The organism is Variovorax sp. J31P179 (assembly GCF_030316985.1).
GTDB lineage: Bacteria > Pseudomonadota > Gammaproteobacteria > Burkholderiales > Burkholderiaceae_C > Variovorax > Variovorax ginsengisoli_B.
Window position 1 is genome coordinate 396961 of the sequence record NZ_JASZYL010000005.1, and the last position, 55227, is coordinate 452187.

The following is a 55227-nucleotide window of genomic DNA, read 5'->3' on the forward strand; positions in this document are numbered from 1 at the left end:
CGGTCGATCGTAGCGGCGGACCACGCCCACCGGGTCGGCGATCGCGCGGGGACTTTCCCTAACGGACCAACGCGCGGCGCAGTTCGGCGGCGCACAGCGCCACCGCCGTGTTGGCCTCGTCGAGCAGCCGGCCCATGGTGATGAAGCCGTGGATCTGGCGCTCGAAGCAGACGTAGCTCGCCCGGCTGCCGGCGGCGGTCAGCGCCCGCGCGTAGTCCAGGCCCTCGTCGCGCAGCGGGTCGTAGCCGGCGGTGAGGACCAGTGCCGGCGGCAGGCCCGCGAGGTCTTCGCGCAGCAACGGCGAGGCGCGCCAGTCGAGGTCCTGCGCCGCATCCGCGATGTAGTGGTCGTGGAAATAGCCGATGGTGTCGCGGGTCAGCACGTAGCCCTGGCCGTTGGTGGTGTGCGAGGGGTGGATGCGGCGCATGTCGGTGGCCGGGTAGATCAGCAGCTGCCAGGCCACCGGCAGGTCGCCGGCGTCGCGCGCCGCGATCGCGACCACGGCCGCCAAGTTGCCGCCCGCGCTGTCGCCGCCGACCGCGAGCCGTTGCGCATCGACGCCGAGCGCGGCCGCTTCGCGGCGCACCCAGCGCGTCGCCGCCAGCACGTCGTCGACTGCCGCCGGAAAGCGGTGTTCCGGCCCCATGCGGTAGTCGACCGCCACCACCGCGCAGCCCGAGCCGTTGCAGAGCTCGCGGCACAGCGTGTCGTGGGTGTCGAGGTCGCCGATGGTCCAGCCGCCGCCGTGGTAGTACACCAGCACCGGCAGCAGCGCGGAGGCGGCGCTGCCGAGCGGGCGATAGAGGCGCAGCGGAATCGGGCCGTGCGGGCCGTCGGCCTGCAGCTCGCGCACCTGCGCCACCTCGGCGGGATCGGGCTGCGTCAAGGCGCGCCGCTCGCGATAGAACTTGCGCGCCTCGGCCGGCGTCAGCGTGTGCGTGGGCGGCACGCCGCGCTGCACGAGGAGGTCGATGAAGGCCTGGGCTTGGGGGTGCAGCATCTGTGTGGGGCTCCGGGGTTTGGAGGAATCAGGCTTTGCGCGGCTTCACGCGCGAGGCGGCTTCCTTGGCATTGCGCCGCGCAGTGTCGATGTCGGCCGCATGCGCCAGCGCCACGCCCATGCGGCGCTTCACGAAACTCTCGGGCTTGCCGAACAGCCGCAGGTCGACGCCCGGCACCGCCAGTGCCTCGGCCACGCCGTCGAAGGCGATGCCGGTGGCGTCGACGCCGCCATAGATCACGGCGCTGGCGCCGGGGCTCTTGAGCGTGGTGTCGACCGGCAGCCCGAGGATCGCGCGGGCGTGCAGCTCGAACTCGTTCTGCCACTGGGTCGCCATGGTCACCATGCCGGTGTCGTGCGGCCGCGGGCTGACCTCGCTGAACCAGACCTGGTCGCCCTTGACGAACAGCTCGACGCCGAACAGGCCCTGGCCGCCGAGGTCGGCAGTGACGGTCCGGGCGATCTGCTGCGCCAATTGCAGGGCGGCCGGCGCCATCGGGTGCGGCTGCCAGCTCTCGACATAGTCGCCGCTCACCTGCACATGGCCGATCGGCTCGCAGAACTGCGTCTGCACCACGCCGGCGGCGTCGGGCGCGCGCACCGTCAGGAGCGTGATCTCGTAATCGAAATCGATGAAGCCCTCGACGATCACCCGGCCGTGGCTGACGCGGCCGCCGGCCATGGCGTAGTCCCAGGCCTTCTGGACGTCGGCCGGGCCGTCGATCTTGCTCTGGCCCTTGCCCGAGCTGCTCATCACGGGCTTGACGATGCACGGATAACCGATCCCGCCATCGATCGCCGCCTGCAGCTCGGCCAGGGAATCGCAGAACTTGTAGGGGCTGGTCGGCACGCCCAGCGTCTCCGCGACCAGACGGCGGATGCCTTCCCGGTCCATCGTGAGGCGGGCCGCCCGGGCGGTGGGGATCACCCGCACCACGCCGGCGTCCTCCAGCTCCTGCAGCATCGGGGTGGCGATGGCCTCGATCTCGGGCACCACCAGCTGCGGCCGCTCGGCCTCGATCAGCGCCTTCAGCTGGGCCGGATCGCTCATCGTGATGGTGCGGGCGTGGTGGGCCACCTGCTGGCCGGGCGCGTTCTCGTAGCGGTCGACCGCGAGGGTCTCGACGCCGAGGCGCTGGAGGGCGATCAGCACCTCCTTGCCGAGCTCGCCGGAGCCGAGCAGCATCACGCGGGTGGCGGAAGGGGAAAGGGGCGTGCCGAGGGTGGTCATGGGTCGATTCGTGGCGGTGGAAAAGCAACGCGGCACTTTAAATCACTCCCGGCCGCTGCGGCGCTGTCACGGACGGCAACGTGGGCCTTCGCGCTCTGTTTCACAATCACCGCCACGGGATGCCGCCCCCGGGCGGCGCCCCTCCTCTTTCATTTCTCAGTTCAAGGAGTATTTCTCATGGCAATCCAGACGGTCGGCATCATCGGGGCAGGAACGATGGGCAACGGCATCGCGCAGGCCTGCGCGGTCGCGGGGGTGAACGTGGTCATGGTCGACATCGCCCAGGCCGCGGTCGACAAGGGCATCGCCACGGTGGCGGGCAGCCTCGACCGCCTGATCAAGAAGGACAAGCTCACGGCCGCCCAGAAGGACGCCGCGCTGGCGCTGATCAAGGGCTCGACCAACTATGACGACCTGAAGGCGGCCCAGCTGGTGATCGAGGCGGCGACCGAGAACCACGCGCTCAAGCTCAAGATCCTCAAGCAGGTCGACGAGCTGCTGGCGCCCGAGGTGATCATCGCGTCGAACACCTCGTCGATCTCGATCACGCAACTGGCCGCCGCCACCTCGCGCGCCGACCGCTTCATCGGCATGCACTTCTTCAACCCGGTGCCGATGATGGCGCTGGTGGAGATCATCCGCGGCTACCTGACCAGCGACGCCACCCACGACGCGGTGAAGGAACTGGCGGTGAAACTCGGCAAGTCGCCGATCACGGTGAAGAACGCGCCGGGCTTCGTGGTCAACCGCATCCTGGTGCCGATGATCAACGAGGCCTTCTTCGTGCTGGCCGAGGGCCTGGCGACCGCCGAGGACATCGACGCCGGCATGAAGCTCGGCTGCAACCAGCCGATCGGCCCGCTGGCCCTGGCCGACATGATCGGTCTGGACGTCTGCCTGGCGGTGATGGAGGTCTATCTCGAGCAGTTCGGCGACTCCAAATACCGCCCCTGTCCGCTGCTGAAGGAAATGGTGGCGGCGGGGCAGCTGGGGCGCAAGACCAAGCGCGGCGTCTATACGTACTGAGCGTTAGCGGGACAGCCCAAAAAGGAGACAAGCACCGATGACCGCCACCCCCACCACCCCGCCGATCGAAGGCTGCATCGACACCCAGGTGCTCGACCACGTGCTGCTGATCGGCATCAACCGGCCCGCCAAGCGCAACGGCTGGACGCCGCCGATGTTCAAGCAGCTCGCCGAGGCCTACACGCGGCTCGACGACGATCCCGCGCTGCGCGTGGGCGTGCTGCATGCGTTCGGCGACCACTTCACGGCCGGCCTCGACCTGCCGGCCGTGGCCGAATACATGAAGCGCGGCGAGAAGGCCGTGCCGCAGGGCCTGGTCGAGCCGCACGACTTCGGCCTGGCCGGCTACCGCCGGCGCACCAAGCCGATGGTGGTGGCGGTCAAGGGCATCTGCTTCACGGTCGGCATCGAGCTGATGCTGGGCGCCGACATCGTGGTGGCGGCCGACAACTGCCGCTTCTCGCAGATGGAGGTGCAGCGCGGCATCATGGCCACCGGCGGCGCCACCTTGCGGATGGCCGAGCGCGCCGGACTCGGCAACGCGATGCTGCACCTGCTCACGGCCGACGAGTTCGACAGTGCCGAGGCCTTCCGCCTCAATTTCGTGCAGCGCGTGGTACCGGCCGGCAAGGAGCTCGACGAGGCGCTGCGCATCGCGCAGCGGATCGCGGCCCAGGCGCCGCTGGCGGTGGTCGCGACCCGGCTGAACGTCATCAAGGCGATCGAGCAGGGGCCGCTGGCGGCCGTCGAGGAATTCATCCCGGTGCAGCAGCGCCTCGCCAACAGCGAGGACGCGGCCGAAGGCGTGCGCTCCTTCGTCGAGCGGCGGCCCGCGCGCTTCAGGGGCCGTTGAAGCGCCGGTTTCGGCGGCCAGCAGGTGGCCGAAGTGGCAAAGGCCCTGTCGCAGACATTTATATTGCGCACAATTTAATTGCTCGCTACAATTCAGCTCATGCCCTCCACGAGCCTCTCCGCCGACGAACTGCTGAAGCTGGACAACCAGCTCTGCTTCGCCGTCTATTCGGCTTCGCTGGCCATGACGCGGCTGTACAAGCCGCTGCTCGACAAGCTCGGCCTCACCTACCCGCAGTACCTGGTGCTGCTGGTGCTGTGGGAGCGCGACGGCCTCACGGTCTCCGAGCTCGGCGAGCGGCTGTCGCTCGACTCGGGCACGCTGACCCCGCTGCTCAAGCGGCTCGAGGCCAGCGGCCTGGTGGCGCGGATCCGCGACACCGCGGACGAGCGCCGGGTGCATGTCAGCCTCACGGCCGCGGGCCGCAGGCTCAAGGCCCGCGCGGCCGAGGTTCCCGGCTGCCTGATGGCGGCCTCCCAATGCTCGGTGCCCGAACTGATTTCGCTGACGCAGCAGGTCCAGGCCCTGCGCGACCGCATCAAGAAGGCGGCCTGACCCCGGTCCCCTGCCCACTTTTTTTCGTCCCTCCCTCCACCACTGCAAAGGAATCACCATGACCACCAAGCTCGACAAGGTTCTCTACACCGCCGAAGCCCATACCGTCGGCGGCCGCGACGGCGCCGGCAAGTCCAGCGACGGCGCGATCGACGTCAAGCTCAGCCCGCCCGGCTCGGGCAAGCCCGGCACCAACCCCGAGCAGCTGTTCGCGGTCGGCTACGCCGCCTGCTTCATCGGCGCCATGAAGGCCGTCGGCCCGAAGATCAGCGTCAAGGTGCCGGACGACGTCGCCATCGACTCCAGCGTCTCGCTCGGCCCGATCAACGAAGGCAAGGCCTACGGCATCGCGGTCAAGCTCGCGATCACGCTGCCGGGCCTGGACGACGCCCAGAAGAAGCTGCTGGTCGAGACCGCGCACCAGGTCTGCCCGTACTCGAACGCCACCCGCGGCAACATCGACGTGGAGCTGTCGATCGTCTGATCGGGCGATAGCGCCAGCCCGGCCCGGCGTCGCCTGAGCGACCCCTCGCCGGGCTTTTTCTCATGCGCCCGCGCGCCCTCTGCGCTAAGGTCGCCGGATGAGCAACGACACCCTGCTGGTCCGCAAGGACGACCTCCACACCACCCGCCTGCACGGCGCCGCCGAACAACCGCTCGCCGACGGCCAGGTGCGCGTGCGCATCGACCGCTTCGCGCTGACCTCGAACAACATCACCTACGCGGCTTTCGGCGAGGCGATGAGCTACTGGCAGTTCTTCCCGAGCGGCGAAGAGGGCTGGGGCATCGTCCCGGTGTGGGGCTTCGCGACGGTGTCGCAGTCGCTGCATCCGGGCGTGGCCGTGGGCGAGCGTCTCTACGGCTACTTTCCCATGGCCGCCAGCGCGGTGCTGACGCCCGAGCGCCTGTCGCCCGAGCGCTTCACCGACGCCGCACCGCACCGCAGCGCCTTGCCCGCGGTCTACAACCAGTACCTGCGCACGCGCTCCGACCCGCTCTACAGCCCCGGCACCGAAGACCTGCAGGCCCTGCTGCGGCCGCTGTTCCTCACTTCCTGGCTGATCGACGACTTCCTCGACGACAACGACTTCTTCGGCGCCCGCCCCGGGGTCGCGCTGCTGTCGAGCGCGTCGAGCAAGACCGCCTACGGCACCGCCTTCCAGCTGGCCCGGCGCGAGGGCATCGAGGTGGTCGGCCTGACCTCGGCGGCCAACAAGGCCTTCTGCGAGAGCCTGGGCTGCTACCACCGCGTGCTGGCCTACGACGAGCTGGACCAGGTCGCGGCCGACGTGCCCTGTGTCTATGTCGACTTCGCCGGCAACGGCGCGCTGCGGCACGAGGTCCACACCCGCTTCACGAACCTGAAGCACAGCGCCTCGATCGGCGGCACCCATGTCGACCAGTTGGCGGCCAGCGGCGCCGGCAAGAGCCTGCCCGGCCCGCGCGCCACCTTGTTCTTCGCCCCGGCGCAGGTCAAGAAGCGAAGCGGCGACTGGGGCCCGGCGCAGTTCGGCCAACGCATGGTGCAGGCCTGGGAGGCCTTCCTGGACCGCGTCGCGGACCCGAAGGCGCCGTGGCTCACGGCCGAGCACCACGCGGGCGCAGCGGCCGTGCAAGAGGCCTATGCGGCGGTATTGGCGGGCCGCGGCGATCCGCGGGTCGGACACATCCTCACGCTCACCCGTGAAAACCCGTAAACGGGTGAATTGACGAACCCGCGCGATCGATTTTCGAGGACATTTGCAGGCGCTCGGCGAGGCAGGCCTCGCTCGAAGCGCCCATTCGTTCAGGAGACATAGATGCGCCGTTCATCGAGATTCGTCCGTCTGGCCCTGGTCGGGCTGCTGGCCGCCGGGGCGGGCCTGCTGCACGCCCAGGACATCAAGATCGCCAACATCGTCGAACTCTCGGGCCCCGGCACGACGTCCGGCACGATGTTCAAGAACGGCGTCGAAATGGCGATCAAGGAGATCAACGCCGCGGGCGGCATCCAGGGCAAGAAGATCAGCTTCACCACGGAAGACACGCAGACCAATCCGGGCGTGGCCAAGGGCCTCACCCAGAAGGCGGTCGACAACGAGGTCTTCGCCATCTTCGGTCCGGTGTTCTCGGGCTCGATCATGGTGTCGATGGCGGAGAGCAAGCGCGCGGAGACGCCCAACTTCACGGGCGGCGAGGCGGCGTCCATCACCCAGCAGGGCAACCCCTACGTGTTCCGGACCTCGTTCGGGCAGAGCGTCGCCTTCCCCAAGGTGGCACGCTACATCAACGCCAAGTCGAAGAAGCTGGCCGTCATCTACGTGAACAACGATTTCGGCAAGGGCGGCCAGGCGGCCATCAAGCAGCTGCTGGCCAACTCGCCGACCCAGATCGTGGCCGAGATCTCCACCGAATCGGGCCAGGTGGATTTCTCCGCCGCAGTGATCCAGGCCAAGCAGTCGGGGGCCGATGCCCTCTTCGCCTACACCAACGAAGAAGAGTCGGCCCGCCTGCTGCGCGAGCTGCGCAAGCAGGGCTGGAACAAGCCGATGATCGGCGAGACCGTGCTGACCAGCGCCAAGGTGGTCGAACTCGCGGGCGAGGCGGCCAACGGGGCCGTGGCGCACGTCGGCCTGACGGTGGACGCGCCCCAGCTGCAGGACTTCGGCAAGCGCTACCAGGCCCAGTACAACACGGTCTCCGACCACAACGGCGTCAAGGGCTACACCGGCGTGTACATCCTGAAGGCGGCGATCGAGAAGGCCGGGAAGCTCGATCGCAAGGCCGTGGCCGCCGCGCTGCGCAACAGCTGCTTCAGTGCCAAGCAGAACCCCGGAATCTTGATGGACGTGTGCTTCGACGACAAGGGCGACCTCGACCGCGAGAGCTTCATGACGGAGATCCGCAACGGCAAGACCCTGGTCGTCGAGACCCTTCCGCCTCTGAACAGCAAGAAGTAGCGCGCGGCCCGCGGCAGCAGGCGGGCGGTGCGACCGTTCGATGAGGCCTTCAACGCGATGCACGCATGACCGACTTCCTGCAGCTCTTCTTCAGCGGCCTGGCCACCGGCAGCATCTATGCGCTGGCCGCCCTCGGCTTCACCCTGCTCTGGCAGGCTTCGGGCACCATCAACTTCGCCCAGGGCGAATTCGTGATGCTGCCGGCGTTCATGATGCTCATCCTGCTGCACCACGGCGCTTCCCTGGGTTTGAGCTTCGCGCTGACGGCGGTGGTCGCCGTCGTGGTGCTGGGGTGGCTGTTCAAGCGCGGCCTGGTCGATCCGCTCTTTCGCTTCGGCATGATGCCGATCGTGGTGGCGACCATCGGCCTGTCGATCGCTCTGCGCAACGGCGTGCGCGCCGCCTACAGCGCCGAGCCGCAGCCCTTTCCGCAGTTGTTCCCGGACCGGGTGTTCGAACTGGCCGGCGTCGTGCTGTCGCCCACCGACATCGGCACCTTCGCATTCGCCGTGGCGCTGGTCGTGGGGACCCAGATGTTCCTGGCCAGGACCGTCACCGGGCGCGCCATGCAGGCGGTGGCCCAGAACACCGAGAGCGCGGCGGTGCTGGGCATCAACGTGCCGCGGATGATCTTCTACACCTTCGCGATCAATGCGCTGCTCGCCACCGCCGCCGCGCTGCTCGTGACGCCCACCTACCTGGCCAAGTTCGACATGGGCGAGTCGCTGGGCAACAAGGCCTTCTTCGCCGCCATCATCGGCGGCTTCAACAACTCGCGCGGCGCCTTGCTGGGCGGCCTGATCGTCGGCGTGGGCGAGAACCTGGCGGCGGCCTACGTGTCGCCGGCCTACAAGGATGCCGTGGCGCTGCTGATCTTCATGGTGGTCATCCTGTTCAAGCCGCAGGGGCTCTTGGGCCGCAAGCCGGAGCGCAAGGTATGAAGCGGACATCGCTGGTGCTGGGCGTGCTGGCGCTGGCCCTGCTGCTGGCCGTGCCCGCCTTTCTGAAGAACTACGGCATCCACCTGTTCACGACCTGGCTGGTGTTCGTGATCGCGAACATGGGGCTGAACCTCACCGTGGGCTATGCGGGACAGAAATCGCTGGGGCATGCGGCGTTCTTCGGCATCGGTGCCTACACCACCGCCATCCTGCTGCGCGAAGGCTTCAGCTTCTGGCTGGGACTGCCCGCGGGTGCGCTGCTGTGCTTCGCCGTCGGCCTGGGTCTGGGCTTTCCGGCGCTGCGCGTGCAGACCATCTACCTGGCCTTCGCCACGCTGGGCTTCAACACCGCGCTCTGGCTGGTGATGCGCAACGAGGAATGGCTCACCGGCGGAACCTTCGGCATCAACAACATCCCCCGTCCCAGCCTGGGCGGGCTGAGCCTGGATCGCAACCTGGCCTTCTACTACCTGGTGCTGGCGGCCGCGTTGCTGCTGGCCTGGCTGATGGCGTCGCTGCTGCGCAGTCCCTGGGGCAAGGCCTTCAAGGCCTTGCGCGACAACCCGATCCGGGCCGAGAGCCTGGGCATCGACACGCGCCGCTACACGCTGCTGAGCTTCGCCATCGGCGCCACCTACGCCGGCATCGCCGGTGGCCTCTATGCGGCGCAGGTCCAGTTCATCGATCCTTCGCTCTTCACGGTGGGCCAGTCGATCATGATGTACCTGATGGTGGTGGTCGGCGGGCCCGGCTACTTCCTCGGCCCCTTGCTCGGTTCCGCGGTGGGGGTGGTGCTGCCGGAGTGGCTGCGCTTCGCCCAGGCCTGGTACCTGTTCGTGTTCGGCACGGCCGTCGTGCTGCTGATGATCTGGCTGCCCGACGGCTTGCTGAGCCTGCCCGACCGGATCCGAGCCCGGCGGCTGTCGCGCCAGGCCCTGGCCGCGCGCGCCCTGTAGATGCGATGACTCAACAGCCGCTCCTGAAAGTCTCCGGCCTCAAGAAGGCCTACGGCGCCATCCAGGCCGTGGCCGGCGTGAGTTTCGAGATCCGCCCGGGCGAGATCTTCGGCGTGATCGGGCCGAACGGCTCCGGCAAGACCACGCTGTTCAACAGCATGCTGGGACAGATCGAACCCGACGAAGGAAAGATCGAGTTCAAGGGCGAGGACGTGACGGCGCTCGGGCCGCTTCAACTCAACCGCCGGGGCGTGGGGCGCACCTTCCAGACGCTCCAGGTGTTCGGCAAGATGAGCGTGCGCGACAACCTCATTGTGGCAGCGCAGGAGCACCGCGGCTCGATGTTCGGCCGCATGTTCGCGCCGACCGATTCCGGGCTCGGGCCCCGGGCCGATGCGCTGATGGACCGGTTCCGCATCCGGCACATGGCCGACAAGAAGGCCGGGGAGCTCTCCTACGGCCAGCAGAAGCTGGTGGACATCGCGATGGCCTTCATGAGCGAGCCGAACGTCGTGCTGCTCGATGAACCGTGCGCGGGCGTCAACCCGGGGCTGGTCGGCGGCATCGGCACGCTGCTGAAGGAGCTCAATCTCGGCCCGTCCGAAGGCGCCCGCAGTTCGTTCGTCGTGATCGAGCACAACATGGACTTCGTGATGGACCTCTGCCATCGCGTCATGGTGATGGTGGAAGGCCGAGTGATGGCGATCGGGACCCCGGCGGAGATCCGTGCGAACAAGCAGGTGCTGGACGCCTATCTGGGCAACTGAGCATGAACGATCGAACCTGCATCGAATTCCGGAATGTCGTGGCGGGCTACAAGGACTTCATGATCCTCAACGAGCTCTCGTTCCGGATTCCCGCAGGCGCCATCAGCCTGCTGATCGGGCCGAACGGCGCCGGGAAATCGACCGTCCTGAAGACCTTGTTCGGATTGCTCAAGCCGCGCGCGGGCCGGATCAGCTTCGAGGGCCGGGACATCACGGGCGCCTCGCAGAAGGCACTGCTGGCCGAGGGCATCGCCTTCGTCCCCCAGGGGCGGAACCTCTTCGGCCAGCTGAGCGCGTTCGAGAATCTCGAACTCGGCGGCATCACGATCGGGATGAAGGCGACCCACGAGCGGATTCCGGAAGTTCTCGACTTCTTCCCGCGCCTGAAAGAGCGGCTGCACTCGCCGGCGTCCTCGCTGTCGGGCGGCGAGCAGAAGCAGCTGGAAATCGGCCGGGCGCTGCTCCTGCGGCCCAGGGTGATCCTGATCGACGAGCCTTCGATCGGCCTGTCGCCGATCGTGGTGCAAGACGTCTTCAGGTTGCTGCGCAGCCTGGCCGACCGCGGCGCCACGGTGCTGATGGTCGAGCAGAACGTGAAATCGGCGCTGCGCCATTCGGACGAGGCGATCGCGCTGGAATCGGGCCGCCTGGTGCTGCACAAGCCGGCCGCCGAGATCCTGGCCGACCCGCGGATGGACCGGCTGTTTCTGGGTGGCATGCACGGCGGTTCGCCCTAGCTCGACCTGCGAATCCTCTTCGACGGCACCCGGCGCGCGGCAGGCTTCGCCGCGCCCGCGCGCAGTACCGCCTCCCACGCCCGGCCGGCCCAGAGCGCCGCTTCATGGCGGTCCTCGAACAGCTCGGGCGGCGCCTCGTAGTACGAGATCCGGGCCGTCTGCCCCCGGCGCTGGTACTCGAAGGGCGGCAGTTGCCGGGCCTCGAAGAAGCCCGCCGTTTCGGCATCCGCCTTCAGGTAGAGACGGCCGCCCGCGATCAGGCCGAACATCCGGCCCTCGTGGAACACGCCGTGGCCGCCGAACATCCGCCGCAGCGAGATGCGGCCGAAGCGCTCGAAGACATCGTGAAGCTCTTCCGCGAATTCGTTCATGCGGCGATTCTGACGCCCGAGCCATTGCTCACGCGCCCACGCGCAAGACCGCGAACACGACCGCCACCAGCACCACGATGATCGCGGTGGCGAGAACCAGTCGATCGGCGAACAAGCGGCGCATGGGATCTGTCTCCTAGACGAAGCTGTAGCGCTCCGAGTGGTACTTCGAGAGCGGCACCTTCATCTGGCCTAGCGCCGCCTCGATGGCGTCCATCATCGCGTCCGGGCCGCAGATGAAGTATTCGTGGTCGGCGTAGCCCGGGGGCAGATGCCGCTTGAACACGGCGGCATCGATGTAGCCGCTTTCACCGGCCCAGCCTTCCGGCGGCTGCGACAGCACGTAGACCACCGTGAGGTCGACCCGCTTCGCCAGCACTTCCAGTTCATCCCTGAAGGTCAGGGATTCGAGGTCCTTGCCGCCGTAGAGCAGGATCAGCGGCCGCTTGTCGCCGCGGTCGATCAGCGTGCGGATCATGCTCATCATCGGCGTGATGCCGATGCCGCCCGCGATCAGCACATGCATGTCCGCCGGGTTGCCGATGGTGAAGGCGCCATACGGCCCGTCGAGGTAGACGCGCCGCCCCACCGGCACCTTGGCGATGCCGCTGGTGAAATCGCCGAGGTTGCGGATCGTCATCTCGACCCGTCCGTCGGGGGCCTCCGCGCTCGACGAGAAAGAGAAGGGATGGCCGGTGATCCGGAACGGGCTGCCCCACAGCGTGAGCCAGCCGAACTGGCCGGGCCGGAAGCGGAAGCCGGCGTGGCCCTCGGGCCGCATCACCAGCGTGGTCGTGTCGCCGCGCTCGGCCCGCACCTCGGCCACGCGGTAGGGCCGGCGCAGCATGAACAGCGGCTTCACGATGCGCACGTAGAGCAGCAGCGCGATCCAGAAGATCGTCATGCCGATCCACAGCGCGCGCTTCACCGGATCGGCCAGGTAGAAGCCCCAGCCCACCATGTGGAGCAGCCCGCCGCCGACCGCGGCCAGCGCGAGCCCGATGTGCGTGAAGTGCCAGAACTCGTAGCTGATCTTCAGCCGGGTGCGCCACAGCGCCATCACGACCAGCAAGACCAGCGCGCCGAGCGACAGCACCGCGAAGACAGCGCCCAGCGGCACCTCGGCCAGGGAGTCGGGCATGGCCATCTTGTCGGAGCCGTTGGCAAGCAGGATCAGCGGATGCACCACCACCAGCCCGACCGCGAGCAGCGAGACCCGGCGATGGAAGTGGTAGATGACGTCTTCGCCCCACGGATCGGTGACATGCCTGAAGCGCGCCGTGAGCCCGAACTGCAGTCCCATCATCGCGAGGCCGGTGTAGCCGAGCGCGACCGAGAACTCGGTCCAGAAATCGCGCGCCGGCGGCAGCGCGCCGGTCAGCAGCGCCAGGAGCGGCGCCAGGATGAACAGCAGGTAGATCACGGACCAGACGACCCGGCGATGGAAATCTCGGTCACGGAACTGCATGGTGTTCGGCGTTGAAACAGGCTGGTGTTCGCGATCAGATGCAGGCGCTGAGGAACAGCGGCGGACCGAGCGCGAGCACGCCGCTCGCGAATGCGGTGATCGTGGTCCAGACGATCGCGGTGTGCAGGAAGCTGCCGGTCTCTCCCGATCCGGGGTCGGGCGCGCCCTTGGCGAACCGGCCCCACATCCATCCGATCACGACCAGGTGCGCGATGAACACGAGGACCAGGGTCCAGCGCAGCGCGCCCGCCGACCAGCCGAAGGCACAGCCGATCGCGTGGATCGCATAGAGCGCCGCCAGCGCAAGGCACCAGACGATGAAGCCGGCCGCGAGCCACCAGACACGCCGGGGTGGAACCGTCGTCACTGCATTCATGGCCGGGCCCCCAGCACGGTGACCAGCGACGGCAGCGCCAGCACCAGGCCCAGCGCGATGACGCCGGTCACCAGCGTGTAGTCGATCCAGAGCCGCGTCAGGCGCAGGTCGGTGCAGCGCAAGCGCGAGATGTAGCCGCTGCGCACGCGCTGGAAGTTGCTGATCAGGAACAGCAGCCCGGCAGCGGCATGAAAGCCCACATAGCCCAGCAGCACCGACGCGGTGGCGCCGAGCGCATGCGCGCGCGGGTGCGGCGTGACGCCCATGATCAACTCCACGATCATCCCCGCCGCCGCCATCAGCGCGAGCGCGGTGATCGCCATCCAGCCCGAGGTCTTGCCGCTGGCGACCACGACCCTGAGCGAGCCGCGCGCCGCCACCGCCGCGACCGCCAGGCAGGCGATGACGCCGAAGGCCAGCAGCCGGCTCGGCTCGGGCGGCGGCATCTTCTGCCAGTCGCCGCCGGACAGCCAGAGGTAGAAGGTGCCGAACACCAGCGAGGTGAACAGCGTGCCGTTGGCGACCAGGGAGCAGATCAGCGCCAGCCAGGACGGCGAACTCGCTGCCTCGGTGTGCGGCGGCACCGAGACGCCCAGGCCGACGGACAAGGGCCCGTAGTCGCGCGGCAGGCCCGCGCGCCGCCCCGCGACGACGAACAGGCCGAAGGTGACGAGCGCCAGCGCCAGCGACACCCAGTAGGCCTTGAAGAGGAAGCCCAGCACGGCGCCGCCCGTGAACAGCGCCGTGACCAGCGGCAGGTAGGTCGGGTTCGGCAGCACGATCAGCTGCTCGGGCTTGCCGCTCGTGATGTGCACGCCCATCGCCTCCTGCCAGCCGTTGCGCGTGGCGCCCAGGTAGCCCTCGCCACGCGCCAGCGAAGCCGCCAGCTCGGTCTTCGTCACGCCCTCGGTCTGCGGCCCGACATGCGGGATCGAGGCGAAGGCATAGGGCGCCGGCGGCATCGGCATCGCCCATTCGAAGGTCTGGGCCCGCCAGGGGTCGCGACGCGCGCGGCGCCCATGGCGCAGCTGCACCACGAGGTCGATGATCAGCAGCCCGAAGCCGATCGTCATCACGAAGCTGCCGACCGAGGACAGCAGGTTGAGCCAGTTCCAGCCTTCGTCGCCGCGGTAGGTGTAGACGCGCCGCGGCATGCCCAGCAGGCCGGTCAGGTGCATCATGAAGAAGGTCATGTTGAAGCCGACGAAGATCAGCCAGAACGCCGGCACCGACAGGCGCTGCACCGCGGCGCGCCCGGTCAGGAGCGGCAGCCAGTAATAGAGCGCCGCCACCATCGGGAAGGCCAGCGCGCCGGCCACCACGTAGTGCATGTGGGCGACCACGAAGTAGGTGTCGTGCGCCTGCCAGTCGAAGGGCACCATCGCGAGCATGACGCCGGTGAGCCCGCCCATCGCGAAGACGAAGAAGAAGCCGAAGACGTAGAGCATCGGCACGTCCCAGCGCGGCCTGCCGTGCGACAGCGTCGCCAGCCAGGCGAAGACCTGCACCGCGGTCGGCACCGCGACGATCGCCGAGCCGGCCGAGAAGAAGGCCAGCGCAAGGTGCGGGATGCCCACCGTGAACATGTGGTGCACCCAGATGCCGAAGCTCAGGAAGGCCAGCGCGACGATCGCCACCACGATCGCGCGGTAGCCCACCAGCTGCCGGTTGGCGAAGACCGGGATCATGGTCGACAGCACGCCGGCCATCGGCAGGAAGATGATGTAGACGTCCGGATGGCCGAAGAGCCAGAACAGGTGCTGCCACAGCAGCGAGTCGCCGCCGCGCGTCGGATCGAAGAAGGGCAGGCCGAAGGCGCGCTCGAGCTCGAGCAGGATCGAGGCCAGGATCAGCGGCGGGAAGGCGACGATCATCATCATCGCGGTGACCAGGATGTACCAGCCGAAGATCGGCATGCGGTCGAGCGACATGCCGGGCGCGCGCATCTTGAGGATCGACACCACGATCTCCATCGCCAGCGACAGCGCCGAGATCTCGACGAAGGTGATGCCGAGCAGCCAGACATCCGCATTCACGCCCGGCGTGAAGGCGTTGGAGCTCAGCGGCGTGTACATGAACCAGCCGCCGTTGGGCGCGACGCCGAGGATCAGAGAGACAGTCACGATCGAGGCGCCGAACAGATAGCACCAGTAGCCGTAGGCCGTGAGCCGCGGGAAGGCGAAGTCGCGGGTCCCGAGGATCTTCGGCGTCAGGTAGACCGCGAAGCTCTCGACCATCGGGATCGCGAACAGAAACAGCATCATCGAGCCGTGCACCGAGAACACCTGGTTGTAGGTCTCCGGGTCGAGGAACAGCGAATGCGGCGTGGCCAGCTGCACGCGGGTCAGCATGCCCAGCAGCCCGGCGATCAGGAAGAAGGCGAAGGACGTGATGAACATCCGCATGCCGATGACCGAATGGTTGACCGCGGCCAGCCGCTGCCATCCTGGCCCGGTGGCCCAGATCTTGTTCAGCTCCCGGTGCAGCCGCAGTGCGCGGGCGCCTCCTGGCTGCGGGTCGACGGCGGGTCCACTCATTTCTTCGCCTCCGGTGCTGAGAGCGCCTGCGTCAACGCGGCTGAAAAATCCTCCGGCCGATGGACGATGACCGCGAAGCGCATGCCCGTGTGGCCGATGCCGCAGAACTCGTCGCAGGTGCCTTCGAAGCGGCCGGGCTGGTCGGCCTGGATGCGCAGCCGGTTGACCCGCCCGGGAACCGCGTCGACCTTGCCCGCGAGCCGCGGCACCCAGAAGGCATGGATCACGTCCTTGCTCGTCACCACCATGTCGACCGGCTGGCCGACCGGCAGCAGCAGCACGTTGCGGGTCTCGGCGCCGCCGTGGCCGGGATAGCGGAAGGTCCAGGTCCACTGCGAGGCGATCGCCTCGATGCGCTGCGGCGGCGCGCTGCCCGGCAGCGGCAGCAGGCGCTCGCCGGTGACCAGGCCGTAGGCCAGCAAGGGCAGCAGCACGAGGGCCGGCAGCACCAGGCCGCCGAGCACGATCCAGCGCGTCGGCGAGACGCTCGAGCCCCAGCCCGGCCGCCGGATCACCAGGATGAAGATGCCGACGACGAGCAGGAACAGCAAGGCCGAGCCGATCAGCATGACCCACCACATGATCGCGATCGAGGCCGCGGCCGGCCCGGAGGTATCGAGCGTCGAGAGCGGCCCGCTGCAGCCGCTCAGCAGCGCCAGCGATCCGGCTTGGAGCGCCGCGCGCAAGCCGCTACGATGGCCGCTCATCGGAAGCACCCGCTGCAAAGAAGGAGACGCACCATGGCGAACCAAGGCAACACCACCCCACCCCGCAGCGAGGTCCTGCTCGAGCTGCAGCGGCTCGAAGTCGGTTCGGCGGTCGCGCTGGTCGGCCATCCGCTGCACGTGATGCTGGTGCACTTCCCGGTCGCGTTCGTGGTCGCCACGCTCGGCGTCGATGTCTTCTACTGGTGGTCGGGCGATGTGTTCTGGCTGCGTGCGGGACTCTGGGCCGCCGGCATGGCCTTCTGGAGCGGCGTCGCGGCCAGCCTGGTCGGCACGGGAGAGCTGCTGCTGGTGCGCGGCATCCGGCTGCACGAGGCCAGCTGGTCGCATGCCATCGCGGCCATGACGCTGGTCGCCATCTCGGGCGCCAGCTGGGGCCTGCGCCTGACCGACCCGGCCTCGGTGCTGCCGCACGGCCTGATGCTGTCGGTGCTGGCGTCCGTCATGGTCGGCTTCGCCGGCTGGCATGGAGGCAAGCTGGTGTTCGATCATGGCATCGGCATCCTGGTGTCGCCGAAGGACTGATGCCACAGGCGTGACAGCCCGCCGGGCTCGAACAGGTGGGTGGCGAACTGGTTCGAATCGATCTGCGGCTTGGCCAGCACCACCCACAGGATGGCGAGGATCAGCACCGCGTAGGTGGCTGACAAGCTGATGAACGAGAAGCGCCCGAAACGACCCGTGGGCGAAAACAGCTGGTGGACCACCAGGCCCGCCACCACGTGCAGCATCGCCATGATGCCGACCAGCACCATCTTGATCGAGAACCACTCCTCGTAGGTGGCCTGCAGGAAGATCAGCGCGGTGCCGCTGCCGACCGCGACGAAGGCGGCCGGCGAGGTCAGCTCCACATACACCAGCCGGACGATACGGTGCAGCTGATCGAGCTCGGCGCCGGCCTCGAGCCCGCGCCGCTGCCAGAACAGGAAGGGCAAGACCAGCAGGCCGCCCGACCAGATCGCGATCGTCGCCAGATGGACGAACTTGAGGAAGGTCGTCACAGGGCCGCCTCCGCGGGCCGCAGGCTGGTCCAGGCGCGCCAGAGTCCGGCGCCCAGGTAGGGCAGCATCGCCGGCACCCACATCAGCAGGCCGGCGAGCTGCTGGTCGGCCAGCGGCGTGAAGCCCCAGGCCAGGGTGCTCGCGAAGTGCACCGGATAGAGCGGCTGCGCCGCGAAGACGATCAGGGCGCCCAGCAGACCCATCTGCCCGATCGTCACGGCAAGCGCCACCAGCGCCAGGCCCGAAGGCGTGGCCGGCGACAGGACGGCCCGCCACAGCAGCCAGGCGCTGCCGAGCAGCGTGAGCTGCATCAGCCAGTAGGCCGGGACGCTCGCGAGCCCCCAGGCATAGGCGCCGGGCGCGTGCCAGACCCACAGGACGACCGCATGGGCCGCGACCAGCATCGGGAGGGGGACCCGGCCGGCACGCCGCTGCGGGAAGGCCAGCGCCAGCAAGGGCGCCACCGCGCTCACCAGGATCACGTGATGCAGCACGCGGACCGAGAACAGCACCGACGACAGGGCGCAAAGCGGCGACACGAAGACCACGCCCATCAGCGCCAGCGCGCCCCAGCCGGCGCGGGCATCGGCGCAGCGGCCGCGGGCCACCACCAACGCCACGGCGGCGAGCGCGACCAGCAACGGCGGATCGAAGTTCCAGCGCGACCACGTATCGTCAGGCACCGCGGCGGCACCGCAGTAAGCGATCAGCGAATTCACCATGGCGGTTTCCTTCCCCCGTGCCGCGGCCGTGCACGCCCCGCGGACTGCTTGGTTTGGAAAATACTAGTCCAGCACGCCCGGCCTGTCGAAGGGTTCGACTCGAATGACAAACGCCCGTTTCTGTGCAAAGCAGGCGAAACCCGGTCGACGGCACACGCCAGGCCCGACAATGCGGGGTGGCTCCTTCCAACTCCCCTCCTTCGCCTGCGGCCTCGACCGCCCACCCTTACGAGAGTCTCACGCCCGACGTGGTGCTGGATGCGCTGGCCGCGCTCGACCTGCACGGCGACGGCCGTCTCACGGCCCTGAACTCCTACGAGAACCGGGTCTACCAGGTCCACCTCGAAGACCGCAGCGCCGTGGTGGTCAAGTTCTACCGGCCCGGCCGCTGGAGCGACGACCAGATCCTCGAGGAGCACGGCTTCGCGATCGAACTGGCGGCGGCCGAAGTGCCGGCCGTGGCGCCGATCGCGGTCGCCGGCCGCACGCTGCACCACCATGGCGGCTTCGCCTTCAGCGTCAGCCCCTACCGCGGCGGCCGCGGGCCCGAGCTCGACGACTTCGAGGTGCTCGAATGGGTGGGCCGGTTCCTGGCGCGCATCCACGCGGTCGGCGACCGCGCGCCCTTCGTCACCCGTCCGGCCCTCGATCTCCAGACCTTCGGACTCGCGTCCCGCGACTGGCTGCTCGGCCACCAGATGGTGCCGCTGGACGTCCAGCGCGAATGGGAAGCCGCCTGCAACACCGCCTTCGAGATGATCGCCGCCAGCGCGCTCGGCATCGGCCATGACGGCGACAACGACCCGCCGCTGAAGCGGCTGCGGCTGCATGGCGACGTGCACCCCGGCAACATCCTCTGGACGCCGACCGACCGCCCCGACGGCGGCCCGCACTTCGTCGACCTCGACGACGCCCGCACCGGCTTCGCGGTGCAGGACCTCTGGATGCTGCTGTCGGGCGACCGCGCCCAGCAGACCGGGCAACTGAGCGGCCTGCTCGACGGCTACGAGCAGTTCCGCGACTTCGACCGCCGCGAGCTGGCGCTGGTCGAGCCGCTGCGCACCCTGCGCCTGATCCACTACAGCGCCTGGCTGGCGCGGCGCTGGGAAGACCCGATCTTCCCGATCAACTTCCCGTGGTTCGGCTCCAGCGACTACTGGAAGGGGCAGATCCAGATGCTGCAGGACCAGTGCGAGGCGATAGCCGAAGAGCCCCTCTACGCCTGATCGGCGGCCGGCACGCCGGCCCGCACGGCACGAAGAAAGCCCTGCACCACCGCGTTCTCGGGCCCCTCGCGCCAGACGCAGTAGGCATCCGAGCCGGCCACGTCCTCGTCGAGCGGGCGGAACAGCGCGCCGCGCAGCGCGGCCCGGCGCAGCGCGCTCGGCACCAGCGCCACGCCCATCCCCTGCGAGACCAGCGAGACCACCGACAGCCAGTGCCGCACCTCGTGCCGCACCTCGGGCCGGAAGCCGGCGTCGGCGCAGATCGCGAGGATCCGCTCGTGGTAGTCGGGCGACGCGCTGCGCGAGAACAAGACGAAGGGTTCGTCGCGCAGGCTGGCGATGGCCACCGTGCGCCGGCGCGCGAGGCGATGCCCGACCGGCAGGCAGGCGACGAAAGGCTCCGACAGCAGCAGTTCGTGGCGCAGTTCGGCCGGCATGCGGCTGGTGTGGACGAAGCCGAAGTCCAGCCGGTCGTGCAGCAGCTCGGTGATCTGTTCGCCCGAGTTGAGCTCGGCCAGCGTGACGCGCACCGCCGGATGCCTGGCCTGGAACTTGGCCAGCGCCTGCGGCAGGCCGCGATAGAGCGTGGCGCCGACGAAGCCGATCCGCAAGCGCCCCGCCGAGCCCTGCGAGACATCGTGCGCCTCGAGGGCCGCCTCCTCGGCCTTCCGCAGCAGCCGCCGGGCCGAGGCCTGCAGCGCCTGGCCGGCCGGCGTCAGCCGCACCTCCTTGCTGTTGCGGTCGAACAGCCGCGCGCCAAAGCCACAAGCCGCCGTTCGAAGGGGTCTTCTTGCGAAGCAGATGTTGGAAAGCGCGGCGTGGTAGGAACCGCACCGTCGTTGTCATTCTTTCTCAGGAGCAGCTGTAACTCTCAGCCTGCCGCGGATTTCCGCTCTCATGGCGCGGCTTCTGCGGGTAGGGGCAAATGGGCAGGCTGATCGCCGTCGGGCTATTGGGCAACGAGCTCAAATCGATGCGTCCGGGCGCAACGCCGTTCTCAACCCAATCGGTCAGGAGCCTGTAGGCCTGGCCAGACGCGAACGCGGGCGGCGTCGCTGCTTCATTCGACGTGCCATTGACAGAGCCGTGGCCGATGCCTGGGAGTGGATAGAAGCGATAGAAGCTCTGGACCGCGCCGGCACCACCCATCTGATTCAACACCCTGTCGTAGTAGTTGTACGAACCAAGGGAAAAGACCAGCTCGTCGTTCACGCCAACCCAATGAACGATCTTGCCGCCGCGCTTCTTGAATTCCGTCAGATCCGGGTCGTCGCTGTTGATGTGTGCGAACTGTGACTGGAGCGCTACGCCTTGATCAAAGGCGTTGGAAAATTGAGCGTACGAAAGTGATTTCCACCCGTTGGCACCATTGCCGGTCGCGTTCCTGAGGTAGGGTCCCGCCAGTTTCGAGTTCCGTAGTTCCAGCGCGACTTGATCCGTTCCGATGCTGAAGGCGAGCGCTGGATTTGCCAACCCGAACGGCACTCCGATTGGCCTTGTGAGTGCTGCGTTCCAGAGAGACGTTCCCCGCGGTAGTCCGTACCACTTCTGGCCGCCAGCCAGAACGACATTCCAACCATTGTCCACAGCCGGGTCCGGAACGCTGCCGTCAGCGGTGACCCCGTACCAAATCTTGTTGATCGCCTGAGCCTGAGCCATGTTCACGCACGACGCAGATGTGCTCGCGCCAACGACCCCACTGCCAGCAACTCCATGGCAAAGCACAGTCGCATCTTTCGTCGGGTCATACCGGCATTGCGACTGATCCAGGATGAAGCCAAGATGCGCTCCGCCAACAACATCGCACGCGCTGATGGCGGCGTTCGAAACGAGGTCCTGTTGCTCGTAGGTCGGGATGGGGATGCCATTGTCCACCAATTCGCGCTGCCAAACGATTTGAGGGTAGAGCTCGGCTGTGGCGAACTTTGTCCAATTGAGGGCGGGCACTCCCGCGACGACACCATCGAAATCGGCGGGGTTGACCTGAGCCGATTTCAAGGCCTGCCGGCCGCCTGTCGATGCCCCATCGAAATAGGAATACTTCGGCGCGGATCCATAGTAGGCGACGGCGAGGGCCTTTGCTTTGACCGCCATTTCGTGGACGCTGCGTTGCGAGAAGTCGTTCCACAGCGGACTGTTGATCGTTCCGTTCGGATTCATGGCCCAAGAACCGCTGCCTGTTGGATCCGTGTGGCCCATGTTTTCCGAAGCGGCCATAGCACCTTCTGTACCGGCAATCTCAGATGCTCGGCGTCCGTCGTTTGCGACACCATTCCTGCCCAGTGTGGTGGTGATGCCTTCCGCAGTCCCACCGAAGCCACCATTGCCTGTGGCATGAATGCGACCATTCCAGTTGGACTTTTCGGGCAACCAGATTTCGATACCGATGCCCGGAGACGTCGAGGGCGCGTCAGCAGGTCCGGCGCTGCCAGGGCCAACGTTGAGCTTGACCAAGCACAGGTCGTTGGCTGCCGTCGGTGTGGTGACCGTGGGCCTCCCCGAGAGCGAAAGAGCGTCGCCCTTTTTGAACTGCTTGACCAGCAAGACTGTGGTATTGGTATCGGGCCTGAAGCCGTACTTTATTGAACTATCGCATTTCAAAAGTGCTGCAGGTTGCGTTGCAGCACCAGCGGCCGCTGCCGCCACGGCTGCAGCAACGCGTTGGTTATCGTTTCCACCTCTTCCACAGGCGGCAAGTGATCCAGCAGTCATCATGGCGAGCAACGCTCGTGAGTGGCTCGCGCGGTAGCCAAACACCTTCATCTTCATCGGCATCGTGGTCTCATTTACTGTGGTACCCGGTGTAGTCGAAAGGCAAGGCTGAGACGCCCGTGCCCGCGGCAGCGCAACGCTACATCGTGACGGATCGCCAATAGGCCTCTCTCTTCGTTGCACATTGTGGAAGCCGCATTGAGTGATCGCTTGAGAAAGCGGCGGCCTTCCGCGAAGGGCCCTTTCCGGCTGTACAAGTCCCGTCTAAAGGCGCCGAGGGGAGCTGGGGGCCGCGCAAGGCGTTCAGGGCGCCTATCCCCTGCAGCGCATCAGGAAAGCGCGCTGTAGGGCCTGAGGGAGGGCCCTCAGAAGCCTGCAACCATCAGGGCGGCCTGCACTGCATCGCCGCGCAGGTGCCCATAGTGTTTTTCGATGATCGCGCCGGACGTGCCGCCGATCGTCGCGATGTGCGACAGCGGCATGTTCAGTTCTACGAGGTCGGTGATGCGCGAATGGCGCAGCCAGTACATCGTGAGTTCCTTCGGCAGCTTCGCCTGTGCGGCGGCCGCCTTGATCGCGATGTTCCAGCGGCCGAAGTTCCAGGGCGGGCCCGCGTCGTTGCAGAACAGGGGCGCCAGCGGCAGCTTGTCCTTCGTGCAGGCCTGCATGAAATCGATCGTGGCCTTGTCCTTGGGTAGCGGCACCCAGCGCTTGGCGCCCGCCTTGTCCTTTTCGACCCACAGCGCATGCGCGCGCCTGTCGTAGTCCTTCACGGTCATCTGCGCGAACGCCCCAGGGCGGACCGGCACGATCAGGTGGGCGTGCAGAAAGGCCATCACGTCAGGCGCGACCTCCTGCGCACCGGCCATCAGCGCACGACGCTGATCGATCGACAGGTACACGACAGGCCCGCGCCCTTCGTCGGCTGCGAGGTCGCGCTTCAGCGCCGCCTTCCACACGTCTGCGATACCGTGCGTGCGATGCGCAAGGTTCAGCGCTGCGCGGAAGGTCGCGATGTCGCGATTCACGGTCGCGCCGCTGCGGGGCCTCGCTTCGGGCTCGGTCTTGTTCAGCTTCATCGGGTCCTTGGGCAGCGCTGACATCCAGGCGCGCCACGCCACGAATTCGGCCTTGGTGATCTTCGACAGGGGGCGGTAGAGCCACGAATCGGGGCCCTCCTTGGGGTAGGTCGCGATCAGCAGTTCGAAGCGGCTCTGGGCCGAGTGCGCTGCGTTGGCGCCCTTCGTCGCGCGCTGCGCTGCGACGTATTCCAGCAGCACGTGCTGCAGCGTCATGCGCGACGGGATCAGCGTCGCCCCGACGCCCTCGGCCTCGATGACATCGAACCATGCGTTAGGGCGCTTCAGGGCCGCCGCGAAGCGATCCTTTTCTGCGATGTCGTCCAGCTTGCCCAGGGGCTCGAAGCGTTCCTTGCGGCCCTCCTGGGCCTTGGCGACCCAGGTGCCGGTGCTGCCTTCGGTCATGTAGCGCCAGCCCATGAAGGGATTCGTACGCACTTGGTGCCAGTACGGGGCGCGGCGCGTCGGGAGCTTCGCGCGCGCTGCGGGGGTGTCGATCTTGTGTGCCATGTGCTTCGTCCGTTGAAGGGGGCACAGCGGCCAGGTACCTGAGCTAGTACCTGTAAAACGGGCGGGAATGCCTGATCCTTGCTGTACCTCGATGAGAGCACTTGGACCCTTTTCTCATAGGAGAAATCGCCTTCAGCCGCTATCACCGAGGTCTTATTTTATGGACTAAAGCTGCCCTACAAGGCACCGGGCCGGCGCTCAACGACCTGCTGGGCGGCCAGGTGTCGATGAGCTTCACCGACGTCCTGACCGCGCTGCCCTACATCAAGGCCGGCAAGCTGCGCCCGCTCGGCATCGCCACCGCGCAGCGCTCGCGAGCCCTGCCCGACCTGCCGACCTTGGCCGAGCAGGGCGTCAAGGGCTGCGACGTCAGCGTGTTCTTCGGCATCGTGGCGCCGGCCGGCACGCCGCCCGAGACCATCGCCAGGCTGAACAAGGCCTTCACCGAGGCGCTCGCGACGCCCAAGGTCAAGCAGCTGTTCGCATCGCAAGGGTTCGAGCCGGCGGCCGACGCCTCGCCACAGCAGCTTGGCCGCTTCATCGCGGCCGAGACCGCCAAGTGGAAAGACGTCGTGAAGAAGTCCGGCGCCCAGCTCGATTGACGCCATGACCACCACAGTCACCACCGGCGCGCTGGCGGGCATCCGCGTCCTCGACATCTCGCGCATCCTCGGCGGGCCGTACTGCGGCCAGATCCTCGGCGACCATGGCGCCGACGTGCTCAAGGTCGAACCGCCGCAGGGCGACGACACCCGGACCTGGGGGCCGCCCTTCAAGGACGGCGTGGCCTCGTACTACCACGGCCTCAACCGCAACAAGCGCACGATGGCGCTCGACCTCGGCAGCGCCGAGGGCCGCGAGGCCCTGCTGGCACTGGTGGCCGAGGCCGACGTGCTGATCGAGAACTTCAAGACCGGCACCATGGAACGCTGGGGCATCGGCTATGACGAACTGTCGAAGCGCTTCCCGCGACTGGTCTGGTGCCGCGTGTCGGGCTTCGGCGCCGACGGGCCGCTCGGCGCGCTGCCGGGCTACGACGCCGCGGTGCAGGCCATGACCGGCATCATGAGCATCAACGGCGAGTCCGAGGGGGGTCCATTGCGCGTCGGACTGCCGGTGGTCGACATGGTGACCGGGCTCAATGCGGTGATCGGCGCGCTGCTCGCGCTGCAGGAGCGCCAGCGCAGCGGACGCGGGCAGTTCGTCGAGGCGGCGCTCTACGACAGCGGCCTGTCGCTGCTGCACCCGCATGCCGCCAACTGGTTCCTCGACGGCCGCACGCCGCGCCGCACCGGCAACGCGCACCCCAACATCTATCCCTACGACGCCCTCCGGACCGGCACCGATCCGATCTTCCTGGCCGTCGGCAACGACCGCCAGTTCGCGAGCTTCTGCCGCACCATCGGCCTGCCGGAGCTGAGCGACGACCCGCTCTACCGCGACGCCGGATCGCGCTCGGTGAACCGCGACGGCCTGAAGCAGCGGCTCGAAGCGCAGCTGGCGACTTTCGACGGCCGCCAGCTGGTCGACCAGCTCATGGCCGCGGGCGTGCCGGCAGCGCCGGTGCTGTCGGTCGATGCGGCGCTCGAGCATCCGCACACCGCGCACCGCAAGATGGTGGTCGAGATGGAAGGCGGCTGGCGCGGCATCGGCTCGCCGGTGAAGCTGAGCCGCACGCCGGCCAGCTACCGGCATCCGCCGCTGACGCCGGGCACGGGATCGAGTAAGCGCTACTTCACTTCAGGTAGGAGCGCAGCGCCGCCACCACGGCCTCGGTGTCCTCGCCCCGCTGTGCCGGGTCGGCCTCCGGCCCCAGGTGCTCGCGGACGTGGCCTTCGAGGACTTCCAGCATCAGCCCGTTGACGGCTCCGCGGATCGCCGCGATCTGCTGCAGGATCTCCATGCACTCGGTGCCCGCGCCGAGCGCGCTCTCCAGCGCCGCGGCCTGGCCCTTGATGCGGCGCACCCGCGCCAGCAGCTTCGCGCTTCCCGTGATGGTGCGGCTCATGGGGCCATTCTAGGCGGCCGGCCATATACTGGGGTACAGTATCTGGCCATGCAGACTCTTCAAACCACCCGGGGCTGGCAGCACGCCCACGTCTTCGACGACGGCAATCCCCTGGCCCAGCGCGCCACGCTGTGGGCGGCGGTCCTGACCGCCGTGATGATGGTGATCGAGATCGCGGGCGGCTGGATCTTCAACTCGATGGCGCTGCTGGCCGACGGCTGGCACATGAGCTCGCACACCGTGGCCCTGGGTCTGTCGGTGGCCGCCTATGCCGCGGCGCGGCGCTTCGCCGACGACCGGCGCTTCTCCTTCGGCACCTGGAAGATCGAGGTCCTCGGCGGCTACACCAGCGCGATCGTGCTGGCGCTGGTGGCCGCGTCGATGCTCTGGCAATCGGTCGCGCGCCTGCTGGCCCCGAGCCCGATCCACTACGACCAGGCGATCGCGATCGCCGTGCTCGGACTGGGCGTGAACCTGGCCTGCGCCTGGCTGCTGCGCGGGGAAGACCACGGCCATGCCCATCACGGCCACCACGATCACCCCGGCCACGTGCACCACGACCTGAACCTGCGCTCGGCCTACCTGCACGTCGTGGCCGATGCCGCGACTTCGGTGCTCGCGATCGTCGCGCTGTTCGGCGGCAAGCTGCGGGGCGCCGACTGGCTCGACCCGCTGATGGGCATCGTCGGCGCCGGGCTGGTCGCGGTCTGGGCCGCCGGGCTGATGCGCGAGTCGGGTCGGGTGCTGCTCGACGCCGAGATGAATGCGCCGGTGGTGGCCGAGATCCGCGAGGTGATCGATGCCAGCCCGGTGCCGGCCACGCTGTGCGATCTCCATGTGTGGCGGGTCGGCAGGGGCAAGTACGCCTGCATCGTCTCGCTGGCCACCGACGGCGATGTCGGGCCGGACTACTTCAAGCAGCAGCTGCGCATCCACGAGGAGCTGGTCCACATCTCGGTCGAGGTGAACCGCGTAGCGGCGGCCCCCGGGCTCAGGCCAGCAGCTGCCCCGTGATGAACTGCCAGTGCTGCGGCTCGACCGGCGTGATCGACAGCCGGTTGCCCTTGCGCAGCACCAGCATGTCGGCCAGCGCCGGCGTGGCGCGCAGTTCGGGCAGCGACAGCAGGCGGGTCTTGCGCAGCGCCTGAACGTCCAGCAGCAGCCAGCGGGGCTGCTCGGCCTTCGACGCGGCATCGAAGTAGGGCGAGGCCGGATCGAACTGGGTCGGATCGGGCCGGGTGCCGGATGCCACGCGCGCGATGCCGACGATGCCGGGCTCCGGGCAGCTCGAGTGATAGAACAGCACCCCGTCGCCGACCTGCATCGCATCGCGCATGAAGTTGCGCGCCTGGTAGCTGCGCACGCCGGTCCAGGGCACGGTCGACTTCGGCGCCGCGAGGGCGTCGTCGATCGAGCACTCGTCGGGCTCGGACTTCATCAACCAGTAGCCGGACATGGCGGCGTCGCGCAGCGCGTGCCTCAGACCAGCAGGGCGTTGACCCGGCGCACGTAGGCCGCCGGATCGGCCGGCAGGCCGCCTTCGGCCAGCAGCGCCTGGTCGAACAGGATGTTGGCCAGGTCGTCGAAGTGCGCCGACCCCTCCAGCTTCTTCACCAGCGGATGCTCGGCATTGACCTCGAGCACCGGCTTGAGCTCGGGCGCGGGCTGGCCGGCCTGCTTGAGCATGCGCGCCAGCTGGGTGCTCATGCCGCCGTCCTGCACCACCAGGCAGGCCGGCGAATCGACCAGGCGAGTGGTGACGCGGACGTCCTCGGCCTTGTCCTTGAGTGTCTCCTTGAGGCGCTCCAGCAGCGGCTTGAAGGACTCGGCGGCTTCCTCGGCCGCCTTCTTCTCGGCCTCGTCCTGCAGCTTGCCCAAGTCGACCGCGCCCTTGGCCACGCTCTGCAGCGGCGTGCCGTCGAACTCGGTCAGGTAGTTGAGCGCCCACTCGTCGACCCGGTCGGTCATCAGCAGCACCTCGATGCCCTTCTTCTTGAAGATCTCGAGCTGCGGGCTGTTCTTGGCGGCGGCCAGCGTGTCGGCCGTGATGTAGTAGATCGCGTCCTGGCCGTCCTTCATGCGCGACTTGTAGTCGGCGAAGCTGACGCTGACCGTGTCGCTGGTGCTGGAGGCGAAGCGCAGCAGCTTGGCGATGCGCTCGCGGTTGCCGAAGTCCTCGCCCAGCCCTTCTTTCAGGACCGCGCCGAACTCGGCATAGAAGCGGGCGTACTTGCCCGATTCGTCGGCGTATTCCGCGGCGGCTTCGGCCGCGGGCGTGCTGTGGTCGGCCTTCTTGTCGACCACGTCGGTCACGCCTTCGGTCGGCTCGGGCGCCGGCACCGACTCGCCGGAGCCGACGTCGATCTTGCCCTCGCCGCTCTCGGCCGCCGTCTTCTGCTTCTTCGCCAGGTCCTCGAGCATGCCCAGCACGCGCTTGGTGCTGCCTTCGCGGATCGCCTTGACGTCGCGGCTCTCCTGGAGCAGCTCGCGGCTGACGTTGAGCGGCAGGTCGGCGGAGTCGATCACGCCCTTGACGAAGCGCAGGTAGCTGGGCAGCAGCGCCTCGGCGTCGTCCATGATGAAGACGCGCTTGACGTACAGCTTGACACCCGCGCCCTTGTCGCGGTTCCACAGGTCCATCGGCGCCTTGGCCGGGATGTAGAGCAGCTGGGTGTACTCGGTGTTGCCCTCGACCCGGTTGTGGCTCCAGGCCAGCGGCGCCTCGAAGTCGTGGCTGATGTTCTTGTAGAAGTCGACGTACTGCTCTTCGCTGATGTCCTTCTTGGCCCGGCTCCAGAGCGCGTTGGCCTTGTTGACCGGCTCCCATTCGCCGGTCTTGACCATCGCGCCGCCCTTGTTGTCCTCGCCCTCCTTCCACTCCTCCTTCTCCATCAGGATCGGCAGCGAGATGTGGTCGGAGTACTTGCCGATGATCGACTTGAGCTTCCAGGCGTTGAGGTATTCCTCGGCGTCGTCGCGCAGGTGCAGGGTGACGCTGGTGCCGCGTTCGGCGCGGCTGATGGTGTCGACCTCGAAGTCGCCGGCGCCGCTGCTGACCCAGCGCACGCCCTCTTCGGCCGGCAGTCCGGCGCGGCGCGATTCGACCGTGATCTTGTCGGCCACGATGAAGCCGGAGTAGAAGCCGACGCCGAACTGGCCGATCAGCTGCGCGTCGGCCTTCTGGTCGCCCGACAGCCGGCTCATGAACTCCTTGGTGCCGCTCTTGGCGATGGTGCCGAGGTTGTCGATGGCTTCCTGCTGGCTCAGGCCGATGCCGGTGTCGGTGATGGTCAGGGTCTTGGCTTCGGCGTCAAAGGCGACGCGCACGTCGAGCCGGGGCTGGTCTTCGAACAGCGCGGGCTGGTCGATGGCTTCGAAACGCAGCTTGTCGCAGGCGTCGGACGCATTCGAGATCAGTTCGCGCAGGAAGATTTCCTTGTTCGAGTAGAGCGAATGCGTGACCAGGTGCAGCAGCTGGGCGACTTCGGCCTGGAACGGGAGTTTGGTCTTGGAGATGGTCATGGCGCGAGAACAATCAAAGGGAAAAACGGTTCGCCGACGGCGAACTTTCAACTTTACAAGACCTGGGGCTGGCCGGCCCGATCGCAAGGGCCGGCGGTTTCAAAGCCTTACGAGCCTCAGCGCGGCTGCGACTCGACCTCGCGCGTCCAGCGGTCGATCAGCCGCTTGCGCTCGGCCGCCTGGCCGTACTTCTCAAAGTCGTACTTGATGAGCTTGACGCCGTCCATCGACGGGATGCGCGGATCGGGCTTGAAGGTCCGGTTGGCCGGCGACTGCAGGCTGCCGGCCTGGGCGCCGATGGCCTGGCCGGCCGGGCTCATGAGCCAGTCGTAGTAGCGCTGGGCGTTGGCCTTGTTGCGCGCGCCCTTGACCAGCGCGATGCCGCCGATCTCGTAGCCGGTGCCTTCGCAGGGCGCCGCGGTCTTGACCGGGTACTTGTCGTGGCGCCATTTGTCGAAGCCGAAGATGAAGCTGATGCCGACCGCCACCTCGCCCTTGGCCACGTTGGGCGCCTGGGCCTGGCCGCTGCGGGTGTAGGTGGTGGTGTTGCGGTGCAGCTTCTTCAGGTAGTCGAAGGCGGCGTCCTCGCCCATCAGCTGCACCAACCCGGCGACGATGGTGTAGCCGGTGCCGCTGGTGGCGGGGTGCGACATCTCGATCTCGCCCTTGTACTCTGGCTTGACCAGGTCGGCCCAGCAGCGCGGCTCCGGCAGGTGCTTCTTCTTGAGCACCTCGGTGTTGAAGCCGAAGCCCATGGCACTGGTGTAGAAGCCGCCGACCCGGTTGCCAGACATCGCGTACTGCCGCACCGACCAGTCGTACAGGTCGTTGATGTAGGCCGGGCGGTAGGGCTCGAGCAGGCCTTCCTCGGCCGCCTGCAGGAAGGGGTCGCCGGTGCCGCCCCACCAGATGTCGGTCTTCGGATTGGCGGCCTCGGCCCGCAGCTGGGCACCGATCTCGCCGGTGCCCTTGTGCGCCTGCAGCACGCGGATGCCGGTGGCCCGGCTGAACTCGGCCGCCGCCGCCTCGCACCAGCCGGCGTCGGTGCTGCACAGGGCATTGACTGTGCCCTGGGCCTGCGCCGCCAGGGCGGTGGCGGTCAGGGCGAAGGCGGCGAGGGCTGGGGCAACGAAACGGCGCATGAAGTCTCCCGGGTTCACGAACGAGACGCGCAGGATAGCGTCCCCGGGTGTGGCGGCTTCAGGCAGCGATCGGCGGCAGATGGACCCGGGCCACCAGGCCGCTGCGGTCGCTCCGGTTGGCCAGCACGATGCGCAGCCCGTTGCGCAGCGCCGCCGCCTGCGCGATCGCCAGCCCCAGCCCGCTGCCGCCGGCCGGGGCGCCGGCGACCCGGTAGAAGCGATCGAAGACGCGCTCGAGCTGCTCGCCAGGGATGCCGGGGCCGTCGTCCACCACGTCGACCACCGGCTGGCCGTCGACCGCGTGCAGCCGGACGTCGACCACGCCACCCTCGGCCGCATAGCGCACCGCGTTGTCGATCAGGTTGTCGAACACGCTGCGCAGATCGGCCGCCGGCGCACTAACCCACGGCGTGACGAGGCCTTCGAAGCCGACATCGACCCGGCGCTGGTCGGCCAGCACCATCAACTGGCCGACGCTGTCGCGCAACAGCATCGCGAGGTCCACCGGGCCGCGGGCACCGGGCGCCGGCGCGTCCTGGCGCGACAGGCGCAGCAGCTGCTCGATCAGGTGCTGGGCGCGCCGGACGCCGCCCTCGAGCTGGGCGAAGCGCTCGGCGGCGTCGCCGTGCGGCACATCGGCGCGCAGGTTCTCGATCTGCAGGCCGATCGCCGCCATCGGCGTGCGCAGCTCGTGCGCCGCGTCCTGCATGAAGTGGCGCTGGGCCGACAGCGCGCTGCGCAGCCGGCCCAGCAGGCTGTTGAAGGCCGCCACCAGCGGCGCGATCTCCTCCGGCACCCGGGCCACCGGCACGCCGTCGGGGCTGGCCTCGTCCTGCGCCGCCAGGTCGCGGGCGACGACGCGCAGCGATCGCGAGGCGGCCGAGACGATGGCCCACAGCAGGCCGAGCGTGATCGGCAGCAGCAGCAGGATCGGCAGGCTTTCGAGCAGTGCCCGGCGCACGATCCGCTGGCGCCGGAAGCCGTCGTTCTGCACCACTTGCACCCGCGGCGCGCCGTCGGGCGGCTCGGCGGCCAGCGTGTAGACGCGCCATTCGCCGGTGTCGCCGGGGCCGAGGCGGACGTTGCCGAAACCCGGCTCCGGCTGCAGCGGCAGCGCCAGGCCGCGCCACGAGGTGGCCTGCAAGGTGGCGCCGTCGGCGCTCCAGACCTGGACCACGAAGGCGCCGCGCTGGACGACGTCGTCGCGGCTCACCGGCTGCAGGGTGGGCAGCCGGCGGTGGGTCGCATGCGACTCGGCCACCAGCCGCATCTGGTCGTCCATGAAGTTGTTCACCAGCCGGCCGTAGGCCACGTAGGAGAGCCACACGGTGGCCGCGATCGCCAGCAGGTGCAGCGCCACCAGCCAGGCCAGCAGCCGGGCGCGCAGCGAGCGCGGGCGCCAGCCCCAGCCGGCGTTCACGCCGGTGCGACCCGCCAGCCGAGCCCGCGCACGTTGCGGATCGCCTCGGCGCCCAGCTTGCGCCGCATGCCGTGGATCAGCACGTCGATCGCGTTGCTCGTGACCTCGTCGCCCCAGCCATAGATGCGGTCCTCCAGCTGCTCGCGCGACAGGATGGCGCCGGGCCGCTCCAGCAGCGCATGCAGCAGCGCGAATTCGCGCGCGGTGAGCGCCTCCCGCACGCCGTTGGCGAGCACGTCGCGGGTCGTGAGGTCGAGTTGCAGTGTCGCGGTGCCGATGACCGAATGCGCGGCGCCGTCGCGGCGCCGCACCACGGCGCGCATTCGCGCCAGGAGTTCGCGCAGGGCGAAGGGCTTCAGCAGGTAGTCGTCGGCGCCCAGGTCGAGCGTCTGGATCCGGTCGTCGAGCCCGTCGCGGGCGGTCAGCACCAGCACCGGCGTGGCGTCGCCGCGGGAGCGGGCGCGCCGCAGCACCTCGGTGCCGTCCTGCTTCGGCAGCCCGAGATCGAGCAGCACGCAGGTGTAGCCGCCATCGGCGAGCGCGCTGTGCGCCAGCAGGCCGTCGCGGACCCAGTCGACCGACCAGCCGGCGCGGTCGAGCGCATGCATCAGGCTCGCGCCGATCATTTCGTCGTCTTCGACCAGCAATGCGCGCACGGAATCTCCTTGGAACGGGTTCGACGGCGAGGCTACGCCCGGATTATTAGCGCCGCATGAGCGGACGATGCGCCGATCGGTCAGCTGGCGTTCAGACCGCACGCGGAGGATGGTTGTTCCCCATTTCACCGCCCGAGGAGGCGTCCGGATGACTTTTTCCCCCAAGACCTTGCTGGCCGCGGCAGGCCTGCTGGCCGCCCTCGGCGTCCAGGCCCAGCAACTGCCGGCCGGCGCGCCCGCCGGCACCACCGTGCAATGCAAGGATGGCAGCTTTGCGTCGCCCGACACCAAGTCGGGCGCCTGCCGCGGCCACAAGGGCATCCAGACCTGGTACGGCAAGGCCGATGCGAAACCTGCAGCGGCACCTGCGGTGGCAGCCGCACCGGCGGCCGCTGCCCCGGCCGCGGCAGCGGCGGCCGCCAAGCCGGCGGCGCGGCCCGATCCGTCGACGATGGCCGCCGCACCCGGCGGCGGCGCCGGCAAGGTCTGGGCCAACGACGAGACCAAGGTCTACCACTGCATGGGCGACCGCTACTACGGCAAGACCAAGAAGGGCGAGTACCTGAGCGAAGCCGAGGCCAAGGCAAAGGGGATGCACGCCTCGCACAACAAGGCCTGCGCGGGCTGAGGCTGCTTGCTCAGCGCAGCGCGAGCAGCGGCGGCAGCCGTTCGGCCAGCGTGTCGATGACCACGCGGGTCTTCTGCGGCAGCGCGCGCGCCTGCGGCCACACGGCGTTCAGTTCGTAGCCGTAGGGCTGCGCTTCCTCGAAGACCCGCACCAGGGCGCCGCTGGCGAGAGCGTCGGCCGCCAGCCAGGTCGGCAGCCGCGCCAGCCCGGCGCCGTCGATGGCGGCCATGGCGCTGACCTCCAGGCTGTCGCAGCTGAAGCTGAAGCGCGCCGGCACCTCGAACTCGGCGACGCGACCCAGCCGGTCGTGGAAGCGCCAGGGATGCGGCCAGCCCTCGCGCGCGTAGCCGACGAAGCTGTGCGCCGCCGCGCTGGCCGCGAGCTCGTCGAAACCCGAGGGGCGGCCACGTTCGGCGAGATAGCCCGGCGCCGCATAAATCCCGATCCACTGCCGGCCCAGCGGCCGCGCCGAGAGCATCGCGCTGTCGCCCAGCGGACCGCTGCGGATCGCCAAGTCGATGCCTTCCTCGACCAGGTCGACGCGGCGGTCGCTGAACGACAGGTCGAAGGCCAGCGCCGGATGCTTGCGGCCGAGCGCCAGCAGCAGCGGCGCGACGCAGGCCCGGCCGATCAGCGCCGGCATGGTGATGCGCACCCGCCCGGTCGGCGTCCGCCGGCCGGCCTCCACCGCCGCGTCGGCCGCGTCCAGTTCGGCCAGTGCCCGATGGCAGCGCTCGTAGTAGGCCTGGCCGTCCTCGGTGAGGCTCTGGCTGCGCGTGGTGCGGTGGAACAGCCGCGTGCCAAGGCGCGCCTCGAGCCGTGCGACGCTCTTGCCCACCGCCGAGCGGCTCAGGTGCAGCCGCTCGGCAGCGAGCGCGAAATTGCCGGCCTCGACCGCCGCCACGAAAGCCTCGATGCCGTTCAGACGTTCGCTCATTGATTCCTTCACATCTTCATTCAATCGAAAATTCATCGCCACTGCGGAATTGTAAGAGCCAATAGCATCGACTTTCGACTGTCTTTCCACAACTCCATTGCAAGCACTCCATGACAGACACCACCCTGCGCCGCTGGCATATCACCGACTTCGGCCGGCAGCATCTGCGCTTCTCGGAAGGTGCCATTCCCGAGCCCGGACCCGGCCAGGTCCTGGTCCGCGTCGAAGCGGTCTCGCTCAACTATCGCGACCTGATGCTGCTCGACAACGACTACGGCTGGACGCCGCCGCTGCCTTTCACGCCGGCCTCGGACATGGCGGGCACGGTGCTCGCCGTCGGCGCCGGCGTCACGGCATGGCAAGGCGGCGAGCGGGTGATCAGCACCTTCGTCGGCGGCTGGCTGGACGGCGCCGCGCCGGAACACGCCATCGCGATGGGCGGCCCCGGCCCGGGCATGCTGGCCTCGCACGTGGTGCTGGACGCCCAGTGGGTCGTCGCCGCGCCGCGCACGCTCGATGCGGCCCAGGCCGCCGCCCTGCCCTGCGCCGCGCTCACCGCCTGGTTCTCGCTGGTCGAGACCGGCGCGCTGCAGGCCGGCCAGACCGTGCTGATCCATGGCACCGGAGGCGTGGCGCTGTTCGGGCTGCAGTTCGCACGCCTGCACGGCGCCCGGGCCATCGTGGTGTCGGGCAGCGCGGACAAACGCCAGCAGGCGCTCGCGCTGGGCGCCGCCCATGCCCTCGCGCGGGACGGCGACTGGCCCGCCGAAGTGCGCCGGCTGACCGACGGGCGCGGTGCCGATCACGTGCTGGAACTCGTGGGCGGCGCCAACCTCGGCCGCTCGCTGGAGGCGGTGGCGCAAGGCGGCCGCGTCAGCGTCATCGGCGTGCTGGAAGGCGGCGCGATGAGCGGCTCGGCCTTCGACGCGATCCGCCGCCGGGCCGTGATCCAGGGCATCAGCGTGGGCCATGCGCGCGCGCTCGAACGGATGGTGCGTGCGGTCGACCTGAACCGCCTCGAACCCGTGATTGCGGCCACCTACGGCATCGAGGATGTGCCGGCCGCCTTCGCGCACCTGGCACAGGGCGCCTTCGGGAAGGTCGTCGTGCGTTTCTGACCCGTGCGCCGGCCGCTCAGAACCGTTCGTCCGTCCCCAGGTAGCGCCACTGGCCGACCGGCAGGTTGCCCAGCACCACCCGGCCGATGCGAATGCGCTTGAGCCCCACGACCTTGAGCCCGACCAGCTCGCACATGCGGCGGATCTGGCGCTTCTTGCCCTCGGTCAGCACGAAGCGCAGCTGCTCGGGGTTCTGCCAGTCGACCTTGGCCGGCTTCAGCGGCTGGCCGTCGAGGCTCAGGCCGTGGCGCAGCTTCGCGAGCAGTTCGCGCGGAAAGGCGGCCTGCGAGTTTTGCGCCACCGGGCCGTAGGCCACCCGCACCAGGTATTCCTTTTCGATGCCGGAATCCTCGCCGATCAGCTGCCGTGCCACGCGGCCGTCCTGCGTCAGCACCAGCAGGCCGACCGAATCGATGTCGAGCCGGCCGGCCGGCGCCAGGCCGCGCAGCTGCGGCGGCGAAAAGCGGTTGCGGCTCGGATCCTCGCGCCAGTGGGTGCGCGGATTGATCAGCACCACCGCGGGCTCGTGGCCGTCCTCGGCCTGCCCGCTGACGTAGCCCATCGGCTTGTGCAGCAGGATCGTCACCTGCTGCTGCTGCTGGTTCTGCGCCTTGCGGTCGACCTCGATGCGGTCGGAGGGCAGCACCTTGACACCCATCTCGGCCACCTGGCCGTTGACCTTGACCCAACCCTGCGCGATCCAGTCGTCGGCCTCGCGGCGCGAGCACAAGCCCAGCTCGGCCATGCGCTTGTTGAGGCGGGAGGGGGCGGGGATCTCGGACATCGCGCCCATTGTCCGCGATCCGCGGCGTGCGTTTTTCACGCAAGCGCCGACTGTTGCAACCGCGTGGGCCGCCGCGTGATTTCGTTGCTTTGCGGGCGTGCGGGGCATGCGTACAACCGGTCCATGGGCTGAACAAGGAACTGCACATGGACATCCATGCGATCTCGCTGATCGTCGACGAACCGATCGCCGGTCACTTCTACTGGGTGCTGCAGAAGCAGGAAGGCAGCGACTGCCGCCCGATCGACGCCGCTTCCGGGCCGATGCCGACCTACGGCGCGGCGATGATGGCCGGCATCGAGGCACTGCAGCGGCGCACCGAGGCGCACGGCGACGCCGGGCCGCCCACGATGCACTGACGCGGGCGACCGCAGTCGCGATCCGAGACCTCGGCCATCGCCAATCGCGAGCGCTGTGGCCGGCGGGTTGGGGCACACTCCCGGCGCATGGCGCCGCATCTTCGCGGCACCCCAACGACGAGACACCCCATGATCCGAAAGCTGCTCACCCTCGCCGCCCTGGCGCTGGCATTCACCGCCGCGCAGGCCCAGCCCTATCCTGCCAAGCCGATCCGCATGATCGTGCCGTTCCCGCCCGGCGGCGGCACCGACATCCTGTCGCGGCTGGTCGCCAACAAGCTGACCGAGGTCAGCAAGTGGACCGTGGTGCCCGACAACCGCGCCGGTGCCGGCGGCACCATCGGCATCGCCGAGGCGGTGCGGGCGGCGCCCTCGGGCTACGAGATGGTGATGGGCCAGAAGGACAACATGGTCGTCGCGCCCTGGCTCTACAAGAATCTGAGCTACGACCCGACCAAGGACCTGGTGGCGGTGGCGCATGTCGCCTACACGCCGGTGGTGATCGTCACCCGCAGCGATTCCAAGTTCAAGACGCTGGCCGATGTCGTCGCGGCGGCGCGTGCGGCGCCCGACTCGATCACCTACGGCTCGCCCGGCAACGGCACCACCATCCACCTGGCCGGCGAGATCTTCAAGAGCGCCGCCAACATCAAGATGCGCCACGTGCCCTACAAGGGCTCAAACGCCGCGATGATGGACGTGCTGGCCGGCAACGTCGACCTCATGGTGTCGTCGCTGCCCTCGGCCATGAGCCAGATCCAGGGCGGCAAGCTGCGCCCCCTGGCCGTGACCTCGGGGCGCCGCAGCAGCTCGCTGCCAGACGTCCCCACGGTGGCCGAGCTGGGCTACAAGGGCTTCGACGTCAGCACCTGGTATGGCCTCTTCATGCCGGCCGGCACGCCCAAGGACGTGGTCGTGACGGTCAACGCCGAAGTCAACAAGCTGCTGGCCACGCCCGAGATGAAGGCCGCGATCATCGCCCAGGGCGCCGAGCCGCAGGCCATGACGCCGCAGGAACTCCAGACCCTGCTAAAGACCGACTACCAGAAGTGGAAATCCATCGTCCACGACTCCGGCGCGACGATTGAGTAACCCCCGAGGTCGGGCTCCGCCGGCCGTGCCGATCCCGTCAGTCGCGGATATCGGCGACCGGGTTGTTGCCGAAGTCCGGACGCGCCAGGTACTTCAGGATCTTGGCGGCGGCCGACGCCGGGCTGTCGAGCAGGCCGTCGGCCTTGAACTTCTCGAAGCGCACGCGGTCCGGGAACATGTCGGCTTCGGCGCCCCGCAGCGCCACCTGCATGTCGGTGTCGATGATGCCGGGGGCCAGCGAGACGATCCGCGCGCCGTTGGCGGCCGCCTTTTCTTCCAGCGCCACGGCGCGCGAGAAATGGTCCATGCCGGCCTTGGCGGCGCAGTAAGGCGCCTGGCTGCCCATCGCATTGCGCCCCAGGCCGGAGGAGATGTTGAGCACCTTGCGCTCGGCGCGCCAGCCCTTGGTGGCGCCGAGAAAGGCCGAGGCCAGCAGCATCGGCGCCTCGAGCCCGACCCGCAGCGCCTGCGCCAGTTCGCTCGCCACCGCTTCGGACAAGGGGCGCGGACGGCCGACCGTGCCAGCGTTGTTGATCAAGGTCGCGCTGTCGAAGGCGTCGGGGTCGAGCCCCTGCAGCCAGGCCGCGAGCCGAGCCGCACCCGACACCGGATCGGACAGGTCCAGCTGCCACTGCTCAAGCTCGGCACCGGCCTCGCGGGCACGGGCGGCGAACTGCTCGTCGGCCTGGCGGGAGATGCACAGCAGGCGTTGGCCGGGTTGCAGCAACTGCTCGGCCATGGCGCGGCCCAGGCCGCGGGAAGCGCCGGTGATGATGGTGAGGCGGGAAGAGGTCATGGAGTTTTGGGGAGTTTTCGTGAGCTATGGCGCGCCGGCGCCGCTTGTGCGCAGGCCGAACCTTCCTATGGTATCGGCGGCTGACTAGAATCCGCCAGCTTTCACACCGTCCTGGCCATGCCCACCCATTACCAAGCAGCGAGCGAGCCCCTTCACTTCGCCCAGCGCTTCGGTCTGGCCTGCCGGCCGGAGGCATCGATCGTGCGGCCGGGCGAGCAAGGCCTGTTCGTGCGGCGACCCCGTGCCGACGACACGGCCCAGGATTCGCTGGCCCGCTTCCAGATCGCCCCCGGGCGCTGGGGCCTGATCCCGCTGTTCAGCAAGGACGGCCAGGACCTGCACACCCACGAGGCACGCGGCGAGACCGCCTTCGCCGAGCGCAACTTCTACCAGCCCTGGAAGCGCGGCCATCGCTGCGTGATCCTTGCCGATGCCGTGTTCCAGGACGCCGACATCGAGGGCCACACCGTGCGCGTCTCGCGCACCGACGGCCAGCCGCTCGCCCTGGCCGGCCTCTGGAACGGCTGGCGCTCGCCCGCCGGCGAGTGCGTCGAGAGCTTCGCGCTGCTGACTTTCGGCACCCCGGGCCGGCCGGAGCAGCGCCGCACCGCGATCCTGCGCGACGCCTGGATCGACGACTGGCTGCATTGCCCGGTGGAGGAAACCGCGGCCTACCTGCGGCCCTATGCCGACGACAAGCTGGCGCGGCAGACGCTGCCGGCGGCGTCGGTACGCGCAGCCTAGCGTGGACGCGCCCTAGTCCGCCAGCCGCAGCGCCTCGATCAACCCGGCGATGTTGCCGACCCCGAGCTTCTCGTAGATCACCTGGATCTGGTTGCGCACCGTGGCCGGCGAGCGGGTCAGCGTCTGCGCGATCTCCTTGTGGGTGTCGCCCTTGGCGATCAGCTTGGCGATCGTGAACTCGCGCGCCGTCAGGCCGTCGGCGCGGCAGCGCGGCCGGGCCTTGAGGAACAGCAGCTGCTGCTCGACGCGGGCGTCGACCACCACCGCGCGGCCGCGAAAGCGCTCGCCGTCGCCCTGGAAGTGGCTCGCGAGCGCAGCCGGCAGCCGGCGCTCCTGCCAGTCGTCCCACTCCTCGCCGGCCAGCGCGGCGAAGCGCGCATCCGCGTGGTAGACCACGCCGCGCATGTCGGCGATGGCACTGCCGCGGGGCACCGCGTCCTGCTCGGCCGGACCGAGCCGCTCCAGGTGCATCTTGCGATTGATCGCCAGCGCCTCCATCACGTGCGGCGCCAGCAACGCCAGCAGGCCGGTCTCCTCGGGCGTGTAGCCGGCATCGCGCTCGGCGCGGTAGAGCAGGATCCAGTGGGCGAAGCGGGTCGCGGGATCGATCACGGTGGTGGCCAGCATGTTCTCGATCTCGAAGCGCCGCATCATGTCGCGGATCTCCTGCTGGCGCGGGTCGGAGAACCAGGTCTCGAGGTGGAAGCCGCGGGTCGCCCGGGGCTCGGCGAACATGCCCGCCACCGCCGTGTCCAGGTGCTTGACCGACTCGTAGGCCGGCAGCATCTCGGGCGACTTGTTGTGCAGGTGGACAGTGTGGATGTCGGGCCCGCCGGCCGACGGCGCGGCCGTGCCCCACAGCGACGAGTCGAACGGCAGCACCCCCTTGACCAGCCCGAGCGCGGCGTCCTGGAATTCGGTGATCGGCAGATCCTGGGCCATGCGGTAGAGCCGCAGGAGCAGTTGGCTGTAGCGTTGCAGTTCGTCGAGTGGGTCCATCAGGGATATCGTTGTCGTGGCCGGGATGTCGCGCCAGCATTCTGCATGCCCGAGCGCGGCTTGCCCCCGACACCGCTACGCAGCGCCCTTGCCCGCCGTCACGCTGGCGCGCAGCGCGGCCAGGTCGATCACGCGCAGGCCGCCGTACTCGACCCGGATCGCGCCCTGCGCCTGCAGCGCGCGCAGGGCCTCGTTGACCCGCTGGCGCGACAGCCCGATCAGGTAGGCCAGCTCCTGCTGCGTGATGCGCAGCAACTCGCCGACTCCCGGGAACAGCACCGGGTTGAACAGCGCCGCCAGATTGCGCGCCACGCGCACGTCGGGATCGTTGAGCCGGTCGGTCTCGCGCGCCGCGATGAACTGCGCCAGGCGCTCGTTCAGCTGGTTCATCACGAAGCGGTTGAAGCCGATCGAGTGATCGAGCAGCCAATGGAAGTCGTCCGCCGGCAATCCCCCCACCACGCTGTGGCGCAAGGCCTGGACGTTGTAGCGGTAGGGCTCGCGCTTGAGCACCGTGCCTTCGCCGAACCAGCCACCCGGCGGCAGTCCGCTGTAGGTCATCGACGTGCCGTCGGCGTTGTCGTTGCTCATCTTGAGCAGGCCGGCGACGACGCCGAACCAGTAGGTCGGCGGGCGGCCGATGCGGCAGACCAGGTCGCCCGGCTCGGCCTCGCCGACCACCACCGCGGCCTCGGCGCGGCGCCGTTCGGCGGGGGTCAGCGCGTCCAGCCACGGGATGCTGGCGAGCTCTTCGGCGCTGGCCGGCCGCACGCGGTCGCGGATCGTGGAGGTGCCAGGGTCGGTGCCGCGCATCGGGAAACTCCGGGGAGTGTTGTCCCTAGGATTGTCGTTCAAACGACAAGTTGGCGTCAAAGTTGGTCCTACAGTCCGCCCATCGTGCAGACCATCCCTCCTACCTTTCCTCGCCTGTTGCTGGGCCATGCGCAGCATCAGCCCGATGCCCCCGCGGTGCGCGAGAAGGATCTCGGCATCTGGCAGAGCTGGTCCTGGGCGGACGTCGCGCGCGAAGTGCGCGAGTTCGCCTGCGGACTGGCGAGCCTGGGCTTCAAGGCCGGCGACAACCTGGCGATCGTCGGCGCCAACCGGCCGCACCTCTACATGGCGGTGATCGCGGCGCAGAGCCTGCGCGGCGTGCCGGTGCCGCTCTACCAGGACGCGGTGGCGGCCGAGATGGTCTTCATGCTCGAGGACGCCGCGGTCGAATTCGTGGTCGCCGAGGACCAGGAGCAGGTCGACAAGCTGCTCGAATGCCGCGAGACGCGGCCTGCGATCCGCCACATCGTCTACGACGACCCGCGCGGACTGCGCCACTACGACCAGCCCGGCCTGCTCGGCTACGAGAAGCTGTGCGAACTCGGCCGCGCCTGGGACGCCGCCCATCCCGGATTCTTCGACCAGAGCGTCGCCGCCGGCGAAGCCTCCGACGTGGCCGTGATCCTCTACACCTCGGGCACCACCGGGCGCCCCAAGGGCGTCTGCCAGACGCACGCGAGCTTCATCGCGGCCGGCCGCGGCGGCGTCGAGACCGACCGGCTCGGCCCCGGCGACAACATCATGAGCTACCTGCCGATGGCCTGGGTCGGCGACCATCTGTTCTCGGTCGCGCAGTGGCTGGTCGGCGGCTTCACGCTCAACTGTCCCGAGTCGGCCGAGACCGTGATGAACGACATGCGCGAGATCGGCCCGAGCTACTACTTCGGCCCGCCGCGCACCTTCGAGGCCCTGCTCACCGCGGTGTCGATCCGGATGGAGGACGCGGCCGCGCCCAAGCGCTGGCTGTACGCGAAATTCATGGCGCTGGCGCGGCGCGTGGGCGCCGACATCCTCAATGGCGCACCGGTCGGTGCGATGGATCGCGCGCTCTATGCGCTCGGCGACCTGCTCATCTACGGCCCGCTGCGCAACGTGCTCGGCATGAGCCGCATCCGCGTGGCCTACACGGCGGGCGCGGCGATCGGGCCCGACCTGTTCCGCTTCTACCGCTCGATCGGCGTCAACCTCAAGCAGTTCTACGGCCAGACCGAGACCTGCGCCTATGTCTGCCTGCAGCAGGACGGCAAGGTCAAGCTGCAGACCGTGGGCAGCGCGGCGCCCGGCATCGAGCTCAAGATCGCCGACGACGGCGAGGTGCTGGTGCGCGGCGTATCGGTGCTGCAGGGCTACTACAAGCGGCCCGACGCCACCGCCGAGGTGCTCGACGCCGACGGCTACTTCCACACCGGCGATGCCGGCGTGCTCGATGCCGAAGGCCACCTGCGCATCATCGACCGGGCCAAGGACGTCGGCCGCATGCAGGGCGGCGCGATGTTCGCGCCCAACTACATCGAGAACAAGCTCAAGTTCTTTCCCCAGATCAAAGAAGCCGTGTGCTTCGGCGACGGCCGCGACGAGGTCTGCGCCTTCGTCAACATCGATTTCGAGGCCGTCGGCAACTGGGCCGAACGGCGCGGCCTGGCCTATGGCGGCTATGTCGACCTGGCGGCCAAGCCCGAGGTGCTGGGGCTGGTGGCCGATTGCATCGCCCAGGTCAACGCCGACCTGGCAACCGAGGAAGGCATGGGCGACACCCAGATCGCGCGCTTCCTGGTGCTGCACAAGGAGCTCGACCCCGACGACGACGAACTCACGCGCACGCGCAAGGTGCGGCGCGGCTTCATCGCCGGCAAGTACGCGGTGCTGATCGAGGCGCTGTACGGCGGCAAGACGGAGCAGTTCATCGAGACCCAGGTCAAGTTCGAGGACGGCCGTACGGGTGTGGTCAGCGCGACGCTGAAGATCGTCGATGCCAAGCGGTTTCCACCGCTGAAAGCAGCCGCATGAGCGCCGCGCCGGGCCGCCCCAAGCAAGCTCGCGCCCCCTCGGGGGGCAGCGAGGACACGAAGTGCCGAGAGTGGAGGCTCCAATGAGCAGCAGGAAGACCGGCGACGTCATCCTGGACGTGCAGAACATTTCGCTCAGCTTCGGCGGCGTCAAGGCGCTGACCGACATCAGCTTCGATGTCCGCGAGCACGAGGTGCGCGCGATCATCGGCCCCAACGGTGCCGGCAAGAGCTCGATGCTCAACTGCATCAACGGCGTCTACCAGCCGCAGCAGGGCCAGATCACTTTCCGCGGCCAGCACTTCAGGCACATGAACTCGCGCCAGGTGGCCGAGATGGGCGTGGCGCGCACCTTCCAGAACCTGGCGCTGTTCAAGGGCATGAGCGTGCTCGACAACATCATGACCGGGCGCAACCTCAAGATGAAGAGCGGAATCCTGGCGCAGGCGCTGCGCTGGGGGCCGGCCGCGCGCGAGGAGATCGCGCAGCGCGAATTCGTCGAGCGCATCATCGACTTCCTCGAGATCCAGCTGCACCGCAAGACGCCCGTGGGCCGCCTGCCCTACGGCCTGCAGAAGCGGGTCGACCTCGGCCGGGCGCTGGCGATGGAGCCGCAGGTGCTCCTGCTCGACGAGCCGATGGCCGGCATGAACGTGGAAGAGAAGCAGGACATGAGCCGCTTCATCCTCGACGTCAACGAAGAGTTCGGCACCACGATCGTGCTGATCGAGCATGACATGGGCGTGGTGATGGACATCTCGGACCGCGTGGTCGTGCTCGACTACGGCAAGAAGATCGGCGACGGCACGCCCGACGAGGTGCGCAACAACGAGGACGTGATCCGGGCTTACCTGGGGACTGAACACTGATGGGCTTTTTCCTCGAAACCCTGTTCGGCGGCCTGATGGCCGGCATGCTCTACGCGCTGGTCGCGATCGGCTTCGTGCTGATCTTCAAGGCCTCGGGCGTCTTCAACTTCGCGCAGGGCGCGATGGTGCTGTTCGCGGCGCTGACGATGGCGCGCTTCGCCGAATGGATCCCGCGCTGGACCGGCCTCGACAGCATGCTGCTGGTCAACCTGCTGGCGGCTTGCGTGGCGGCCGCGGCGATGGTGGTCGTGGCCTGGCTGGTCGAGCGGCTGGTGCTGCGCCACCTGGTCAACCAGGAAGGCATCACGCTCCTGATGGCGACCTTGGGCATCAGCTACTTCCTCGACGGCGCCGGCCAGCTGCTGTTCGGCAGCAGCACCTACAAGATCGACGTCGGCATGCCGAAGGATCCGATGATCGTGCTCGAGAACGTGTTCCAGGGCGGCCTGCTGCTGAGCAAGGAAGACCTCTACGCCGCGGCGATGGCGGCCCTGCTGGTGGTCGCGCTGTCGCTGTTCTTCCAGAAGACCAAGACCGGCCGGGCGCTGCGCGCGGTGGCCGACGACCACCAGGCGGCGCAATCGATCGGCATTCCGCTGGCCCGCATCTGGGTCATCGTCTGGTCGGTCGGCGGCCTGGTCGCGCTGGTGGCCGGCGTCATCTGGGGCTCCAAGCTGGGCGTGCAGTACTCGATCTCGCTGGTGGCGCTCAAGGCCTTCCCGGTGGTGATCCTCGGCGGCCTGACCTCGGTGCCCGGTGCGATCCTCGGCGGCCTGATCATCGGCGTCGGCGAGAAGCTGTCGGAGATCTACCTCGGGCCGATGGTCGGCGGCGGCATCGAGAACTGGTTCGCCTACGTGCTGGCGCTCGCCTTCCTGCTGGTCCGCCCGCAGGGCTTGTTCGGCGACAAGATCATCGACCGCGTCTAGGGCCTCGACACACCATGTTCTACCGCGAAAACGGCCAGTTCAAGACCAGCTACCAGAGCGACCTGCAGATCTTCCCGATCGCGCAGGACCGCATCGCGCTCGCGCTGTTCGCGCTGGTGGCCTTCGTCGCCGTGCCGATGCTGGCCAGCGACTACCTCTTCCGCGCCGTGCTGGTGCCCTTCCTGATCCTCTCGCTGGCGGCCATCGGGCTCAATGTGCTGGTCGGCTACTGCGGCCAGATCTCGCTCGGCACCGGCGCCTTCATGGCGGTCGGCGCCTATGCGGCCTACAACCTGAACGCGCGCATCGAGGGCATGCCGCTGCTGCTGTCGCTGATCGGCGGCGGATTCTGTGCGATGGTCTTCGGCATCCTGTTCGGCATTCCGAGCCTGCGCATCCGCGGCCTCTACCTGGCGGTGGCGACGCTGGCGGCGCAGTTCTTCACCGACTGGTTCACCAACCGGGTGGCCTGGGTCACGAACGGCTCCTCGTCGGGCTCGGTCAGCGTCTCGGCGCTGCAGTTCTTCGGCCTTGCGCTCGACACCCCGGCGCGCAAGTACCTGCTGTGCCTGTCGCTGCTGGTGCTGCTGGGGCTGGCGGCCAAGAACCTGGTGCGCGGCGCGATCGGCCGCGAATGGATGGCGATGCGCGACATGGACGTGGCGGCCGCGGTGATCGGCATCCGGCCGGTCTACGCCAAGCTCAGCGCCTTCGCCGTCAGCTCCTTCATCGTCGGCGTCGCCGGCGCGCTGTGGGGCTTCGTGCACCTGGGGGCCTGGGAGCCGGCCGCCTTCGGCATCGACAAGTCCTTCCAGCTGCTGTTCATGGTGATCATCGGCGGCCTCGGCTCGATCGTCGGCGCGGTGTTCGGCGCCGCCTTCATCGTGCTGCTGCCGCTGTTCCTGAACCTCGTGCCGCACTGGCTCGGGCTGGCGATCTCGACCGGCACCGCGAGCTTCCTCGAACACATGATCTTCGGCGCGCTGATCGTGTTCTTCCTGATCGTCGAGCCGCACGGCCTCGCCGCCCTGTGGGCCACGGCCCGGCAGAAGCTGCGGCTGTGGCCCTTCCCTCACTGACCCGTCCATTCAACAACAGGAGACACAGCATGAAGTTCCAGTCCATCGCTCTCGCGGCGGCCATCGCAGCGGCCGGGCTTTCGTCCGCGATGCTGCCGGTGCCGGCCCGGGCGCAGGCCGCCGGCGAGCAGTTCATCCCGCTCTTGGTCTACCGCACCGGACAGTTCGCGCCGCTCGGCATCCCATGGGCCGACGGCAAGCAGGACTACCTCAAGCTGGTGAACGCGCGCGACGGCGGCGTCAACGGCGTCAAGCTCGCGTACGAGGAATGCGAGACCGCCTACGACGCCGCCAAGGGCGTCGAATGCTACGACCGCCTGAAGGCCAAGGGCACGGGCGCCTCGGGCTTCGACCCGCAGTCGACCGGCATCACCTTCGCGGTGACCGACAAGGCCTTCAACGACAAGGTCTCGATCGAGACCATGGGCTACGGCCTGTCGCAGTCGGTCGACGGCACGGTGTTCGAATGGAACTTCCCGCTGCTGGGCACCTACTGGACCGCCACCGACGTGATCCTGCAGGACATCGCCAATAAGGAGAAGGGCAGCCTCAAGGGCAAGAAGATCGCGCTGGTCTACCACGACTCGCCCTATGGCAAGGAGCCGATCCTGCTGCTGCAGAAACTGGCGGCGCAGGACGGCTTCGAGCTGGCGCTGTTCCCGGTCACGCCGCCCGGCGTCGAGCAGAAGTCGACGTGGCTGCAGATCCGCCAGCAGAAGCCCGACTACGTGCTGTTCTGGAGCGCCGGCGTGATGACGCCGGCCGGCATCCGCGAGGCCCAGGCCAGCGGCTTCCCGCGCGAGAAGATGTACTCGGTCTGGTGGGCCGGCTCGGACCACGACGTGAAGGACATCGGCGCCGGCGCCAAGGGCTACAACACGGTCACGATCCACAACAGCGCCTCGCGCGACAAGGTGCACGACGACCTGAAGAAGTTCGTCTACGACAAGGGCCAGGGCACGGCCGCCAACGCCGACGAGATCGGCGTCATGGCGCACACCCGCGGCATGATGATCGCGATGCTGCAGGTCGAAGCCATCCGCGCCGCGCAGGAAAAGTACGGCAAGGGCAAGACGCTGACGCCCGAGCAGGTTCGCTGGGGCTACGAGAACCTCGACCTCTCGGCCGACAAGCTCAAGGCGCTGGGCTTCGGCGAGATCATGCGGCCGATCAAGACCTCGTGCAGCAACCACATGGGCACCGACTGGGCGCGCATCGCGCAGTGGGACGGAGCCAAGTGGCAGGTACAGCCCGACTGGTACCAGGCGCGCAAGGCCAACCTCGACCCGCTGGTCGCGGAGTACTCGGCCAAGTACGCGAAAGACAAGAACATCAAGCCGCGCACTTGCAGCTGAGCGGCCCGACGCAGCACGCCATGGTCAACGTATCCGCGCCCGCGCCGGCAGCCCCGCTGCTGGAGGTCAACGGCATCGAGGTCATCTACAACCACGTGATCCTGGTGCTGAAGGGCGTCTCGCTCACGGTGCCGGAGGGCGGCATCGTGGCGCTGCTGGGCGGCAACGGCGCCGGCAAGACGACCACGCTGCGCGCCGTGTCGAACCTGCTGGCGGGCGAGCGCGGCGCGGTGACCAAGGGCACGATCGAGCTGCGCGGCGAGCGCATCGAGGCACTGTCGCCCGCGGCCCTGGTGAAGCGCGGCCTGATCCAGGTGATGGAGGGCCGCCACTGCTTCGCCCACCTGTCGATCGAGGACAACCTGATGACCGGCGCCTACACCCGCACCGACGGCAAGGCCGCGATCGCGCAGACGCTCGAGAAGGTCTACGCCTACTTCCCGCGCCTGAAGACCCGGCGCGGCTCGCAGGCCGCCTACACCTCGGGCGGCGAGCAGCAGATGTGCGCCATCGGCCGGGCGCTGATGGCCAACCCCAACATGGTGCTGCTCGACGAGCCCTCGATGGGGCTGGCGCCGCAGATCGTCGACGAGGTGTTCGGCATCGTGCGCGACCTGAACGCGAAGGAAGGCGTGACCTTCCTGCTGGCGGAACAGAACACCAACATGGCGCTGCGCTATGCCGACTACGGCTACATCCTGGAAAACGGCCGCATCGTGATGGACGGCGAGGCGAAGAGCCTGCGCGAGAACGAGGACGTCAAGGAGTTCTACCTCGGCGTCGGCGGCGCCGACCGCAAGAGCTTCCGCGACGTGAAGAGCTACAAGCGCAGAAAGCGGTGGTTGGCATGACGGATTTCTACGATGCGCTCGAGGTCCGCGACCCGGCCGAGCGCGAGCGCGACCTGCTGGCGGCGCTGCCCAGGCAGGTCCTGCAGGCCCAGTCCGCGACCGCGGCCTTCGGCCACATCCTCGACGGCGTGAGGCCGGCCGAGATCACGAGCCGCGCGGCGCTGGCGAAGCTGCCCGTGACGCGCAAGTCCGAGCTGCTGGCGCTGCAGAAGGCGCGCCGCGCCAGCGACCCCTTCGGCGGCTTCTCGGCGCTGCGCTTCGGGTCCCGCATGCCGCGCGTGTTCGCCAGCCCCGGCACCATCTACGAGCCCGAGGGCGAGGCGAGCGACTACTGGCGCACGGCGCGGGCGCTGTTCGCGGCCGGCTTTCGCGGCGGCGAACTGGTGCACAACTGCTTCAGCTACCACATGACGCCAGCCGGATCGATCATGGACAGCGGCGCCCGCGCGCTCGGCTGCACCGTGTTCGCCGGCGGCACCGGCCAGACCGAGCAGCAAGTCGAGGCCATCGCCGAATTGCGGCCGACGGGCTACATCGGCACGCCGAGCTTCCTCCGGATCCTGATCGAGAAGGCGGCCGAGAAGAACATCGCGCTCGCCTCGCTGACCAAGGCGCTGGTGTCGGGCGAAGCCTTTCCGCCCAGCCTGCGCGACTGGATGGCCGAGCGCGGCGTGGCCGGCATGCAGTGCTACGCCACCGCCGACCTCGGGCTGATCGCCTACGAGACCCCGGCCCGCGAAGGCCTGGTGCTCGACGAGGGCGTGATCGTCGAGATCGTGCGCCCGGGCACCGGCGATCCGGTGCCCGAAGGCGAGGTCGGCGAGGTCGTCGTCACCACCTTCAATCCCGACTATCCGCTGGTCCGCTTCGGCACCGGCGACCTGTCGGCCGTGCTGCCCGGGCACTGTCCCACGGGCCGCACCAACACGCGCATCAGGGGCTGGCTCGGCCGCGCCGACCAGACCACCAAGGTGCGCGGCATGTTCGTGCATCCGAGCCAGGTGGCGGAGATCGCGCGGCGCTTTCCCGAGGTGCAGCGGGCGCGGCTGGTGGTCGAGGGCGAGATGGCCGACGACCGCATGACGCTCCGGCTCGAATGCCCGGAGGCGCCCGCGGGCCTGGCCGAGCGCATCGCCGAGGCGATCCGCGATGTCACCAAGCTGCGCGGCGCGGTGGAGCTGGTGGCGCCAGGCAGTCTGCCCAACGACGGCAAGGTCATCGAGGATGCACGCAGCTATAAATAAGATGGAAGATGGCGGCCGCGAACAGGAGCTTTAGAGATGACCATCCAAGACCTCTACCAACAGAAGCTGCAGCCGGCCGCCGAGGCCGTGCGCCAGGTGCGCGACGGCGACCTGATCATCGTGCCGACCGGGGTCGGCGAGCCGCCCGCGCTGCTCACCGCGCTGTCGGTGCAGCGGCGCGATTTCAGGGACGTGAAGGTGTCGCAGATCCTGGCGATGCGCAAGTACGCCTACATCGACCCCGAGACCACGCAGCACGTGCGCCACGTCGCCCTGTTCTTCGGCGGCGCGACCCGCGCCGGCGGACAAGAGGGCTGGATCGACTTCATCCCCAACTACTTCTCCGAGATCCCGGCACAGATCGAGCGCGGCCAGATCCCGGCCGACGTGGTGTTCAGCATGGCCTCGCCGATGGACGCCCACGGCTACTTCGCGCTCAGCCTGGGGGCCGACTACACGATGGCGGCGGTGGCCCGGGCCCGCGCGGTGGTGCTCGAGGTGAACCCCAACGTGCCCTTCGCCAACGGCAACTGCCACGTGCATGTCTCGCAGGTCGCGGCCCTGGTCGAAAGCAGCGACCCGGTGCTCGAAGTCGGACTGCCGAAGATCGGCCCGGTGCAGCAGGCCATCGGCAAGCATGTCGCCGAGCTGATCGAGGACGGCTCGACCTTGCAGATCGGCTACGGCGGCATTCCCGACGCGGTCGTGATGCAGCTCACGGACAAGCGCGACCTGGGCATCCACACCGAGATGCTCGGCGACGGCATCCTGACCTTGATCGAGGCCGGCGTGGTCACCAACCGGCGCAAGAACTACCTGCCCGGCAAGACGATCGCGACCTTCGCGCTCGGCTCGAACAAGCTGTACCGCTTCATGGACCGCAATCCGGCGGTCGAGATCCACCCCGTCAACTTCACCAACGACCCGGCGCTGGCGGGCCTGAACGACAACCTGGTCGCCATCAACGCCACCCTGCAGATCGACCTGCTGGGCCAGTGCGGCTCGGAGAGCCTGGGCCATGCGCCGTTCTCGGGCACCGGCGGCCAGTCCGACTTCGTGCGCGCCGCCAACCGCTCGCGCGGCGGCAAGGCCTTCATCGTGCTGCCCTCCACCGCCAAGGGCGACACGATCTCGCGCATCGTGCCCTCGCTGTCGCCGGGCACGCATGTCAGCACCAGCAAGAACGACATCAACTACGTGGTCACCGAACACGGCGTGGCCCAGCTGCGCGGCAAGTCGGCCAAGCAACGGGCACAGGAACTGATCGCGATCGCGCACCCGGATTTCCGCGCCGATCTGACCGAGCAGGCGAAGCGCGCGAAGCTGCTCTGAAAAAAGCAGCGCGCCGGATTCCGATCAGCCCTGGGCGGTCCGCCGGTCGCGCGCATCGAGCCCGCGCTCCCAGGCGCGCAGGCCCCGGTTCCAGGCCCGCAGGCGCTCGTCCGGCGCCGTGGCGCCGTGGCCTGACGACGATGCGATGAGCTGGTCGAGCAGGATCTCCTGGTCGGCGCTGAGCTGCTCCGGAAACACCGGCTGCACCGTGACCACCTGGTCGCCGCGCGCACCGCCGCGCCCCGTCGGATAGCCCTCGCCCTGCAGGCGATAGCTCAGCCGGTCGCGGCGCAAGGCCAGGGACCGCAGGCCCGCGAGGGTGGGCAGCTGGACCGTCCGGTTGGCGATCCAGGCGAAGCCGTCGACCGGCATCTCGCAGCGCAGCGTGCCGTCCTCGTCGAGTTCGAAGAAGGGGTGGGCCAGCAGCTCGACGCGAAGCTCCAGGTCGGCCGGCGGCGGATTGGCACGCGCGCGCCGGCCGTCGACGTGCAGCAGGTCGCCGTGACGCACCCCGGGCGGGATGCGGACCTTGACCTGGTAGGCGCGTGACTGGGTCCCGGCGCCCTCGCAGTCCGGACAGCTTCGCTGGGCGATGCCGCCGCCGTGGCAGGCGACGCACTCGCTCATGCCGCCGGGCCAGCCGAAGAAGGAGCGCTTCGCCACCGCGCCCGAGCCGCCGCACTGGGCGCAGTTGCCACCGAGCACCTGGTGGCCAGCCCCGTCGCAGGTGGCGCAGGCGTGCGTCATCTTGCCGCGCAGCGACTTGATGCTGCCGGCCGCCGCCTCCTCGAGCGTGAGCTTGACCTTGCGATGGATCGGCCGGCGCCGGGGTTCGGCGGCGTCTTCAGCAGCGGCAGCGGCCGGAGCGGGCTCGGTTTCGTCGGACGGCGCAGGCGCCGGGCTTGCGGGGAATCCGGCATTGCGGATTTGCTCGAAGGCCTGGTTGATCCGCTGCATCCTGGCGACCGCATCGGCGCTGGTGTTGCGGTCGGGGTGCCACTGCGAGGCCAGGCGGCGCCAGGCCGCCTTGACCTCGCGCTCGGTGGCGTCGGAGCCCAGTCCCAGTTCGGCGAAAGCGTTGTCGGTGCCCATCGGCGCGAATTATCCACGAGCATGCGCGTGGACGGGCATGCTCCTTGCGGCAGCCAGAGCGAAAGAACCAATCCCATTCCAGCCGATGCCCCATTCCTTCTTCCAGCCGCCCCGGGCTTCGCGCCATGCCCTGCGCAATGTGCGCGCCCCCCGCTGCCTGGTGCAGCCCGCTCTGGCGGGCGACACCGACGACGACCTGGTCGCCATCGACCTGCTCATCGACGACGGCCGCATCGCCGCCATCGACCTGGCCGGCCGCATGCCCGCCGAGTGGGGCCCCGACCTCGACGCCTCGATGGTGCTGCCGGGCCTGGTCGACTGCCACACGCACCTCGACAAGGGCCATATCTGGCCGCGCCAGGCCAACCCGACCGGCGACGGCGCGGGTGCCTCGGCGGCCACGATGCGCGACCGGCAGGCGAACTGGAACGCCGAGGACGTGCGGCGGCGGATGGAGTTCGGCCTCGCCACGGCCTATGCCAAGGGCGTGGTGGCGATCAGCACGCACCTCGACTCGCTCGCGCCGCAGGCGTCGATCTCGTTTCCGGTGCTGCGCGAGGTGCGCGAGCGCTGGGCCGGGCGCATCGACCTCCAGGTGTCGTCGATCGCGCCGCTCGACATCTTCCTCACCGACGAGGGCCGCCGGCTGGCCGACATCGTGGCCGAGAGCGGCGGCAAGCTGGGCTGCGTGACCCGATCGGCGGCCTTCCCGAGCGAAACGATGCCGCCCGACCTCGACGAGGCGCTGGTGCGCGTGTTCACGCTGGCCGGCGAGCGCGGGCTCGACCTCGACCTGCACGTCGACGAATCGACCGACCCGCGCGCACGGGCGCTGATCCGGGTCGCCCGCCATGCCGTGGCCCAGGGCTTCAAGGGCCGCATCCTGTGCGGCCACGTCACCTCGCTGGCCCTGCAGACCGACGAATTCATCGAGGAGACCATCGCCGCCTGCCGCGACGCCGGCATCGACATCGTGAGCCTGCCGACCGTCAACATGTACCTGCAGGACCGCAGCCCCGTGGCGCGCACGCCGCGCTGGCGCGGCGTGACCGTGCTCCACGAGATGAAGGCGCGCGGGCTACGCGTGGCGGTGGCCGGCGACAACTGCCGCGATCCGTTCCATGCCTACGGCGACCACGACATGCTCGACACCTTCACCCAGGCGGTGAAGATCCTGCACCTGGACCATCCGCTCGGCGACTGGATCCGCGCCGCGACCGAGACGCCGGCGGCCATCATGGGCATCGACCGCGGCGTGCTGAGGGCCGGCGCGCCCGCCGACCTGCTGGTGCTCAAGGCCCGCAACTATTCGGAGATGCTCTCGCGCACGCAGTTCGACCGCACCGTGCTGCGCGCCGGGCAGGCGATCGACACCACGCTGCCGGACTACCGGCTGCTGGATGACCTCATGAGAGCCTATCCAGCAATGTAGTGCTGGAGTTGCTCGATGATGAAGGTCTGCTCGGACATGATGCCCTTGACCAGGTCGCCAATGGAGATCAGGCCGACCAGCTTGCCATCCTGCATCACCGGCAGGTGGCGGATCCGGCTCTGGGTCATCAGCGCCATGCAGTCCTCGGTGGTCTGGTCCGGCCGCACGTAGATCACGGCTGGCGTCATGACGTCGCGCAGCGGCGTGTCCTTCGACGATCGTGCCAGCAGCACGACCTTGCGCGCGTAGTCGCGCTCGGTGATCATGCCGACGATCTTCTCGCCCTCCATCACGAGCAGCGCGCCGACGTTCTTCTCCGCCATCAGCGCGAGCGCTTCGTACACCGTTGCCGAAGGCCCGATCGAATACACGACCGAATCGCCCTTCGCCTTGAGGATTTCTGCCACAGTTTTCATGCGTTCTATTCTGCGCGGCGCGTGGGCCCTCCACAAGCGCAAGCCATCGGCGGCGACGAAGGGTTTCGGCGCCGTGCGAGTGCCGCTGCTGCGCCGCCGTGGTGCGCGACGCGCGCCGCTGTGTCGACGTCGCGAGCTTTTCCGGCTTCGGGACCGGCGATTTGCACACTTTCGTGTCAATCAACGCGCCAGGTCGTTTTGGTGCGGCCGAAGACTGGATTTGTCGCCCCTGTAACCGATCGACACAACAACACGAGCATTCGCTCGCAGCTTCAGCTTCGCGCAGACGCGCCGCCGATGCCGTCCACCAGCAGCGGCAGCAGTTCCTCGGCCTTGCCGCGCAGCACCGCGGTCGCCGAATGGTCGAGCGCCAGCGGCTCGGCATTGAGGGTGATGAGCTGCCCGCCGTTGGCGAGCGCCAGCTGGGGCAGGTCCGCGGCGGGATAGACGACCGCCGTGCTGCCGACCAGCACGAAGACGTCCGACTCCTCGGCCGCCACCTGGGCGTCGAGCAGCACGCCCTTGTTGAGCATCTCGCCGAACATCACGACGTCCGGGCGCGCCCGCCGGCCGCATCGGATGCAGCGCTGGAACAGCCAGGGCCCGCGCCGGTTGCCGCAGTGGTCGCAGCGCCAGCGCTGCAGGGCGCCGTGGAGTTCGAGCACGTCGACGGCGCCGGCGCGGGTCAGCAGGCCGTCGACGTTCTGCGTCACCAGCCGCGTCGCCGGACGCAGCCGCTGCAGCCGGGCAAGCGCTAGATGGGCCGGGTTGGGCGCGGCCGCCTCGACCACGCGCAGGCGCTCGGCCCAGAATTTGGTGAACCCGGCCGGGTCGCGCGCCAGGTCCTCGGCGTGCGAGAAGCGCAGCGCGGCCTGGTTCATCCACAGGCCGTCGGCATCGCGGTAGGTCGGAATGCCCGACGCCCTGGACAACCCCGCCCCGGAAAAGACCACGATGCGCCGGGCCGCACGCAGCAACTCGACGGCGAGCTCGACAGCGATGCCCTCGCTCATCCGGCCAGGATTCCGTTCACTGGCCGAGCCCCGCCAGGCAGACATACTTGATCTCCAGGAACTCGTCGAGGCCGTATCTGGAACCCTCGCGCCCCAGGCCCGACTGCTTGACGCCGCCGAACGGTGCCTCGGCGGTCGAGATCAGGCCGGTGTTGACGCCGACGATGCCGCATTCGAGCGCCTCGGCGACGCGCATGACGCGGCCGATGTCGCGGCTGTAGAAGTACGAGGCCAGTCCGAACTCGGTGGCGTTGGCCTGCGCGATCGCCTCGTCCTCGGTGTCGAAGGCGAAGATCGGCGCCAGCGGCCCGAAGGTTTCCTCGCGCGCCACCAGCATGTCGGCCGTGGCGCCGCCGATCACGGTCGGCTCGTAGAAGCGCCCGCCCAGCGCGTGGCGCTTGCCGCCGGCCAGCACCCGGCCGCCCTTGGCCAGCGCGTCGGCGACATGCTCCTCGATCTTCGCCACCGCCTTGTCGTCGATCAGCGGCCCCTGCGTGACGCCCGGCTCGGTGCCCTCGCCGACCTTGAGCGCATTCACCTTCGCGACCAACTTCTGCGTGAAGGCCTCGAGCACGCCGCGTTGGACGTAGATGCGGTTGGCGCAGACGCAGGTCTGGCCGGTGTTGCGGTACTTGGAGACCATCGCGCCCTCGACCGCGGCATCGATGTCGGCGTCGTCGAAGACGATGAAGGGCGCGTTGCCGCCGAGTTCGAGCGACAGCTTCTTGATGGTGTCGGCCGACTGCTTCATCAGCGTGCGGCCGACCTCGGTCGAGCCGGTGAAGGTGAGCTTGCGCACGATCGGGCTGCGCGTCATCTCGCCGCCGATCTTCGAGGC

54 protein-coding genes and 2 pseudogenes (1 of these 56 only partly in view) are annotated in these 55227 nt (G+C 68.7%); 29 read left to right on the forward strand and 27 right to left on the reverse strand.

Features of this window, described 5'->3' with window-relative positions; translation table 11 throughout:
• Positions 1–58: 58 nt before the first annotated feature.
• Both lipP1 and purT read right to left on the reverse strand, forming a co-directional pair.
• Positions 59–1000 carry a LipP1 family hormone-sensitive lipase gene (gene lipP1, locus QTI17_RS15705; protein ID WP_286534242.1) on the reverse strand — a complete coding sequence of 314 codons (942 nt, stop codon included), beginning with the start codon at positions 998–1000 and terminating at the stop codon, positions 59–61.
• Between the two features lie 28 nt (positions 1001–1028).
• Positions 1029–2231, reverse strand: coding sequence for a formate-dependent phosphoribosylglycinamide formyltransferase (gene purT, locus QTI17_RS15710; protein WP_286534244.1), 1203 nt, complete (start codon positions 2229–2231; stop codon positions 1029–1031).
• A gap of 177 nt (positions 2232–2408) precedes the next feature.
• On the opposite strand from purT, the gene QTI17_RS15715 reads away from it, so the two are divergent.
• The 10 genes from QTI17_RS15715 to QTI17_RS15760 all read left to right on the forward strand — a co-directional run bounded on the left by QTI17_RS15715 (position 2409) and on the right by QTI17_RS15760 (position 11005).
• A complete protein-coding gene (locus QTI17_RS15715; RefSeq protein WP_286534245.1) occupies positions 2409–3257 on the forward strand; it encodes a 3-hydroxybutyryl-CoA dehydrogenase in 849 nt (282 codons plus the stop codon).
• Positions 3258–3294: 37 nt separating this feature from the next.
• Positions 3295–4110: a crotonase/enoyl-CoA hydratase family protein gene (locus QTI17_RS15720; protein ID WP_286534247.1), complete on the forward strand. Its 816-nt coding sequence runs from the start codon at positions 3295–3297 to the stop codon at positions 4108–4110.
• Between the two features lie 99 nt (positions 4111–4209).
• Positions 4210–4665 (forward strand): MarR family winged helix-turn-helix transcriptional regulator, encoded by a 456-nt coding sequence (locus QTI17_RS15725; RefSeq protein ID WP_286534248.1) that lies wholly within the window; start codon positions 4210–4212, stop codon positions 4663–4665.
• A gap of 58 nt (positions 4666–4723) precedes the next feature.
• Positions 4724–5149, forward strand: a complete 426-nt coding sequence (locus QTI17_RS15730; protein WP_286534250.1) for an organic hydroperoxide resistance protein — start codon at positions 4724–4726, stop codon at positions 5147–5149.
• Between the two features lie 97 nt (positions 5150–5246).
• Complete coding sequence (locus tag QTI17_RS15735; protein WP_286534252.1) at positions 5247–6362, forward strand: DUF2855 family protein; 1116 nt, start codon at positions 5247–5249, stop codon at positions 6360–6362.
• 102 nt (positions 6363–6464) lie between these two features.
• Entirely contained in the window at positions 6465–7604 is a 1140-nt protein-coding gene (locus QTI17_RS15740) for an ABC transporter substrate-binding protein (RefSeq protein ID WP_286534253.1), read from the forward strand.
• 65 nt (positions 7605–7669) lie between these two features.
• Positions 7670–8545, forward strand: coding sequence for a branched-chain amino acid ABC transporter permease (locus QTI17_RS15745; RefSeq protein ID WP_286534255.1), 876 nt, complete (start codon positions 7670–7672; stop codon positions 8543–8545).
• Positions 8542–9501, forward strand: a complete 960-nt coding sequence (locus QTI17_RS15750; RefSeq protein ID WP_286534256.1) for a branched-chain amino acid ABC transporter permease — start codon at positions 8542–8544, stop codon at positions 9499–9501. Before QTI17_RS15745 ends, QTI17_RS15750 begins: the two co-directional genes overlap by 4 nt.
• A 5-nt stretch (positions 9502–9506) precedes the next feature.
• Entirely contained in the window at positions 9507–10268 is a 762-nt protein-coding gene (locus tag QTI17_RS15755; protein WP_286534258.1) for an ABC transporter ATP-binding protein, read from the forward strand.
• A gap of 2 nt (positions 10269–10270) precedes the next feature.
• A complete protein-coding gene (locus QTI17_RS15760) occupies positions 10271–11005 on the forward strand; it encodes an ABC transporter ATP-binding protein (protein ID WP_286534259.1) in 735 nt (244 codons plus the stop codon).
• Here QTI17_RS15760 and QTI17_RS15765 read toward each other — a convergent pair.
• The 5 genes from QTI17_RS15765 to coxB form a co-directional block, all read right to left on the reverse strand.
• On the reverse strand, positions 11002–11376 hold the full coding sequence (locus QTI17_RS15765; RefSeq protein ID WP_286534260.1) for a TfoX/Sxy family protein: 375 nt from the start codon (positions 11374–11376) through the stop codon (positions 11002–11004). The genes QTI17_RS15760 and QTI17_RS15765 overlap by 4 nt on opposite strands.
• 136 nt (positions 11377–11512) lie before the next feature.
• Positions 11513–12844: a ferredoxin reductase family protein gene (locus QTI17_RS15770; RefSeq protein ID WP_286534261.1), complete on the reverse strand. Its 1332-nt coding sequence runs from the start codon at positions 12842–12844 to the stop codon at positions 11513–11515.
• A 34-nt stretch (positions 12845–12878) separates the two neighbouring features.
• A complete protein-coding gene (locus QTI17_RS15775) occupies positions 12879–13220 on the reverse strand; it encodes a hypothetical protein (RefSeq protein WP_286534263.1) in 342 nt (113 codons plus the stop codon).
• Positions 13217–15757: a cytochrome c oxidase subunit I gene (gene ctaD, locus QTI17_RS15780; protein ID WP_286534264.1), complete on the reverse strand. Its 2541-nt coding sequence runs from the start codon at positions 15755–15757 to the stop codon at positions 13217–13219. The genes QTI17_RS15775 and ctaD overlap by 4 nt, the downstream gene beginning before the upstream one ends.
• Positions 15754–16464 (reverse strand): cytochrome c oxidase subunit II, encoded by a 711-nt coding sequence (gene coxB, locus QTI17_RS15785; RefSeq protein ID WP_286534265.1) that lies wholly within the window; start codon positions 16462–16464, stop codon positions 15754–15756. Before coxB ends, ctaD begins: the two co-directional genes overlap by 4 nt.
• 33 nt (positions 16465–16497) lie before the next feature.
• Here coxB and QTI17_RS15790 point away from each other — a divergent pair, with 33 nt between their 5' ends.
• The gene (locus QTI17_RS15790) at positions 16498–17007 is read left to right on the forward strand and encodes a DUF2231 domain-containing protein (protein ID WP_286534267.1); all 510 of its coding nucleotides are present in this window, start codon (positions 16498–16500) and stop codon (positions 17005–17007) included.
• On the opposite strand, the gene QTI17_RS15795 is transcribed toward QTI17_RS15790, so the two are convergent.
• Positions 16971–17483: a HemJ family protein gene (locus QTI17_RS15795; protein ID WP_286534268.1), complete on the reverse strand. Its 513-nt coding sequence runs from the start codon at positions 17481–17483 to the stop codon at positions 16971–16973. The genes QTI17_RS15790 and QTI17_RS15795 overlap by 37 nt on opposite strands.
• Positions 17480–18205, reverse strand: coding sequence for a cytochrome c oxidase assembly protein (locus QTI17_RS15800; RefSeq protein ID WP_286534270.1), 726 nt, complete (start codon positions 18203–18205; stop codon positions 17480–17482). The genes QTI17_RS15795 and QTI17_RS15800 overlap by 4 nt, the downstream gene beginning before the upstream one ends.
• Positions 18206–18381: 176 nt before the next feature.
• Between QTI17_RS15800 and QTI17_RS15805 the strand changes: the two genes are divergently transcribed.
• Complete coding sequence (locus QTI17_RS15805) at positions 18382–19431, forward strand: serine/threonine protein kinase (RefSeq protein WP_286534272.1); 1050 nt, start codon at positions 18382–18384, stop codon at positions 19429–19431.
• Here the strand turns inward: QTI17_RS15805 and QTI17_RS15810 are convergent.
• From QTI17_RS15810 to QTI17_RS15820, 3 genes are all read right to left on the reverse strand, one after another.
• On the reverse strand, positions 19422–20156 hold the full coding sequence (locus QTI17_RS15810) for a LysR substrate-binding domain-containing protein (RefSeq protein ID WP_503011055.1): 735 nt from the start codon (positions 20154–20156) through the stop codon (positions 19422–19424). The genes QTI17_RS15805 and QTI17_RS15810 overlap by 10 nt on opposite strands.
• A gap of 127 nt (positions 20157–20283) precedes the next feature.
• Positions 20284–22206 (reverse strand): tannase/feruloyl esterase family alpha/beta hydrolase, encoded by a 1923-nt coding sequence (locus QTI17_RS15815; protein ID WP_286534274.1) that lies wholly within the window; start codon positions 22204–22206, stop codon positions 20284–20286.
• Between the two features lie 302 nt (positions 22207–22508).
• Positions 22509–23732, reverse strand: a complete 1224-nt coding sequence (locus QTI17_RS15820; RefSeq protein ID WP_286534275.1) for a tyrosine-type recombinase/integrase — start codon at positions 23730–23732, stop codon at positions 22509–22511.
• A gap of 179 nt (positions 23733–23911) precedes the next feature.
• Here QTI17_RS15820 and QTI17_RS15825 point away from each other — a divergent pair.
• Positions 23912–24334, forward strand: a pseudogene (locus tag QTI17_RS15825) (Bug family tripartite tricarboxylate transporter substrate binding protein); the annotation flags it as partial.
• A 4-nt stretch (positions 24335–24338) separates the two neighbouring features.
• Positions 24339–25595 (forward strand): CaiB/BaiF CoA transferase family protein, encoded by a 1257-nt coding sequence (locus tag QTI17_RS15830; protein WP_503011056.1) that lies wholly within the window; start codon positions 24339–24341, stop codon positions 25593–25595.
• Here QTI17_RS15830 and QTI17_RS15835 read toward each other — a convergent pair.
• A pseudogene (locus QTI17_RS15835) lies at positions 25543–25740 on the reverse strand (metal/formaldehyde-sensitive transcriptional repressor); the annotation flags it as partial. The gene QTI17_RS15830 and the pseudogene QTI17_RS15835 sit on opposite strands and share 53 nt — an antisense overlap.
• 48 nt (positions 25741–25788) lie before the next feature.
• Here QTI17_RS15835 and dmeF point away from each other — a divergent pair.
• Positions 25789–26754, forward strand: coding sequence for a CDF family Co(II)/Ni(II) efflux transporter DmeF (gene dmeF, locus QTI17_RS15840; protein ID WP_286534278.1), 966 nt, complete (start codon positions 25789–25791; stop codon positions 26752–26754).
• Here the strand turns inward: dmeF and QTI17_RS15845 are convergent.
• From QTI17_RS15845 to QTI17_RS15865, 5 genes are all read right to left on the reverse strand, one after another.
• Positions 26732–27196 carry an EVE domain-containing protein gene (locus QTI17_RS15845; RefSeq protein ID WP_286534279.1) on the reverse strand — a complete coding sequence of 155 codons (465 nt, stop codon included), beginning with the start codon at positions 27194–27196 and terminating at the stop codon, positions 26732–26734. The genes dmeF and QTI17_RS15845 overlap by 23 nt on opposite strands.
• Before the next feature lie 23 nt (positions 27197–27219).
• Positions 27220–29262 carry a molecular chaperone HtpG gene (gene htpG / locus QTI17_RS15850; protein ID WP_286534280.1) on the reverse strand — a complete coding sequence of 681 codons (2043 nt, stop codon included), beginning with the start codon at positions 29260–29262 and terminating at the stop codon, positions 27220–27222.
• 116 nt (positions 29263–29378) lie between these two features.
• Positions 29379–30404: an ABC transporter substrate-binding protein gene (locus QTI17_RS15855; RefSeq protein WP_286534281.1), complete on the reverse strand. Its 1026-nt coding sequence runs from the start codon at positions 30402–30404 to the stop codon at positions 29379–29381.
• A 58-nt stretch (positions 30405–30462) separates the two neighbouring features.
• A complete protein-coding gene (locus QTI17_RS15860) occupies positions 30463–31824 on the reverse strand; it encodes a sensor histidine kinase (RefSeq protein ID WP_286534282.1) in 1362 nt (453 codons plus the stop codon).
• Positions 31821–32480 (reverse strand): response regulator, encoded by a 660-nt coding sequence (locus QTI17_RS15865; protein WP_286534283.1) that lies wholly within the window; start codon positions 32478–32480, stop codon positions 31821–31823. The genes QTI17_RS15860 and QTI17_RS15865 overlap by 4 nt, the downstream gene beginning before the upstream one ends.
• A gap of 148 nt (positions 32481–32628) precedes the next feature.
• On the opposite strand from QTI17_RS15865, the gene QTI17_RS15870 reads away from it, so the two are divergent.
• Positions 32629–33108: a DUF3761 domain-containing protein gene (locus QTI17_RS15870; protein WP_286534285.1), complete on the forward strand. Its 480-nt coding sequence runs from the start codon at positions 32629–32631 to the stop codon at positions 33106–33108.
• A gap of 10 nt (positions 33109–33118) precedes the next feature.
• On the opposite strand, the gene QTI17_RS15875 is transcribed toward QTI17_RS15870, so the two are convergent.
• Entirely contained in the window at positions 33119–34045 is a 927-nt protein-coding gene (locus tag QTI17_RS15875) for a LysR family transcriptional regulator (protein WP_286534286.1), read from the reverse strand.
• Between the two features lie 110 nt (positions 34046–34155).
• On the opposite strand from QTI17_RS15875, the gene QTI17_RS15880 reads away from it, so the two are divergent.
• Complete coding sequence (locus QTI17_RS15880; RefSeq protein WP_286534288.1) at positions 34156–35163, forward strand: zinc-dependent alcohol dehydrogenase family protein; 1008 nt, start codon at positions 34156–34158, stop codon at positions 35161–35163.
• A 16-nt stretch (positions 35164–35179) separates the two neighbouring features.
• Here the strand turns inward: QTI17_RS15880 and QTI17_RS15885 are convergent, their stop codons facing one another.
• A complete protein-coding gene (locus QTI17_RS15885; protein WP_286534289.1) occupies positions 35180–35947 on the reverse strand; it encodes a pseudouridine synthase in 768 nt (255 codons plus the stop codon).
• A 146-nt stretch (positions 35948–36093) separates the two neighbouring features.
• Between QTI17_RS15885 and QTI17_RS15890 the strand changes: the two genes are divergently transcribed.
• Both QTI17_RS15890 and QTI17_RS15895 read left to right on the forward strand, forming a co-directional pair.
• Positions 36094–36306, forward strand: coding sequence for a hypothetical protein (locus QTI17_RS15890; RefSeq protein ID WP_286534292.1), 213 nt, complete (start codon positions 36094–36096; stop codon positions 36304–36306).
• 129 nt (positions 36307–36435) lie between these two features.
• Complete coding sequence (locus QTI17_RS15895; protein ID WP_286534293.1) at positions 36436–37398, forward strand: Bug family tripartite tricarboxylate transporter substrate binding protein; 963 nt, start codon at positions 36436–36438, stop codon at positions 37396–37398.
• 37 nt (positions 37399–37435) lie between these two features.
• Here the strand turns inward: QTI17_RS15895 and QTI17_RS15900 are convergent, their stop codons facing one another.
• A complete protein-coding gene (locus QTI17_RS15900; protein ID WP_286534295.1) occupies positions 37436–38194 on the reverse strand; it encodes an SDR family NAD(P)-dependent oxidoreductase in 759 nt (252 codons plus the stop codon).
• Positions 38195–38311: 117 nt separating this feature from the next.
• Between QTI17_RS15900 and QTI17_RS15905 the strand changes: the two genes are divergently transcribed.
• Positions 38312–38938, forward strand: coding sequence for an SOS response-associated peptidase family protein (locus QTI17_RS15905; protein ID WP_286534296.1), 627 nt, complete (start codon positions 38312–38314; stop codon positions 38936–38938).
• A 12-nt stretch (positions 38939–38950) separates the two neighbouring features.
• Here QTI17_RS15905 and QTI17_RS15910 read toward each other — a convergent pair whose 3' ends face one another.
• Together QTI17_RS15910 and QTI17_RS15915 are read right to left on the reverse strand one after the other, a co-directional pair.
• Positions 38951–39937, reverse strand: coding sequence for a helix-turn-helix transcriptional regulator (locus tag QTI17_RS15910; RefSeq protein ID WP_286534297.1), 987 nt, complete (start codon positions 39935–39937; stop codon positions 38951–38953).
• Positions 39938–40012: 75 nt separating this feature from the next.
• Positions 40013–40750, reverse strand: a complete 738-nt coding sequence (locus tag QTI17_RS15915; RefSeq protein ID WP_286534298.1) for a Crp/Fnr family transcriptional regulator — start codon at positions 40748–40750, stop codon at positions 40013–40015.
• 93 nt (positions 40751–40843) lie between these two features.
• On the opposite strand from QTI17_RS15915, the gene QTI17_RS15920 reads away from it, so the two are divergent.
• The 8 genes from QTI17_RS15920 to QTI17_RS15955 all read left to right on the forward strand — a co-directional run bounded on the left by QTI17_RS15920 (position 40844) and on the right by QTI17_RS15955 (position 50436).
• Complete coding sequence (locus QTI17_RS15920) at positions 40844–42778, forward strand: AMP-dependent synthetase/ligase (RefSeq protein WP_286534415.1); 1935 nt, start codon at positions 40844–40846, stop codon at positions 42776–42778.
• Positions 42779–42860: 82 nt separating this feature from the next.
• Positions 42861–43646 (forward strand): ABC transporter ATP-binding protein, encoded by a 786-nt coding sequence (locus QTI17_RS15925; protein ID WP_286534299.1) that lies wholly within the window; start codon positions 42861–42863, stop codon positions 43644–43646.
• Positions 43646–44575 carry a branched-chain amino acid ABC transporter permease gene (locus QTI17_RS15930; protein WP_286534300.1) on the forward strand — a complete coding sequence of 310 codons (930 nt, stop codon included), beginning with the start codon at positions 43646–43648 and terminating at the stop codon, positions 44573–44575. The genes QTI17_RS15925 and QTI17_RS15930 overlap by 1 nt, the downstream gene beginning before the upstream one ends.
• A 14-nt stretch (positions 44576–44589) precedes the next feature.
• On the forward strand, positions 44590–45654 hold the full coding sequence (locus QTI17_RS15935) for a branched-chain amino acid ABC transporter permease (RefSeq protein WP_286522025.1): 1065 nt from the start codon (positions 44590–44592) through the stop codon (positions 45652–45654).
• A gap of 29 nt (positions 45655–45683) precedes the next feature.
• Positions 45684–47009 carry an ABC transporter substrate-binding protein gene (locus QTI17_RS15940; protein WP_286534302.1) on the forward strand — a complete coding sequence of 442 codons (1326 nt, stop codon included), beginning with the start codon at positions 45684–45686 and terminating at the stop codon, positions 47007–47009.
• 20 nt (positions 47010–47029) lie between these two features.
• Positions 47030–47860, forward strand: coding sequence for an ABC transporter ATP-binding protein (locus tag QTI17_RS15945; protein WP_286534303.1), 831 nt, complete (start codon positions 47030–47032; stop codon positions 47858–47860).
• Complete coding sequence (locus QTI17_RS15950) at positions 47857–49104, forward strand: phenylacetate--CoA ligase family protein (RefSeq protein WP_286534304.1); 1248 nt, start codon at positions 47857–47859, stop codon at positions 49102–49104. The genes QTI17_RS15945 and QTI17_RS15950 overlap by 4 nt, the downstream gene beginning before the upstream one ends.
• 36 nt (positions 49105–49140) lie before the next feature.
• Positions 49141–50436 carry an acetyl-CoA hydrolase/transferase family protein gene (locus QTI17_RS15955; protein ID WP_286534305.1) on the forward strand — a complete coding sequence of 432 codons (1296 nt, stop codon included), beginning with the start codon at positions 49141–49143 and terminating at the stop codon, positions 50434–50436.
• Positions 50437–50460: 24 nt separating this feature from the next.
• Here QTI17_RS15955 and QTI17_RS15960 read toward each other — a convergent pair whose 3' ends face one another.
• Complete coding sequence (locus QTI17_RS15960) at positions 50461–51528, reverse strand: DnaJ C-terminal domain-containing protein (protein ID WP_286534306.1); 1068 nt, start codon at positions 51526–51528, stop codon at positions 50461–50463.
• Positions 51529–51613: 85 nt separating this feature from the next.
• On the opposite strand from QTI17_RS15960, the gene QTI17_RS15965 reads away from it, so the two are divergent.
• The gene (locus QTI17_RS15965) at positions 51614–52960 is read left to right on the forward strand and encodes a cytosine deaminase (RefSeq protein ID WP_286534307.1); all 1347 of its coding nucleotides are present in this window, start codon (positions 51614–51616) and stop codon (positions 52958–52960) included.
• Here QTI17_RS15965 and QTI17_RS15970 read toward each other — a convergent pair.
• The 3 genes from QTI17_RS15970 to QTI17_RS15980 all read right to left on the reverse strand — a co-directional run.
• Positions 52945–53376 carry a CBS domain-containing protein gene (locus QTI17_RS15970; protein ID WP_286534308.1) on the reverse strand — a complete coding sequence of 144 codons (432 nt, stop codon included), beginning with the start codon at positions 53374–53376 and terminating at the stop codon, positions 52945–52947. The two genes, QTI17_RS15965 and QTI17_RS15970, sit on opposite strands and share 16 nt — an antisense overlap.
• Positions 53377–53648: 272 nt before the next feature.
• Positions 53649–54389 (reverse strand): SIR2 family NAD-dependent protein deacylase, encoded by a 741-nt coding sequence (locus QTI17_RS15975; RefSeq protein WP_286534309.1) that lies wholly within the window; start codon positions 54387–54389, stop codon positions 53649–53651.
• Positions 54390–54405: 16 nt separating this feature from the next.
• On the reverse strand, positions 54406–55227 hold the 3' portion of the coding sequence (locus QTI17_RS15980; protein WP_286534310.1) for an NAD-dependent succinate-semialdehyde dehydrogenase. It continues 639 nt past the right edge of the window; the window shows 822 of its 1461 coding nt (coding positions 640–1461); its start codon lies off the right edge, out of view; the stop codon is at positions 54406–54408.

Excerpts from the sequence above, each read along its gene's own strand:
- QTI17_RS15765 (WP_286534260.1), bottom strand. The coding sequence starts at position 11,376 with ATGAACGAATTCGCGGAAGAGCTTCACGATGTCTTCGAGCGCTTCGGC.
- QTI17_RS15760 (WP_286534259.1), top strand. The coding sequence starts at position 10,271 with ATGAACGATCGAACCTGCATCGAATTCCGGAATGTCGTGGCGGGCTAC.
- ctaD (WP_286534264.1), bottom strand. The coding sequence starts at position 15,757 with ATGAGTGGACCCGCCGTCGACCCGCAGCCAGGAGGCGCCCGCGCACTG.
- QTI17_RS15935 (WP_286522025.1), top strand. The coding sequence starts at position 44,590 with ATGTTCTACCGCGAAAACGGCCAGTTCAAGACCAGCTACCAGAGCGAC.
- QTI17_RS15895 (WP_286534293.1), top strand. The coding sequence starts at position 36,436 with ATGATCCGAAAGCTGCTCACCCTCGCCGCCCTGGCGCTGGCATTCACC.
- QTI17_RS15960 (WP_286534306.1), bottom strand. The coding sequence starts at position 51,528 with ATGGGCACCGACAACGCTTTCGCCGAACTGGGACTGGGCTCCGACGCC.
- lipP1 (WP_286534242.1), bottom strand. The coding sequence starts at position 1,000 with ATGCTGCACCCCCAAGCCCAGGCCTTCATCGACCTCCTCGTGCAGCGC.
- QTI17_RS15910 (WP_286534297.1), bottom strand. The coding sequence starts at position 39,937 with ATGGACCCACTCGACGAACTGCAACGCTACAGCCAACTGCTCCTGCGG.
- QTI17_RS15870 (WP_286534285.1), top strand. The coding sequence starts at position 32,629 with ATGACTTTTTCCCCCAAGACCTTGCTGGCCGCGGCAGGCCTGCTGGCC.
- QTI17_RS15800 (WP_286534270.1), bottom strand. The coding sequence starts at position 18,205 with ATGGTGAATTCGCTGATCGCTTACTGCGGTGCCGCCGCGGTGCCTGAC.
- QTI17_RS15770 (WP_286534261.1), bottom strand. The coding sequence starts at position 12,844 with ATGCAGTTCCGTGACCGAGATTTCCATCGCCGGGTCGTCTGGTCCGTG.
- QTI17_RS15815 (WP_286534274.1), bottom strand. The coding sequence starts at position 22,206 with ATGCCGATGAAGATGAAGGTGTTTGGCTACCGCGCGAGCCACTCACGA.
- htpG (WP_286534280.1), bottom strand. The coding sequence starts at position 29,262 with ATGACCATCTCCAAGACCAAACTCCCGTTCCAGGCCGAAGTCGCCCAG.
- QTI17_RS15955 (WP_286534305.1), top strand. The coding sequence starts at position 49,141 with ATGACCATCCAAGACCTCTACCAACAGAAGCTGCAGCCGGCCGCCGAG.
- QTI17_RS15890 (WP_286534292.1), top strand. The coding sequence starts at position 36,094 with ATGGACATCCATGCGATCTCGCTGATCGTCGACGAACCGATCGCCGGT.
- QTI17_RS15905 (WP_286534296.1), top strand. The coding sequence starts at position 38,312 with ATGCCCACCCATTACCAAGCAGCGAGCGAGCCCCTTCACTTCGCCCAG.
- QTI17_RS15900 (WP_286534295.1), bottom strand. The coding sequence starts at position 38,194 with ATGACCTCTTCCCGCCTCACCATCATCACCGGCGCTTCCCGCGGCCTG.
- dmeF (WP_286534278.1), top strand. The coding sequence starts at position 25,789 with ATGCAGACTCTTCAAACCACCCGGGGCTGGCAGCACGCCCACGTCTTC.
- QTI17_RS15930 (WP_286534300.1), top strand. The coding sequence starts at position 43,646 with ATGGGCTTTTTCCTCGAAACCCTGTTCGGCGGCCTGATGGCCGGCATG.
- QTI17_RS15945 (WP_286534303.1), top strand. The coding sequence starts at position 47,030 with ATGGTCAACGTATCCGCGCCCGCGCCGGCAGCCCCGCTGCTGGAGGTC.
- QTI17_RS15965 (WP_286534307.1), top strand. The coding sequence starts at position 51,614 with ATGCCCCATTCCTTCTTCCAGCCGCCCCGGGCTTCGCGCCATGCCCTG.
- QTI17_RS15970 (WP_286534308.1), bottom strand. The coding sequence starts at position 53,376 with ATGAAAACTGTGGCAGAAATCCTCAAGGCGAAGGGCGATTCGGTCGTG.
- QTI17_RS15820 (WP_286534275.1), bottom strand. The coding sequence starts at position 23,732 with ATGGCACACAAGATCGACACCCCCGCAGCGCGCGCGAAGCTCCCGACG.
- QTI17_RS15975 (WP_286534309.1), bottom strand. The coding sequence starts at position 54,389 with ATGAGCGAGGGCATCGCTGTCGAGCTCGCCGTCGAGTTGCTGCGTGCG.
- QTI17_RS15725 (WP_286534248.1), top strand. The coding sequence starts at position 4,210 with ATGCCCTCCACGAGCCTCTCCGCCGACGAACTGCTGAAGCTGGACAAC.
- QTI17_RS15950 (WP_286534304.1), top strand. The coding sequence starts at position 47,857 with ATGACGGATTTCTACGATGCGCTCGAGGTCCGCGACCCGGCCGAGCGC.
- QTI17_RS15750 (WP_286534256.1), top strand. The coding sequence starts at position 8,542 with ATGAAGCGGACATCGCTGGTGCTGGGCGTGCTGGCGCTGGCCCTGCTG.
- QTI17_RS15940 (WP_286534302.1), top strand. The coding sequence starts at position 45,684 with ATGAAGTTCCAGTCCATCGCTCTCGCGGCGGCCATCGCAGCGGCCGGG.
- QTI17_RS15790 (WP_286534267.1), top strand. The coding sequence starts at position 16,498 with ATGGCGAACCAAGGCAACACCACCCCACCCCGCAGCGAGGTCCTGCTC.
- purT (WP_286534244.1), bottom strand. The coding sequence starts at position 2,231 with ATGACCACCCTCGGCACGCCCCTTTCCCCTTCCGCCACCCGCGTGATG.
- QTI17_RS15740 (WP_286534253.1), top strand. The coding sequence starts at position 6,465 with ATGCGCCGTTCATCGAGATTCGTCCGTCTGGCCCTGGTCGGGCTGCTG.
- QTI17_RS15830 (WP_503011056.1), top strand. The coding sequence starts at position 24,339 with ATGACCACCACAGTCACCACCGGCGCGCTGGCGGGCATCCGCGTCCTC.
- QTI17_RS15880 (WP_286534288.1), top strand. The coding sequence starts at position 34,156 with ATGACAGACACCACCCTGCGCCGCTGGCATATCACCGACTTCGGCCGG.
- QTI17_RS15755 (WP_286534258.1), top strand. The coding sequence starts at position 9,507 with ATGACTCAACAGCCGCTCCTGAAAGTCTCCGGCCTCAAGAAGGCCTAC.
- QTI17_RS15915 (WP_286534298.1), bottom strand. The coding sequence starts at position 40,750 with ATGCGCGGCACCGACCCTGGCACCTCCACGATCCGCGACCGCGTGCGG.
- QTI17_RS15730 (WP_286534250.1), top strand. The coding sequence starts at position 4,724 with ATGACCACCAAGCTCGACAAGGTTCTCTACACCGCCGAAGCCCATACC.
- QTI17_RS15875 (WP_286534286.1), bottom strand. The coding sequence starts at position 34,045 with ATGAGCGAACGTCTGAACGGCATCGAGGCTTTCGTGGCGGCGGTCGAG.
- QTI17_RS15845 (WP_286534279.1), bottom strand. The coding sequence starts at position 27,196 with ATGTCCGGCTACTGGTTGATGAAGTCCGAGCCCGACGAGTGCTCGATC.
- QTI17_RS15745 (WP_286534255.1), top strand. The coding sequence starts at position 7,670 with ATGACCGACTTCCTGCAGCTCTTCTTCAGCGGCCTGGCCACCGGCAGC.
- QTI17_RS15775 (WP_286534263.1), bottom strand. The coding sequence starts at position 13,220 with ATGAATGCAGTGACGACGGTTCCACCCCGGCGTGTCTGGTGGCTCGCG.
- coxB (WP_286534265.1), bottom strand. The coding sequence starts at position 16,464 with ATGAGCGGCCATCGTAGCGGCTTGCGCGCGGCGCTCCAAGCCGGATCG.
- QTI17_RS15925 (WP_286534299.1), top strand. The coding sequence starts at position 42,861 with ATGAGCAGCAGGAAGACCGGCGACGTCATCCTGGACGTGCAGAACATT.
- QTI17_RS15720 (WP_286534247.1), top strand. The coding sequence starts at position 3,295 with ATGACCGCCACCCCCACCACCCCGCCGATCGAAGGCTGCATCGACACC.
- QTI17_RS15885 (WP_286534289.1), bottom strand. The coding sequence starts at position 35,947 with ATGTCCGAGATCCCCGCCCCCTCCCGCCTCAACAAGCGCATGGCCGAG.
- QTI17_RS15735 (WP_286534252.1), top strand. The coding sequence starts at position 5,247 with ATGAGCAACGACACCCTGCTGGTCCGCAAGGACGACCTCCACACCACC.
- QTI17_RS15715 (WP_286534245.1), top strand. The coding sequence starts at position 2,409 with ATGGCAATCCAGACGGTCGGCATCATCGGGGCAGGAACGATGGGCAAC.
- QTI17_RS15855 (WP_286534281.1), bottom strand. The coding sequence starts at position 30,404 with ATGCGCCGTTTCGTTGCCCCAGCCCTCGCCGCCTTCGCCCTGACCGCC.